Origin of the sequence: Streptomyces fructofermentans, assembly GCF_014651055.1 — a bacterium.
Taxonomy (GTDB): Bacteria; Actinomycetota; Actinomycetes; order Streptomycetales; family Streptomycetaceae; genus Streptomyces; species Streptomyces fructofermentans.
The window spans coordinates 56105-112226 of the sequence record NZ_BMWD01000017.1 but is presented as its reverse complement, the minus strand read 5'-3'; the positions used below and the strand labels follow the sequence as shown (position 1 = coordinate 112226).

Annotated in this window: 59 protein-coding genes and 1 tRNA gene (2 of these 60 cut by a window edge); 2 read left to right on the top strand and 58 right to left on the bottom strand. The window is 68.3% G+C overall.

Features of this window, described 5'->3' with window-relative positions; all coding sequences use genetic code 11:
* The 54 genes from IE265_RS22945 to IE265_RS22680 form a co-directional block, all read right to left on the bottom strand.
* Positions 1–781, bottom strand: the 5' portion of a protein-coding gene (locus IE265_RS22945) for a UDP-glucose dehydrogenase family protein (protein WP_190037523.1). It extends 542 nt beyond the left edge of the window; only the first 781 of its 1323 coding nucleotides appear in the window; its start codon is at positions 779–781; its stop codon lies beyond the left edge, outside the window.
* Positions 782–826: 45 nt separating this feature from the next.
* Positions 827–2377 carry a glycosyltransferase family 39 protein gene (locus IE265_RS22940; RefSeq protein ID WP_190037522.1) on the bottom strand — a complete coding sequence of 517 codons (1551 nt, stop codon included), beginning with the start codon at positions 2375–2377 and terminating at the stop codon, positions 827–829.
* Positions 2374–4134: a glycosyltransferase family 39 protein gene (locus IE265_RS22935; RefSeq protein WP_190037521.1), complete on the bottom strand. Its 1761-nt coding sequence runs from the start codon at positions 4132–4134 to the stop codon at positions 2374–2376. The genes IE265_RS22940 and IE265_RS22935 overlap by 4 nt, the downstream gene beginning before the upstream one ends.
* Positions 4131–5138 carry a glycoside hydrolase family 26 protein gene (locus tag IE265_RS22930; protein ID WP_190037520.1) on the bottom strand — a complete coding sequence of 336 codons (1008 nt, stop codon included), beginning with the start codon at positions 5136–5138 and terminating at the stop codon, positions 4131–4133. The genes IE265_RS22935 and IE265_RS22930 overlap by 4 nt, the downstream gene beginning before the upstream one ends.
* Positions 5135–6523, bottom strand: a complete 1389-nt coding sequence (locus IE265_RS22925; RefSeq protein WP_229916419.1) for a glycosyltransferase family 2 protein — start codon at positions 6521–6523, stop codon at positions 5135–5137. The genes IE265_RS22930 and IE265_RS22925 overlap by 4 nt, the downstream gene beginning before the upstream one ends.
* Positions 6524–7053: 530 nt before the next feature.
* The gene (truA, locus tag IE265_RS22920) at positions 7054–7911 is read right to left on the bottom strand and encodes a tRNA pseudouridine(38-40) synthase TruA (protein ID WP_190037519.1); all 858 of its coding nucleotides are present in this window, start codon (positions 7909–7911) and stop codon (positions 7054–7056) included.
* A 95-nt stretch (positions 7912–8006) separates the two neighbouring features.
* Positions 8007–8531: a 50S ribosomal protein L17 gene (rplQ, locus tag IE265_RS22915; RefSeq protein ID WP_190037518.1), complete on the bottom strand. Its 525-nt coding sequence runs from the start codon at positions 8529–8531 to the stop codon at positions 8007–8009.
* Between the two features lie 176 nt (positions 8532–8707).
* Positions 8708–9730, bottom strand: a complete 1023-nt coding sequence (locus tag IE265_RS22910) for a DNA-directed RNA polymerase subunit alpha (RefSeq protein WP_003966937.1) — start codon at positions 9728–9730, stop codon at positions 8708–8710.
* A gap of 149 nt (positions 9731–9879) precedes the next feature.
* Entirely contained in the window at positions 9880–10284 is a 405-nt protein-coding gene (gene rpsK, locus IE265_RS22905) for a 30S ribosomal protein S11 (protein ID WP_003956432.1), read from the bottom strand.
* A gap of 69 nt (positions 10285–10353) precedes the next feature.
* The gene (gene rpsM, locus IE265_RS22900) at positions 10354–10734 is read right to left on the bottom strand and encodes a 30S ribosomal protein S13 (RefSeq protein ID WP_190037517.1); all 381 of its coding nucleotides are present in this window, start codon (positions 10732–10734) and stop codon (positions 10354–10356) included.
* Positions 10735–10947: 213 nt separating this feature from the next.
* A complete protein-coding gene (gene rpmJ, locus IE265_RS22895) occupies positions 10948–11061 on the bottom strand; it encodes a 50S ribosomal protein L36 (protein ID WP_003974245.1) in 114 nt (37 codons plus the stop codon).
* A gap of 57 nt (positions 11062–11118) precedes the next feature.
* Positions 11119–11340: a translation initiation factor IF-1 gene (gene infA / locus IE265_RS22890; RefSeq protein ID WP_003948620.1), complete on the bottom strand. Its 222-nt coding sequence runs from the start codon at positions 11338–11340 to the stop codon at positions 11119–11121.
* A 237-nt stretch (positions 11341–11577) separates the two neighbouring features.
* Entirely contained in the window at positions 11578–12414 is an 837-nt protein-coding gene (gene map, locus IE265_RS22885; protein WP_190037516.1) for a type I methionyl aminopeptidase, read from the bottom strand.
* A gap of 101 nt (positions 12415–12515) precedes the next feature.
* Positions 12516–13190 carry an adenylate kinase gene (locus tag IE265_RS22880; protein WP_190037515.1) on the bottom strand — a complete coding sequence of 225 codons (675 nt, stop codon included), beginning with the start codon at positions 13188–13190 and terminating at the stop codon, positions 12516–12518.
* Positions 13190–14503: a preprotein translocase subunit SecY gene (gene secY, locus IE265_RS22875; RefSeq protein ID WP_190037514.1), complete on the bottom strand. Its 1314-nt coding sequence runs from the start codon at positions 14501–14503 to the stop codon at positions 13190–13192. The genes IE265_RS22880 and secY overlap by 1 nt, the downstream gene beginning before the upstream one ends.
* A 248-nt stretch (positions 14504–14751) precedes the next feature.
* Entirely contained in the window at positions 14752–15207 is a 456-nt protein-coding gene (gene rplO / locus IE265_RS22870) for a 50S ribosomal protein L15 (RefSeq protein ID WP_190037513.1), read from the bottom strand.
* 2 nt (positions 15208–15209) lie between these two features.
* On the bottom strand, positions 15210–15392 hold the full coding sequence (rpmD, locus tag IE265_RS22865; RefSeq protein WP_190037512.1) for a 50S ribosomal protein L30: 183 nt from the start codon (positions 15390–15392) through the stop codon (positions 15210–15212).
* 2 nt (positions 15393–15394) lie between these two features.
* Positions 15395–16000: a 30S ribosomal protein S5 gene (gene rpsE, locus IE265_RS22860; RefSeq protein WP_020132624.1), complete on the bottom strand. Its 606-nt coding sequence runs from the start codon at positions 15998–16000 to the stop codon at positions 15395–15397.
* A 64-nt stretch (positions 16001–16064) separates the two neighbouring features.
* On the bottom strand, positions 16065–16448 hold the full coding sequence (gene rplR / locus IE265_RS22855; protein WP_190037511.1) for a 50S ribosomal protein L18: 384 nt from the start codon (positions 16446–16448) through the stop codon (positions 16065–16067).
* Positions 16449–16451: 3 nt separating this feature from the next.
* A complete protein-coding gene (gene rplF / locus IE265_RS22850) occupies positions 16452–16991 on the bottom strand; it encodes a 50S ribosomal protein L6 (protein ID WP_190037510.1) in 540 nt (179 codons plus the stop codon).
* Between the two features lie 24 nt (positions 16992–17015).
* On the bottom strand, positions 17016–17414 hold the full coding sequence (gene rpsH / locus IE265_RS22845; RefSeq protein ID WP_190037509.1) for a 30S ribosomal protein S8: 399 nt from the start codon (positions 17412–17414) through the stop codon (positions 17016–17018).
* A gap of 210 nt (positions 17415–17624) precedes the next feature.
* Entirely contained in the window at positions 17625–17810 is a 186-nt protein-coding gene (locus tag IE265_RS22840) for a type Z 30S ribosomal protein S14 (RefSeq protein ID WP_003948630.1), read from the bottom strand.
* 5 nt (positions 17811–17815) lie between these two features.
* Positions 17816–18373 (bottom strand): 50S ribosomal protein L5, encoded by a 558-nt coding sequence (gene rplE / locus IE265_RS22835; protein WP_190037508.1) that lies wholly within the window; start codon positions 18371–18373, stop codon positions 17816–17818.
* Complete coding sequence (gene rplX / locus IE265_RS22830; RefSeq protein ID WP_052839850.1) at positions 18373–18696, bottom strand: 50S ribosomal protein L24; 324 nt, start codon at positions 18694–18696, stop codon at positions 18373–18375. The genes rplE and rplX overlap by 1 nt, the downstream gene beginning before the upstream one ends.
* Before the next feature lie 2 nt (positions 18697–18698).
* Positions 18699–19067: a 50S ribosomal protein L14 gene (gene rplN / locus IE265_RS22825; protein WP_003992364.1), complete on the bottom strand. Its 369-nt coding sequence runs from the start codon at positions 19065–19067 to the stop codon at positions 18699–18701.
* A 144-nt stretch (positions 19068–19211) separates the two neighbouring features.
* Entirely contained in the window at positions 19212–19496 is a 285-nt protein-coding gene (gene rpsQ / locus IE265_RS22820; RefSeq protein WP_014674375.1) for a 30S ribosomal protein S17, read from the bottom strand.
* On the bottom strand, positions 19496–19720 hold the full coding sequence (gene rpmC, locus IE265_RS22815; protein ID WP_003998824.1) for a 50S ribosomal protein L29: 225 nt from the start codon (positions 19718–19720) through the stop codon (positions 19496–19498). Before rpmC ends, rpsQ begins: the two co-directional genes overlap by 1 nt.
* Positions 19720–20139: a 50S ribosomal protein L16 gene (gene rplP, locus IE265_RS22810; protein WP_190037507.1), complete on the bottom strand. Its 420-nt coding sequence runs from the start codon at positions 20137–20139 to the stop codon at positions 19720–19722. The genes rpmC and rplP overlap by 1 nt, the downstream gene beginning before the upstream one ends.
* A 5-nt stretch (positions 20140–20144) precedes the next feature.
* Positions 20145–20972: a 30S ribosomal protein S3 gene (gene rpsC / locus IE265_RS22805; RefSeq protein ID WP_190037506.1), complete on the bottom strand. Its 828-nt coding sequence runs from the start codon at positions 20970–20972 to the stop codon at positions 20145–20147.
* Positions 20972–21319: a 50S ribosomal protein L22 gene (gene rplV / locus IE265_RS22800; RefSeq protein WP_030619142.1), complete on the bottom strand. Its 348-nt coding sequence runs from the start codon at positions 21317–21319 to the stop codon at positions 20972–20974. The genes rpsC and rplV overlap by 1 nt, the downstream gene beginning before the upstream one ends.
* Before the next feature lie 43 nt (positions 21320–21362).
* The gene (gene rpsS, locus IE265_RS22795; protein ID WP_190037505.1) at positions 21363–21644 is read right to left on the bottom strand and encodes a 30S ribosomal protein S19; all 282 of its coding nucleotides are present in this window, start codon (positions 21642–21644) and stop codon (positions 21363–21365) included.
* 12 nt (positions 21645–21656) lie between these two features.
* The gene (gene rplB, locus IE265_RS22790; RefSeq protein ID WP_190037504.1) at positions 21657–22493 is read right to left on the bottom strand and encodes a 50S ribosomal protein L2; all 837 of its coding nucleotides are present in this window, start codon (positions 22491–22493) and stop codon (positions 21657–21659) included.
* 39 nt (positions 22494–22532) lie between these two features.
* Positions 22533–22949: a 50S ribosomal protein L23 gene (rplW, locus tag IE265_RS22785; protein ID WP_190037503.1), complete on the bottom strand. Its 417-nt coding sequence runs from the start codon at positions 22947–22949 to the stop codon at positions 22533–22535.
* On the bottom strand, positions 22949–23614 hold the full coding sequence (gene rplD, locus IE265_RS22780; RefSeq protein WP_190037502.1) for a 50S ribosomal protein L4: 666 nt from the start codon (positions 23612–23614) through the stop codon (positions 22949–22951). Before rplD ends, rplW begins: the two co-directional genes overlap by 1 nt.
* Positions 23615–23622: 8 nt before the next feature.
* On the bottom strand, positions 23623–24267 hold the full coding sequence (rplC, locus tag IE265_RS22775; RefSeq protein WP_190037501.1) for a 50S ribosomal protein L3: 645 nt from the start codon (positions 24265–24267) through the stop codon (positions 23623–23625).
* A gap of 18 nt (positions 24268–24285) precedes the next feature.
* The gene (gene rpsJ / locus IE265_RS22770) at positions 24286–24594 is read right to left on the bottom strand and encodes a 30S ribosomal protein S10 (protein ID WP_003948644.1); all 309 of its coding nucleotides are present in this window, start codon (positions 24592–24594) and stop codon (positions 24286–24288) included.
* 451 nt (positions 24595–25045) lie between these two features.
* Positions 25046–25606, bottom strand: coding sequence for a hypothetical protein (locus IE265_RS22765; protein WP_190037500.1), 561 nt, complete (start codon positions 25604–25606; stop codon positions 25046–25048).
* The gene (locus IE265_RS22760) at positions 25594–30003 is read right to left on the bottom strand and encodes an RHS repeat-associated core domain-containing protein (protein ID WP_190037499.1); all 4410 of its coding nucleotides are present in this window, start codon (positions 30001–30003) and stop codon (positions 25594–25596) included. Before IE265_RS22760 ends, IE265_RS22765 begins: the two co-directional genes overlap by 13 nt.
* A gap of 481 nt (positions 30004–30484) precedes the next feature.
* Positions 30485–31678 carry an elongation factor Tu gene (gene tuf, locus IE265_RS22755; protein ID WP_190037498.1) on the bottom strand — a complete coding sequence of 398 codons (1194 nt, stop codon included), beginning with the start codon at positions 31676–31678 and terminating at the stop codon, positions 30485–30487.
* A gap of 167 nt (positions 31679–31845) precedes the next feature.
* Positions 31846–33972: an elongation factor G gene (fusA, locus tag IE265_RS22750; RefSeq protein WP_190037497.1), complete on the bottom strand. Its 2127-nt coding sequence runs from the start codon at positions 33970–33972 to the stop codon at positions 31846–31848.
* Positions 33973–34011: 39 nt separating this feature from the next.
* Positions 34012–34482 (bottom strand): 30S ribosomal protein S7, encoded by a 471-nt coding sequence (rpsG, locus tag IE265_RS22745; RefSeq protein ID WP_003974303.1) that lies wholly within the window; start codon positions 34480–34482, stop codon positions 34012–34014.
* 3 nt (positions 34483–34485) lie between these two features.
* The gene (gene rpsL, locus IE265_RS22740) at positions 34486–34857 is read right to left on the bottom strand and encodes a 30S ribosomal protein S12 (protein ID WP_003948652.1); all 372 of its coding nucleotides are present in this window, start codon (positions 34855–34857) and stop codon (positions 34486–34488) included.
* A 331-nt stretch (positions 34858–35188) separates the two neighbouring features.
* Positions 35189–35707 carry a DUF1707 and DUF4190 domain-containing protein gene (locus tag IE265_RS22735; protein WP_229916405.1) on the bottom strand — a complete coding sequence of 173 codons (519 nt, stop codon included), beginning with the start codon at positions 35705–35707 and terminating at the stop codon, positions 35189–35191.
* Positions 35708–35890: 183 nt separating this feature from the next.
* Positions 35891–39790, bottom strand: a complete 3900-nt coding sequence (locus tag IE265_RS22730) for a DNA-directed RNA polymerase subunit beta' (RefSeq protein WP_190037496.1) — start codon at positions 39788–39790, stop codon at positions 35891–35893.
* 95 nt (positions 39791–39885) lie between these two features.
* Positions 39886–43371, bottom strand: coding sequence for a DNA-directed RNA polymerase subunit beta (gene rpoB, locus IE265_RS22725; protein ID WP_190037495.1), 3486 nt, complete (start codon positions 43369–43371; stop codon positions 39886–39888).
* Between the two features lie 651 nt (positions 43372–44022).
* Positions 44023–44403, bottom strand: a complete 381-nt coding sequence (gene rplL / locus IE265_RS22720; protein WP_190037494.1) for a 50S ribosomal protein L7/L12 — start codon at positions 44401–44403, stop codon at positions 44023–44025.
* Positions 44404–44513: 110 nt separating this feature from the next.
* Positions 44514–45044 carry a 50S ribosomal protein L10 gene (gene rplJ / locus IE265_RS22715; protein WP_153289132.1) on the bottom strand — a complete coding sequence of 177 codons (531 nt, stop codon included), beginning with the start codon at positions 45042–45044 and terminating at the stop codon, positions 44514–44516.
* Positions 45045–45324: 280 nt separating this feature from the next.
* Positions 45325–46173 (bottom strand): SCO4651 family lipoprotein, encoded by an 849-nt coding sequence (locus IE265_RS22710; protein ID WP_190037584.1) that lies wholly within the window; start codon positions 46171–46173, stop codon positions 45325–45327.
* 153 nt (positions 46174–46326) lie between these two features.
* Complete coding sequence (locus IE265_RS22705) at positions 46327–47232, bottom strand: SCO4651 family lipoprotein (RefSeq protein WP_190037493.1); 906 nt, start codon at positions 47230–47232, stop codon at positions 46327–46329.
* Between the two features lie 163 nt (positions 47233–47395).
* Positions 47396–48121: a 50S ribosomal protein L1 gene (gene rplA / locus IE265_RS22700; RefSeq protein WP_190037492.1), complete on the bottom strand. Its 726-nt coding sequence runs from the start codon at positions 48119–48121 to the stop codon at positions 47396–47398.
* 94 nt (positions 48122–48215) lie between these two features.
* Positions 48216–48650, bottom strand: a complete 435-nt coding sequence (gene rplK / locus IE265_RS22695; RefSeq protein ID WP_019072313.1) for a 50S ribosomal protein L11 — start codon at positions 48648–48650, stop codon at positions 48216–48218.
* Positions 48651–48842: 192 nt separating this feature from the next.
* A complete protein-coding gene (gene nusG / locus IE265_RS22690; protein WP_190037491.1) occupies positions 48843–49712 on the bottom strand; it encodes a transcription termination/antitermination protein NusG in 870 nt (289 codons plus the stop codon).
* 77 nt (positions 49713–49789) lie between these two features.
* The gene (secE, locus tag IE265_RS22685; RefSeq protein WP_055610500.1) at positions 49790–50077 is read right to left on the bottom strand and encodes a preprotein translocase subunit SecE; all 288 of its coding nucleotides are present in this window, start codon (positions 50075–50077) and stop codon (positions 49790–49792) included.
* 110 nt (positions 50078–50187) lie between these two features.
* Positions 50188–50260, bottom strand: a tRNA-Trp gene (locus IE265_RS22680).
* A 202-nt stretch (positions 50261–50462) separates the two neighbouring features.
* On the opposite strand from IE265_RS22680, the gene IE265_RS22675 reads away from it, so the two are divergent.
* Positions 50463–51689 carry a pyridoxal phosphate-dependent aminotransferase gene (locus IE265_RS22675; protein ID WP_190037490.1) on the top strand — a complete coding sequence of 409 codons (1227 nt, stop codon included), beginning with the start codon at positions 50463–50465 and terminating at the stop codon, positions 51687–51689.
* Positions 51690–51858: 169 nt separating this feature from the next.
* A complete protein-coding gene (locus IE265_RS22670; RefSeq protein WP_190037489.1) occupies positions 51859–52887 on the top strand; it encodes an adenosine deaminase in 1029 nt (342 codons plus the stop codon).
* Here the strand turns inward: IE265_RS22670 and IE265_RS22665 are convergent.
* The 4 genes from IE265_RS22665 to IE265_RS22650 all read right to left on the bottom strand — a co-directional run.
* Entirely contained in the window at positions 52832–53554 is a 723-nt protein-coding gene (locus tag IE265_RS22665) for a hypothetical protein (protein WP_190037488.1), read from the bottom strand. The two genes, IE265_RS22670 and IE265_RS22665, sit on opposite strands and share 56 nt — an antisense overlap.
* An 87-nt stretch (positions 53555–53641) precedes the next feature.
* Positions 53642–54703: a UDP-N-acetylmuramate dehydrogenase gene (locus IE265_RS22660; RefSeq protein WP_190037487.1), complete on the bottom strand. Its 1062-nt coding sequence runs from the start codon at positions 54701–54703 to the stop codon at positions 53642–53644.
* Between the two features lie 78 nt (positions 54704–54781).
* Entirely contained in the window at positions 54782–55159 is a 378-nt protein-coding gene (locus IE265_RS22655) for a DUF3291 domain-containing protein (RefSeq protein WP_190037486.1), read from the bottom strand.
* Between the two features lie 291 nt (positions 55160–55450).
* Positions 55451–56122, bottom strand: partial view of an MFS transporter gene (locus IE265_RS22650; protein WP_190037485.1) — the final stretch only. It continues 771 nt past the right edge of the window; the window shows 672 of its 1443 coding nt (coding positions 772–1443); the start codon falls outside the window, past its right edge — the gene reads right to left on this strand; the stop codon is at positions 55451–55453.

The following is a 56122-nucleotide window of genomic DNA, read 5'->3' as shown; positions in this document are numbered from 1 at the left end:
TGTCCTTGGGCAGGCAGCCGCCGCCGAATCCGACCCCGGACCGCAGGAACTTCTTCCCGATGCGGTCGTCGTGCCCGATCGCCTCGGCCAGTACCGAGACGTCGGCGCCCGTGGCCTCGCACACCTCCGCCATGGCGTTGATGAAGGAGATCTTGGTGGCGAGGAAGGCGTTCGCCGCGGTCTTCACCAGCTCGGCGGTCGGGAAGTCGGCCGTGACGACCGGTGTCCCGGCGGCGATGACGGGCGCGTACACCGCGCGCAGCAGCGCCTCGGCCCGTTCCGATCCGACCCCGAGGACCAGCCGGTCGGGCCGCAGGGTGTCCTCGACGGCGAAGCCCTCGCGCAGGAACTCGGGGTTCCAGGCGATCTCCGCGGCGTGGGTGTCCGCGAGCCGGCCTGCCGTGCCCACGGGGACGGTCGACTTGCCGACCAGGAGCGCGTCCGGGCCCGCGTACCGGGCCATCGACGCGAACGCCGAGTCCACGTACCGCAGGTCGGCGCCCTCGGAGTCCTTGCGCTGCGGGGTGCCGACGCAGATGAAGTGCACCTCGCCGAAGGCGGCGGCCTCCTCGTAGGAGGTGGTGAACCGCAGCCGGCCGCTCGCCGTGTGCTTCGCGAGCAGCTCCGGCAGCGCGGGCTCGTGGAAGGGCACCCGCCCCGCCTGGAGCGCGGCGACCTTGTCCGGGTCGACGTCCACGCCGAGCACCTCGTGCCCGAGTTCCGCCATGCAGGCGGCGTGGGTGGCACCGAGGTAGCCGGTGCCGATGACTGTGAGCCGCATACGGGCGGCCTCCTTAACGTTCTTCTTCGGGGTGGCTGTCTGCCGCTACTTGCGGTCGAGCACCTGGACCGTGACGCGGTGCAGTTCGACCCTGCGGCCCGCCTCGAAGTCCTTGGCGATGACAGCCGCCGTCTTCTCGTTCATGCCCTGGAGCAGCGGTTTGCCGTCCCGGATCGTCGAGACCAGCCAGAGCCGGTCGACGTCCGCGAGGCAGCGCGCCGGGCGCCGGCACTCGGTGGCGCCGTACGAGCCGTTCTGCTGGGGGGTGAACTCCATCAGCACGTCCTCGGGAGCCCTGCGGTCCCGCAGCTCGTAGGACATCGCGCGGCGCTCCGAGAGGCCGCCGTTGAAGATCATTCCGTCGCCCGGGCGCGCCTTGCCCGCGACGGCCGCGGCCGCGGCCGCGTAGTCCGGCTCGTCGTCCATGTCCCGCTTGGCGAGGTCGATCCCGGGCAGGGCCGCGAAGGCGTACCCGGCCGCGACGGCCGTCACCAGGAGTCCGGAGAGGACCTTGGCGCCGGCGCCGGACCGGGCCCCCGGGGTGAGCGGGCCCGAGAGCCTCGCCACCAGTGCCCCCGCGAGGAGCGCCCACGCGGGGACGGTGAACAGCAGGTAGCGGGGCAGGAAGAGGTGCAGCTGGTTGGCGGTCAGGAAGGTCAGGACGGGCGGCAGCAGCGTCCAGGACGCGAGCAGCAGCGCGTACCTGCGGGCCACGAGCAGGCCGAGCAGGCCGGCTCCCATGAGGACCCCGCCGGTGATCCACGAGCCGAAGAGCTCCTGCGGGTAGTCGATCAGGTCCTGGGTGGTGGTCACGTTCCAGGAGATCTGACCGCTCTGCCCGGACCCCTGCGCGACCATGGGCAGGGTGATGGAGAGCCCCAGCATGGCCGCGCCTGCGAACGCGTAGTGCACGATGCGGTCGCCGCGCCGCTTCTCCAGGACGACCAGGCACAGGTGGCCCGCGACGACCGACAGCGCGACGAGGTGGCCGAAGCCGGTCGCCGCGACCGCCAGGCCGTACAGCGTCCAGTCCCGCAGGCTCGGCTTCTCCAGTGCCCGCAGCAGGAGCAGCGTGGCGAGCAGCGCGAACAGCGTGGCGAAGGCGTAGGGCCGCGCCTCCTGTCCGTAGCGGGTGACCGCCGGGACGACGGCGAACAGCAGTCCTGCCAGCAGGCCCGCCCGCACGGCGAAGACGCGCCGCCCGATCAGTCCGACGAGTCCCGCCGACACCGCCATCGCGAGTGCGCCGGGCAGCCGCAGCGCGGCGGGCGAGTCGCCGGCCACCGCGATCCAGAGGTGCATGATCGCGTAGTACGGGGTGAAGACGACGTCGATGTGCTCGATCAGCCGTCCCAGGTCGCCGTACGAGAGCGACGAGGCCCACCAGGTGGCGTGCTCGTCGCGCCACAGCTGGCGGCGCCCGAGGCCGGGCAGCACGCAGGCGAGCGTGGCCAGCGCGGGCAGCACGAAGACGAGCAGCGCCGACCCCCGCGCCCCGCGGGCGTCGCCCGAGGCCGCGCGGCGCCTGTCCGCACGGCCTCCCCCGGCCTCGGCCCGGGGGGCCTGCGGCTCCTCGACAGGTGTGTACGCCGTCATCGCTTCACCCAGATCCGGTACGGCGCCTGGCCGCTGTCCTTGTCCGCGGGCGGGAGCACCGCCAGCACGCGGTAGTGCTTGGAGCCGCGGAACGCCTCGGGAGTCCTCTCGCTGCGCAGCACGATCGCGTCGTACGAGCCCTTGAGCACGGCGGACGCCAGTTCGGCGCCGCGCGAGGCCCGGTGCCACTGGCCGGGCTCGGTCGCCGAGCGGAGGTAGTACGCGGAGATCTCGGGGTCGTCGCTGAGATAGCTGCCCTTCCCGTCCACGACCTGGCGCATCGCGCCGATCATGCGGGCCGAGTCCGTCGGCCTGTACAGGCTCTGCGTCTGGGCCATGCCGACGACCAGGGCGGCCACGTAGATCATGATGCCGATCTGCGGGTACCTGAAGTGCGCGCCCATCAGCCGGGAGACGCCCAGGCCCGCCATCGGGACCGCGAAGAGCAGGCCGAAGCCGACGTGGATGTGCAGGGAGCTGCCGTTGCCCAGGTACGCCTGGTAGAGCGGGGCCAGGAGCGCGGTCGCGCACAGGGTCACGCCCAGCGCGGCGCGGCGCACCGAACCCGGGGCGTCCCCCTCGGCCCAGGGCATCTCGCCCATGCGGGCCCGGCGGGTGTAGCCGACGGCTCCGATGACGGCCACCAGCAGGACGATGCCGCCCCACTGGCCGCTCTGCCCGAGCAGCGACAGGGCGCTCTCGCCGCTGTGCGCGTTCCAGCCGGTCGGCGTGCCGTTCAGCCGGACGCCCGCGAAGAGCATCGCGCCGGTCGCCACCGCGAAGAGCGCCCCGCGCGCGAACGCCCCGGCACCGCGGAAGCGGTACGCGGTGAGCACCGCGAGCACGGTCAGTGTCGGCAGGTACAGGGCGGCCGAGTACGCGGCGAACGGTGCGAGCGCGGCGAAGGGCGCCGCGAGCAGGACCGCCGCCGGATGCGTTTGCCGGGTCTTGGCCAGCAGCCACAGGGCCGCCGCGAGCAGGAACAGCGACAGGGAGTGCATCGAGGCGTAGCGGCCCGTGAAGGCGGTGGACTCCAGCACGGAGTACATCGCGGCGGCCGCGAGCGCGGCCCGCGGGTTGAACAGCATGCGGGTCGCGCCGAACAGCAGCGCGGTCGCGCCGAGCGCCCAGGCCAGGCTGAGCATCCGGGCGCCGGCGAGTCCGCCGTCGGCCACCAGGCCGGACACGCGGCCGCCGGACATCAGGAACTCCGCCTCGTCGGGGAACGCGCTCCCGCCGACCCGGTACGACAGCCCCGCCTGGACCATGAGGATCAGCAGCAGCACGCCGCGGCTGATCCAGGCCGAGCGGCTGTTGTCCATGGACCAGGCCGAGACGGGCACCTCGGGAAGCACGTACGCGGGCTCGGGCTCGGGTTCCGGCTCCAGGACGGTGTAGTCCGGCTCGTGGAACTCGGGCTCCGCGTCCGGCTGCTGCGGGCGGCGCACGGCGGACCCGGCGGCCGCCCGCCGGCCGCTGTACGGCGGGTACTGCTGCTGCCAGTCCTGCTGCGGACCGGGCTGCTGCGGAACCGCCGCCTGCGGGTACCCGTAGCCCTGCTGCGGGTACGGGCCGGACTGCTGGGAGTACCCGCCGGACTGCTGGGAGTACGGGTCGGGCTGCTGGGTGTGGGCGTCGGGCTGCTGCTGGTACTGGCCCTGCTGCCCGTACTGCTGCCCGTACTGGCCCTGCTGCGGGCCGTACTGATCCTGCGGCTGTCCCTGATCGGGCCAGCCGCTGTTGCGACCTCCGGTCATGACTGGGGGACCTCGAATCCGAAGGCGTCGTCGGCGATCAGACGCTTGAACTCGCCGAGCGCCAGCGGGCTGCTCTGGATGCGCCAGTCCGCCCGCTTCGGAATGTTGAACCAGACGAAGCCGATGAAGTCGTCGCTCTGCCGGACCCCGCCGATGAGCCGGCGGACGTCCGCCCTGCGCCGCTCGCCGGGCTCCGCCGAGGTCTCGCTGATCAGGATCGGCTTGTCGGTGAACGCGGCGATCTGGCGCCGGGTCGGGCCGTAGAGGGCGTCGAACGTGCTGGCGCCCGTCTGCGTCCAGTAGCCGACGACACCGACCCAGTCGACGTACGTGTCGCCGGGCCAGTACGCCTTGAGCTTCACGTCGGGGACCGGGTTGACGACGTTCGGGCTCCACACCCAGATGACGTTGGTGGCGCCCTCGTCCTGGAAGACGTCGTGGATGTGCCGCCATGCCGTCACGAACTCGCGCGCGGTCTGCTTCTTGGTGCCCCAGGGGTACCAGTGGCCGTTCATCTCGTGGCCGAAGCTGATCGCGACGGGGGCGTTCGTCTCCCGCACCTTCTTCGCGAACCGCTTGACGTAGCCGTCCTGCGAGCCGTCCGCGATGCTGCCGAGCCCGGGCTTGAAGGGCTCCCACGACACATAGAGCAGGCTGCCGGCCTCGAAGACGTTCTGGGCGCCCTCCGCGTTGAAGTCGTCTCCCCACGAGGAGTACGACCCGACCAGGTTCGGCTTCTTGCCGACGGTCCTCGCGAAGGCGTCGACCGGCTTCATCGAGTCGGGCGCGCCGTCCACGGCGACCCCGAAGAACTTCTTGTCGGGCCGGATCAGCGGCTTCACGTCGTACGGCAGGACGTCCGGGTGGTTACTCGAGTCGCCACCGGCGGAAGGCTCGCGGGCCGCCGCGGCGGCCGGGTCGTCGTCGGCGAGGAAACCGCAGCCGGTGAGCCCCGTCAGCGACATGAGCGCCACGGCGAGCGTGAGGAGGGACTTGCGGATCATGCGGTGTCACCTACGGTGTGATGCTCCTTGGGCTGGATCAGCGCGCGGGCGACGACCAGCGCGTAGAACAGCCCGGAGGACAGGACGAGCGCGAAGTCCGGCGGGTAGCCGGTGAACAGGCGGTACACGGCGGCACCGACCCAGACCACGGCCGTGCCTCCGCTCCACACCCACAGGCCGAGCCAGAAGCGCCGGGTCTTGTTCTTCTTCGCGCCCTTGGAACCGGTGGGCTGCCAGCCCATGCGCTGCTTGCGCAGGATGTCCCAGATGGCGAAGACGTGCGCCCAGCCGTACATCATGCGCGCCGACCAGGCCTCCAGCCGGTACGGGGACTTGTGCCACATCGGGAAGATCATGGTCGTGTAGAGGATGCTCGGCAGCACCCACACGAGGTGCTTGACCTGGAGCATCTCCGGGCTCGTCAGCAGCAGCACGATCGGCACGAGAGGCGCGAAGAAGGTGAACAGCGCCGTGTGGATGTAGTAGAAGAACCCGGACATGTAGCAGAGCCGGCTGGAGAACCTGATCGGCGCGTCCCAGAACTTCTTGCTGCCGAGCAGGGACATCGACCCCGAGCACCAGCGGTACTGCTGGTTGAAGAAGGCCCCGGCCGTGTCCGGGCACACCCCGGTGGACAGGGCCACCGGCACGTACTTCAGGTCCCAGCCCAGACCGCGCAGGTCGAAGCCCGTGTGCACGTCCTCGGAGTGCTCGATGAGCGTCGTGCCGCCGTTGGTGTCCAGCGCCGCGCGCCGGTAGATCGCGCAGGAGCCCACGCAGATCGCGCCGTCGCTGTTCTGCCGGGACACCTGGACGGAGCGGTAGAACAGCTCCTGCACCGCGCCGGCGCCCCGCTCGATCCAGTTCTGCGAGTCGAGGACCCGGAAGTACTGCGGGGACTGGATGATGCCGATCCGGTCGTCCGCCTCCATGTACGGGAGCAGCTCCTCCAGGAGGTCGGAGCGCGGGGTGAAGTCGGCGTCGAGGATCAGGATGTACTTGCCGTCCGACTGCCCGAAGCCGTAGTGCAGGTTGCCCGCCTTCTTGAACCAGCCCCGGTTCTCGCGGGTTCCGTAGCGGAACCCGAAGTCGGCGGCCATCGCCGCGAGCTCGGGGCTCGCCCCGTCGTCCAGGACGAAGGGCACGCACTCGCCCGGGTAGCGGTCCGCGAGCCGGCGCACATGCGTCCACGTGTTGTGGAGCACCTCGATCGGCTCGCCGCAGACCGGCAGGAAGACGTCGACGGACGGATGGACCCGCGGCTGCCAGCCGCGCACCAGCTCCTGGTGGTGCGCGAAGTCGAAGTCCCGCGTGAAGCCGTTGACCCGCAGGGACACGAGGTAGTAGACGACCGTGAACGCCAGCGGCGGCGCGAAGATCCACATCAGTGGACTCGCCTGCGCGAGAGCGACCTGGCTGACGGTCAGGCAGCCGAAACTGACGATGGACGCCAGTGTCAGCACCCACAGTCGGCGCTTGACGTACGAGTACTTCTCGGCGTGCGAGGGCGGCGCGGGCAACAGCCCGAGCGACACCCCCGCGGCACCACGACGTCCCGCATGCCGTACGGCCCTTCGCCCCCCAGCGGAGGCCGTACCGGACATGCGGGCGGAATCCAGCGAAGACATTCCTTCACCCCCCGGGCCAGCGGCCCGAACCTGCCCCACCCTGAACGAGGACCTCATATCGCGATACCGCGATACCGGGACGCCGGAAAGCCGGGACGCCGGGACATCGAGATATCGAATATGAGGTCGAGAGACGCCAGAGTATCCGAGATGTCCGGGGTGCAGTAAGTGCATACCGGTGAGTTACGCCGCCCAAATAGCGACAAGTCCGACATTTAAATGCATCGAGCAGGTAACTAATAGGTTTCCGAGTGGCTCACACCGGGCAGACCTGTGGCCCACGCCATTCAGCAGCACCCCGCCCCCGGCAGCGACCGCCGGTTCCGGGCCTCCTTGTTCCGCGCCGCCAGCAGCTCGTCCGCCGGATAGCCGACCTCCTCCAGCGTCAGTCCGTGCGGCCGTACGACATGCACCGCGGAGTCCCGCACCCCGGCTGCCAGCACCTTCGCCGGCCAGTCGGCGCCCCGGTGCCCGTCCCCCACGAACAGCAGTGCCCCGATCAGGGACCGGACCATGTTGTGGCAGAAGGCGTCGGCCCGCACGGTGGCCGTGATGATCCCGTCGCTCCCCCGCTCCAGACTCAGCCGCTGGAGCGTACGGATGGTCGTCGCGCCCTCGCGCCTCTTGCAGTACGCAGCGAAGTCGTGCTCGCCGAGGAGCTGCCGCGCGGCCTCGTTCATGGCGTCGACGTCGAGCGGCCAGTCGTGCCACAGGACGTGGTTGCGCAGCAGGGGGTCCACCCCGCCCGGCTGGTCGGTGACGCGGTAGGCGTACCGCCGCCAGACCGCGGAGAAGCGCGCGTTGAACCCGGCCGGCGCCTCCGCGAGCGACCACACCCGCACATCCCTGGGCAGCCTGCCGGCCAGCCGCTTCAGCAGCTTCTCGCGGTGCTCGGCCCACAGCTCCCCGGGCAGGTCGACGTGCGCCACCTGTCCCCGGGCGTGCACCCCGGCGTCGGTGCGCCCGGCCACGGTCAGCTCGTACACCGTGTCCCCGGACCGGGTCACCGTCCGCAGCGCGTCCTCGATCTCGCCCTGCACGGTCCGCCGCCCGCCGGCCTGCTTGGCCCACCCGGAGAACTCGGAACCGTCGTACGAAAGATCCATCCGAACCCGTACGAACCCGGGCTCCGCCTCGTCACTCACACACAGATCCTCTCTAGTTCCGGATGCCTCCGGAGAACGTGAAAGCGGGCCCGCCCCGGAAGGGACGGACCCGCTCAAGACCGCGAGGTGGAACCTCAGGCGTCCTTGGACTCCTCGGCGGCGGCCTCGTCGGCGGCCGGCTTGGCGTCCTCGACGACCTCGTCGGACTTGGCCTCGACGGCGTCGTCCTTCTTGAGGGCGTCTTCCTTCACGGCGCGCTTGGTGGCCGCCTCGGCCTCACCGGTGGCCTGCTGGGCCACGGTCAGGGCCTCGACCAGCTCGATGACAGCCATGGGCGCGTTGTCGCCACGACGGTTACCGATCTTGGTGATACGGGTGTAGCCACCCGGGCGGTTCTCGTAACGCGGGCCGATCTCGGTGAAGAGCGTGTGCACGATGCTCTTGTCCGTGATCACCGAGAGGACCTGGCGGCGGTTGTGAAGGTCGCCCTTCTTCGCCTTGGTGACCAGACGCTCGGCGTAGGGACGCAGGCGGCGGGCCTTGGCCTCGGTGGTGGTGATGCGGCCGTGCTCGAAGAGCGACTTCGCGAGGTTCGCGAGGAGCAGCTTCTCGTGCGCGGCGCTGCCGCCCATACGGGCACCCTTGGTGGGCTTCGGCATGTGTTTCTCCTAGGTGTCTGCCCCGGCCGTACCAGGTACCGGGGTCAGTGTCCGAGCGGGCGATCGCCCGTCGAAGATCCGACGAGCCCCGAAGGGCCGAGTCGGAAGGGGCGCGGGGAACTGCGCGACAAGCCGCAGCCCACCCGCACCCAGGAACCGGAAGTCGGTCCCGAGACTCAGTACTGCTCGGTCTCGACGAAGCCGGCGTCCGCGTCGTCGTCGGCGCCGAAGGCGTCGGCGGCGGCGGTCGGGTCGAATCCGGGCGGGCTGTCCTTGAGCGCGAGGCCCATGCCGGCCAGCTTCGCCTTGACCTCGTCGATCGACTTCGCACCGAAGTTGCGGATGTCGAGCAGGTCGGCCTCCGAGCGGGCGACGAGCTCGCCCACGGAGTGGATGCCTTCCCGCTTGAGGCAGTTGTACGAGCGGACCGTGAGCTCCAGCTCCTCGATCGGCAGCGCGAGATCGGCGGCCAGGGCGGCGTCCGTGGGGGACGGGCCCATGTCGATGCCCTCGGCGTCGATGTTGAGCTCGCGGGCCAGACCGAACAGCTCGACCAGGGTCTTACCGGCCGACGCCATGGCGTCACGGGGACGCATGGCCTGCTTGGTCTCGACGTCGACGATCAGCTTGTCGAAGTCGGTGCGCTGCTCGACACGGGTCGCCTCGACCTTGTACGTGACCTTCAGCACCGGCGAGTAGATCGAGTCGACCGGGATGCGCCCGATCTCCTGACCGACCTGCTTGTTCTGGACGGCGGAGACGTAGCCGCGACCGCGCTCGACGGTCAGCTCCATCTCCAGCTTGCCCTTGCCGTTGAGCGTGGCGAGGACGAGGTCGGGGTTGTGGACCTCGACACCGGCCGGGGGCGCGATGTCGGCGGCGGTGACCAGACCCGGGCCCTGCTTGCGCAGGTACATCACGACCGGCTCGTCGTGCTCCGAGGAGACGACCAGCTGCTTGATGTTGAGGATCAGGTCGGTGACGTCCTCCTTGACGCCCGGCACGGTGGTGAACTCGTGCAGGACACCGTCGATCCGGATGCTGGTGACAGCGGCGCCCGGGATCGAGGAGAGGAGCGTACGGCGCAGGGAGTTGCCGAGGGTGTAGCCGAAGCCCGGCTCCAGCGGCTCGATCACGAACCGGGAGCGGAATTCGTCGACGACCTCTTCGGTCAGCGACGGGCGCTGAGCAATAAGCATGAAGGAATCCTTCAGTCAGGGGCACCCACTATTTGATGCCCTGAAGCACCGGGCCGAGGCCCGGACGTGCTATGTGCAAGGGTACGGGCGATACAGCCCCGGAGAGCCGTACCGCCCGAAAACCTCAGACCAAGCAGACGTGCGTCGGGTCAGACGCGACGGCGCTTGGGCGGACGGCAACCGTTGTGCGGGGTGGGGGTGACGTCCTGGATCGAACCGACCTCGAGGCCCGTGGCCTGGAGGGAGCGGATCGCGGTCTCACGGCCGGAGCCGGGACCCTTGACGAAGACGTCGACCTTGCGCATGCCGTGCTCCTGCGCGCGGCGGGCGGCCGACTCGGCGGCCATCTGCGCGGCGAAGGGGGTGGACTTGCGCGAGCCCTTGAAGCCGACGTGGCCGGCGGAGGCCCAGGAGATCACGTTGCCCGAGGGGTCCGTGATCGAGACGATCGTGTTGTTGAACGTGCTCTTGATGTGCGCGTGGCCGTGAGCGACGTTCTTCTTTTCCTTGCGGCGCACCTTCTTGGCAGCGCCCTGACGACCCTTGGGGGGCATCTATTTCTCCTACGGGGAGGTGGTCGGTCCTACAGCGAAGACCGCTGATGAAGCGTTGTCCGCTGAGGACTACTTCTTGCCCGGCTTCTTCTTACCGGCGATGGCGCGACGCGGGCCCTTGCGGGTACGAGCGTTCGTGCTGGTGCGCTGACCGTGGACGGGCAGGCCGCGACGGTGACGCAGACCCTGGTAGCAGCCGATCTCGACCTTGCGGCGGATGTCGGCCTGAACCTCGCGACGGAGGTCACCCTCGGTCTTGAAGTTTCCGTCAACGTACTCGCGGATCTTGACCAGCTCCTCCTCGGAGAGGTCGCGAACGCGGGTGTTCGGGTTGACGCCGGTCTCGGCCAGCGTCTTCTGCGAGAGGGTCCGGCCGATGCCGAACACGTAGGTGAGGGCAACCTCCACGCGCTTGTCGCGCGGGATGTCAACACCGGAAACGCGTGCCATTCAATGGCTCCAGTTGTCGTTCGGAGGTCTTCCGCAGAACCGGATCCCGCCCGCCGTCCTCCTCGTCCCACGAGGATTCGGTACGGACCGGGTCCCCGGCCTCCGACCGGGGGTGTCAGATCCGGCGTACTGACCCGGATCTGGGATCTGCGTATGAACATGTACTACTTGCGTCGCGCGAAACTCTGCGGGTGCAGAAGGATCGGTCGTGCGTCAGCCCTGGCGCTGCTTGTGGCGCGGGTTGTCGCAGATGACCATGACCCGGCCGTGACGGCGGATCACCCTGCACTTGTCGCAGATCTTCTTGACGCTCGGCTTGACCTTCATTGGGTGAGGTTCTCCGGGTCAGTGCCACCACCCCGCGGAACGGGGCACAGGCAAGATCTACTTGTACCGGTAGACGATCCGGCCACGGGTCAGGTCGTAAGGAGACAACTCCACCACGACCCGGTCGTCAGGGAGAATGCGGATGTAGTGCATACGCATCTTGCCGCTGATGTGTGCCAGGACCTGGTGGCCGTTCTGGAGCTCAACCTTGAACATGGCGTTCGGAAGAGACTCGACGACAGTGCCCTCGATCTCGATGGCACCTTGCTTCTTGGCCACGCTTCGCCCTTCGAATCGACTACCTTGATCGACTCCGCGCTAGCGCATGCAGACATGCGGGTGCACGAGAGCCGACGAGTCAGTCTACGCCAGGGCTCTCGGAAAGACGAATCGAGAGAGTCTGCCCACCGCTGGAGCTCTCTAAGCGGGGGTGTGCCGGGAGAGGGCTCGGACGCCCGCCCCCGGAAGCCGTGGACGGACCGGCGGAAACTGCCGCGGCCCGTCCCGGAGCGGGGCTCAGCCCAGCGGGTCGGGCGCGGCGGTGATCCCGAACTCGGCGAGCTTCGCCCTGCCGCAGTCGGGCGCCGTGAGGACCAGGGGGCCCTCCTCCGTCAGCGCGACGGAGTGCTCCCAGTGGGACGACCAGGTGCCGTCCGTCGTGATGACGGTCCAGTCGTCGGCCAGGACCTCGGTCCTGGGGGTGCCCAGGGACACCATGGGCTCGATGGCGAGGCAGAAGCCGGGGACGAGCTTGGGGCCCTTGCCGCGCCGCTTCTCGACGTAGTTCAGCAGGTGCGGGTCCATGTGCATCTCGGTACCGATGCCGTGGCCGCCGTAGTCCTCGACGATCCCGTACTTGCCGCCACCGGGCTTCGGCTGCCGGCGGATGTAGGTCTCGATGGCCCGGGACACGTCGACGAGGCGGTTGCCCACCTTCATGGCGGCGATGCCCGCCCACATCGACTCCTCGGTCACCCGGGACAGCTCGATGAGCTCCGGGGCGTGACCGGACCCGACGAAGGCGGTGAAGGCCGCGTCCCCGTGCCAGCCGTCGACGATGGCGCCCGCGTCGATCGAGATGATGTCGCCGTCCTTGAGGACGACCTCGTCGCTCGGGATGCCGTGGACGACGACCTCGTTCGCGGAGGTGCAGATCGTCGCGGGGAAGCCGCCGTAGCCGAGGAAGTTCGACTTCGCGCCGTGCTCGTCGAGGACCTTGCGCGCGACCTGGTCGAGGTCACGGGTCGTGGCGCCGGGGACGGCCGCCTCCCGGGTCGCCCGGTGGACGGCGGCGACGACCAGGCCCGCCTCACGCATCTTGGCGATCTGCTCGGGGGTCTTGATCTGCACCATGAGGGCCCGCGCTCTCCGTCTTCTCTGCCTACTCGGTTACGTACACAACAGTAAGGCCGCGGCACCCCCGGAGGGGACCGCGGCCGAACCGACCGGGACGACTACTTGTCGTCGTCCTGGTCCTCGCTCCTGTGGTCGAGGGCGTCCATCGCGCGCTTGGTGACCTCGTCCACCTTGCCCAGCGCCGAGATCGTCACGACCAGGCCCTGGGCCCGGTAGTAGTCGATGATCGGCTCGGTCTGGGTGTGGTAGACCTCCAGGCGCTTGCGGACGGTCTCCTCGGTGTCGTCGTCACGCTGGTACAGCTCGCCGCCGCAGACGTCGCAGACGCCCTCCTTCTTCGGCGCGCTGTACGTCACGTGGAAGACGTGGCTCGAATCCTTGCGGCAGATGCGGCGGCCGGCGATGCGCTTGACCACCTCGTCCTCGGGGACCTCCAGGTCGAGCACCGCGTCCAGCTCCACACCGTCGGCCTTGAGCGCCTGGTCGAGCGACTCGGCCTGCGAGACGTTCCGCGGGAAGCCGTCGAGCAGGAAGCCGTTCACGGCGTCCGGCTGCTCCATGCGGTCCTTGGCCATCGCGATCGTGACCTCGTCCGGTACGAGGTTGCCCTCGTCCATGTACGACTTGGCCAGCTTGCCGAGTTCCGTCTGCTGGCTGATGTTCGCACGGAAGAGGTCGCCCGTGGAGATGTGCGGGATCGACAAGTTCCGGGCAAGGAACGCGGCCTGCGTTCCCTTGCCCGCACCGGGCGGCCCGACGAGGACGATACGCATCAGCGGAGGAACCCTTCGTAATTGCGCTGCTGGAGCTGGCTCTCAATCTGCTTCACCGTCTCCAGACCGACACCCACGATGATGAGGATGCTGGTTCCACCGAACGGGAAGTTCTGGTTTGCCCCGAAACCAACCAACGCCATCGTCGGCACGAGAGCGATCAGCCCCAGATACAGCGAACCCGGCCAGGTGATCCGGTTGAGTACGTATGCCAGGTACTCAGCGGTTGGCCGGCCGGCCCGGATGCCCGGGATGAAGCCACCATACTTCTTCATGTTGTCCGCGACTTCCTCGGGGTTGAACGAGATGGCCACGTAGAAGAAGGCGAAGAAAACGATCAGCAGGAAGTACGTGCTGATGTAAATCGGGTGGTCACCCTTGGTGAGGTTCTGTTCGATCCAGGTCTTCCAGCCCGACGTGCCGCCCGCGAACTGGGCGACCAGAGCCGGGATGTAGAGCAGCGACGAGGCAAAGATCACAGGGATGATGCCCGCCTGGTTGACCTTCAGCGGAATGTACGTCGAAGTGCCGCCGTAGGACCGGCGGCCGATCATGCGCTTCGCGTACTGGACCGGAATACGGCGCTGAGCCTGCTCCACGAAGACGACCAGGCCGACCATGACGAGGCCGACCGCGATCACGGTGCCGAACTCGATCCAGCCGCCCGCGAGGTCACCCTGCTGCTTGATGGCCCACAGCGCCGACGGGAACGTGGCGGCGATCGAGATGAACATCAGGATCGACATGCCGTTGCCGATGCCGCGGTCGGTGATGAGCTCGCCGAGCCACATGACCGCGGCCGTACCGGCGGTCATGGTGATCACCATGGTGATCGTGACGAAGATCGACTGGTCGGGCACGATCTGGTTCGCGACGGGGCAGCTGGTGAACAGCGCACCGCTGCGGGCGGTGGCGACCAGGCCCGTGCCCTGGAGGATGGCCAGCGCCACCGTCAGGTAACGGGTGTACTGCGTGATCTTCGCCGTACCGGCCTGGCCCTCCTTCTTGAGGGCCTCGAGTCGGGGGATCACCACGGTCAGCAGCTGCAGAATGATGCTCGCCGTGATGTACGGCATGATGCCCAGCGCGAAGATCGTGATCTGGAGCAACGCGCCGCCGCTGAACATGTTCACCAGGCCGAACAGGCCCTGGTTCTGGCTCGCGTTGTCGATGCAGATCTGGACGTTCTTGTAGTCGACACCGGGGATCGGGATGTGTGTACCAACCCGATAGACCACGATGATGCCGAGCGTGAAGAGCAGCTTCTTGCGCAGGTCGGGCGTCTTGAACGCCCGGGCGAACGCGGTGAGCACGGTGCCTCCTGCGACCCCCGCGCAAGTGCGTCAGAGGTGACGGTCTTGAGGTTCGACGAATACGTAACGGACAGCTAACTAACAGTCAAGGACCGCCCGGAGTTCCCTGACGGCACGCCGGGCGAAAATTAGCAGTGCAGGCCACCTTACCGGCGACACCGCCCCCCTAGGAACGACCAACCGGGGATGCCCCTTTTGTGGGGCATCCCCGGTCGGGATCGCTCATGTCATCGACACGCCTGCTGATGTCAGACGAGCTCGGTGACCGTACCGCCGGCGGCGGTGATCTTCTCCTTGGCGGAGCCGGAGACGGCGTCGACCGTCACCTGCAGCGCCACGGAGATCTCGCCCTGGCCGAGGACCTTGACGAGGCTGTTCTTGCGAACGGCGCCCTTGGCGACGAGACCCTCGACGGTGACCTCGCCACCCTCCGGGTACAGCGCGCCCAGCTTGTCGAGGTTCACGACCTGGAACTCGGTCTTGAACGGGTTGCGGAAGCCCTTCAGCTTCGGGAGGCGCATGTGGAGGGGCATCTGCCCGCCCTCGAAGCGCTCCGGAACCTGGTAGCGGGCCTTCGTGCCCTTGGTACCACGACCAGCCGTCTTACCCTTCGACGCCTCACCACGACCCACACGGGTCTTGGCGGTCTTGGCGCCCGGGGCGGGACGGAGGTTGTGGATCTTGAGCGGCTTGTTCTCCGCCATGATCAGTCGACCTCCTCAACCGTCACGAGGTGACGGACATGGCGAACCATGCCGCGGAACTCGGGGCGGTCCTCCTTGACGACCACGTCGTTGATCCCCTTGAGACCAAGCGAACGCAGGGTGTCGCGGTGGTTCTGCTTGCTGCCGATGTACGACTTCGTCTGCGTGATCCTGAGCTGAGCCATGATTACGCACCCGCTCCCGCACGCGCACGCAGCAGAGCCGCGGGGGCGACGTCCTCGAGGGGCAGACCGCGGCGGGCCGCGATCTCCTCGGGACGCTGCAGGCCCTTCAGGGCCTCCACGGTCGCGTGCACGATGTTGATCGCGTTGGACGAGCCGAGCGACTTCGACAGGATGTCGTGAACGCCGGCGCACTCGAGCACCGCACGCACCGGGCCACCGGCGATGACGCCGGTACCGGGGGAAGCAGGCTTGAGCAGGACGACGCCCGCGGCCTTCTCACCCGTGATGGGGTGCGGGATGGTGCCCTGGATGCGGGGGACCTTGAAGAAGTGCTTCTTGGCCTCTTCAACACCCTTGGCGATCGCGGCCGGCACCTCCTTGGCCTTGCCGTAACCGACACCGACGGTGCCGTCACCATCGCCCACCACGACCAGCGCGGTGAAGCTGAAGCGACGACCACCCTTCACAACCTTGGCGACGCGGTTGATCGCGACAACGCGCTCAACGTACGCGGTCTTCTCGGCGGCAGCAGCGCCGCCGTCACGGCCCTTCCGGTCCCGCCGCTCGCCGCCACCGGCACCGCTTCCGCGGCGCTGGGGTCCAGCCATTGGATTACCTCTCTCTTTTTCCGCTAGCTGCGCAGCATCAATCAGTCGCTGCGCGACGGGCGACTCAGAACTTGAGTCCGGCTTCGCGGGCGGCGTCCGCCAGGGCGGCGATGCGCCCGGCGTACTGGTTGCCACCACGGTCGAAAACGACAGCCTCGACACCGGCGGCCTTGGCGCGCTCGGCGACCAGGGCGCCGACCGACTTGGCCTGCTCGGACTTGTCGCCCTCGCCACCGCGGATCGTGGTGTCCAGGGTCGACGCCGACGCCAGGGTGTGACCCTTGATGTCGTCGATGACCTGGGCCACGATGTGGCGGTTCGAACGCGTCACGACCAGGCGCGGACGCTCAGCCGTACCCGAGATGTGCTTACGGATCCGGATGTGACGACGCTTGATGGCAGCACGCTTGTAAGCGTCGCCCTTAGCAATCTTGACACCGTATGCCATGGCTTACTTACCCGCCTTTCCGACCTTGCGCCGGACGACTTCGCCCTCGTACTTGACGCCCTTGGCCTTGTACGGGTCGGGCTTGCGCAGCTTGCGGATGTTGGCCGCAACCTCGCCGACCTTCTGCTTGTCGATTCCCTCGACCGAGAAGTGAGTCGGGTTCTCGACCTTGAACGAGATGCCCTCGGGCGCCTCGACCGTGATCGAGTGGCTGTAGCCGAGCGAGAACTCCAGGTTGGAGCCCTTCGCCAGGACGCGGTAACCGACACCGCTGATTTCGAGCTTCTTCACGTAACCCGTGGTCACGCCGGTGATCATGTTCGCCACCAGCGTGCGGGACAGGCCGTGGAGGGCCTTGTTCTGACGCTCGTCGTTCGGGCGGGTGACGTTCAGAACGCCGTCCTCGCCCTTAGCGATCTCGATCGGCGCCGCGACGGTGTGGGAGAGGGTTCCCTTGGGACCCTTCACCTGCACCAGACGGCCGTCGATGGTGACGTCCACGCCGGCGGGAACCGTGATGGGGAGCTTGCCAATACGCGACATAGCTGTTTCCTCCGTTCCCTTCCGCTACCAGACGTAGGCGAGAACTTCTCCGCCTACGCCCTTCTTGCCGGCCTGCTTGTCGGTGAGGAGTCCGTGCGACGTGGAGATGATCGCCACGCCGAGGCCACCCAGCACCTTGGGCAGGGAGGTGGACTTCGCGTAAACCCGGAGACCGGGCTTGGAGATCCGCTTGATGCCCGCGATGGAGCGCTCACGGTTCGGGCCGAACTTCAGCTCGAGAACGAGGTTCTTGCCGACCTCGGCGTCCTCGACCTTCCAGCCCGTGATGAAGCCCTCCTGCTGGAGGATCTCCGCGATGTGCGACTTGATCTTGCTGTGCGGCATACCCACGGTGTCGTGGTACGCCGAGTTCGCGTTGCGCAGACGCGTAAGCATGTCTGCGATCGGATCAGTCATGGTCATGAATTGGCCTTCGGCCTCTCTCGCCGGGGTTTCCTGTATGCGCCATCCCTCTCCCCACTCAGTGGCGGGACGGGTGCGGTGCGGGGACCTACGGCGTAGTAAGTCGTACGGGCGTCAGGCGCCCAACCCTCCTAGCCTAAGCCATGGAGAGGTGGGCACCTGACCGGACCCTTTACTTACCGAGAGCCCTGGAATCCCTGAAGTACGGGACTACCAGGAGCTCTTGGTCACGCCCGGCAGCTCGCCACGGTGAGCCATCTCACGAAGGCAGACGCGGCACAGGCCGAACTTGCGGTACACGGAGTGCGGACGACCGCAGCGCTGGCAGCGCGTGTAGCCACGCACACCGAACTTGGGCTTACGAGCAGCCTTGGCAATCAGAGCCTTCTTTGCCATCTCGCTTACGCCTCCTTGAAGGGGAAGCCGAGGTGACGGAGAAGGGCGCGGCCCTCAGCGTCGTTGGTCGCCGTGGTGACCACGGTGATGTCCATACCCCGGACGCGGTCGATCTTGTCCTGGTCGATCTCGTGGAACATGACCTGCTCCGTGAGACCGAAGGTGTAGTTGCCACGGCCGTCGAACTGCTTGGGAGACAGGCCGCGGAAGTCGCGGATGCGCGGAAGCGCCAGCGACAGGGTGCGGTCCAGGAACTCCCACATGCGGTCGCCACGGAGGGTGACGTGGGCACCGATCGGCTGACCCTCACGCAGCTTGAACTGCGCGATGGACTTGCGGGCCTTGGTGACGGCCGGCTTCTGACCGGTGATGGTGGTCAGGTCACGGACGGCACCGTCCATGAGCTTCGAGTCACGGGCGGCGTCGCCGACACCCATGTTGACCACGATCTTCACGAGGCCGGGAACCTGCATGACGTTCTCGTACGAGAACTCCTCACGCAGCTTGCCCGCGATCTCCTCGCGGTACTTCGTCTTGAGACGCGGAGTGGTGGTGGTAGCCATCAGATGTCCTCACCCGTCCGCTTGGCAACGCGGATCTTGTTGCCCTCGTCGTCGAAGCGGTAACCGACACGCGTGACGACCTTGTTGCCGTCCTTCTCAACGACCAGCTGGACGTTGGAGACGTGGACGGGCGCCTCGGTCGTGACGATGCCGCCGGCCTGCGAACCGCGAGCGGTCGGACCGGCCTTGGTGTGCTTCTTGACCCGGTTGACACCCTCGACCAGGACGCGGTCCTCGCGGGGGAAGGCCGCGATGACCTTGCCCTGCTTGCCCTTGTCCTTACCGGTGATGACCTGGACCAGGTCGCCCTTCTTGATCTTCATGCTTACAGCACCTCCGGCGCGAGCGAGATGATCTTCATGAACTTCTTCTCGCGCAGCTCACGGCCGACCGGGCCGAAGATACGGGTGCCGCGAGGGTCGCCGTCGTTCTTCAGAATGACAGCGGCGTTCTCGTCGAAGCGGATGTACGAGCCGTCCGGACGGCGGCGCTCCTTGACGGTGCGAACGATGACCGCCTTGATGACGTCACCCTTCTTCACGTTGCCGCCGGGGATCGCGTCCTTGACGGTGGCGACGATCACGTCACCGATGCCCGCGTAGCGGCGACCGGAGCCACCGAGCACACGGATGCAAAGGATCTCCTTCGCACCAGTGTTGTCGGCGACACGCAGTCGCGACTCCTGCTGGATCACGTCTATCTCCTGTTTGTCTGCCGGTTCCCCCCGGGCCTGAGCCCGGAAAGCCTGGCGGAACTGGTGCCGGGCGCCCGCCCCGGACCCGGAGGTCCGGGGCGGGGCCCCCGGCAGGGGGCTTGCGGGGGCAGGGCCCCCGCAGTCTTACTTGGCCTTCTCGAGAATCTCGACGACGCGCCACCGCTTCGTGGCGGACAGCGGCCGGGTCTCCATGAGGAGGACACGGTCGCCGACGCCCGCAGCGTTCTGCTCGTCGTGGGCCTTGAGCTTGTTCGTACGGCGGATGACCTTGCCGTACAGCGCGTGCTTGACGCGGTCCTCGACGGCGACGACGACGGTCTTGTCCATCTTGTCGCTGACGACGAGACCCTCGCGGGTCTTGCGGAATCCGCGCGCCTCGGTGTTCTCAGTCACGTTGCTCTCGCTCATCAGGCGCTCTCCACCGTCTCGATGCCCAGCTCGCGCTCACGCATCAGGGTGTAGATCCGCGCGATGTCCTTGCGGACGGCCTTCAGCCGACCGTGGTTCTCGAGCTGACCGGTCGCCGCCTGGAAGCGGAGGTTGAACAGCTCTTCCTTGGCTTCGCGGAGCTTCGCGAGAAGCTCCTCGTCACCCAGTTCGCGCAGCTCGGACGCCTTGGTACCGGCCGACATCACGCTTCACCTGCCTCGCGCTTGACGATCCGGCACTTCATCGGCAGCTTGTGGGCTGCGCGAGTGAGGGCCTCACGGGCGATCTTCTCGTTGGGGTAGGACAGCTCGAACATGACCCGGCCCGGGTGCACGTTCGCGACCCACCACTCGGGCGAACCCTTACCGGAACCCATGCGGGTCTCGGCAGGCTTCTTGGTCAGCGGGCGGTCCGGGTAGATGTTGATCCAGACCTTGCCGCCACGCTTGATGTGGCGGGTCATCGCGATACGAGCCGCTTCGATCTGGCGGTTCGTCACGTACGCCGGCGTGAGGGCCTGAATGCCGTACTCGCCGAACGCGACCGTCGTACCACCCTTGGCCTGACCACGGCGCTTGGGGTGGTGCTGCTTGCGGTGCTTGACCCTACGGGGGATCAGCATGTCGGTCAGGCCTCCGTTCCGGTGCTCTCAGCCGGAGCGGCGGCGGGAGCGTCGGCCTTGGGGGCCTCGGCTGCCGGAGCCTGCTGCGGCTTGCGACCGCGACCGCCACGCTCGCCACCGCGGCCACCACGGGCCGGACGGTCGGCACCGCCACGGGCCGGGCGGTTGCCGGCACGGGCTGCAGCGTTCTCGGCGCGGACCTCGGCGATGTTCTTGACGTCGCCCTTGTAGATCCAGACCTTCACACCGATACGGCCGAAGGTCGTCTTGGCCTCGAAGAAGCCGTAGTCGACGTTCGCACGGAGCGTGTGCAGGGGCACACGGCCCTCGCGGTAGAACTCCGAGCGGGACATCTCGGCGCCGCCGAGACGGCCACCGCACTGGATCTTGATGCCCTTGGCGCCGGCCTTCATCGCCGACTGCATGCTCTTGCGCATGGCACGGCGGAAGGAGACGCGGGAGGACAGCTGCTCGGCAACGGCCTGAGCAACCAGCTGAGCGTCCGTCTCGGGGTTCTTGACCTCGAGGATGTTCAGCTGGACCTGCTTGCCCGTGAGCTTCTCGAGGTCACCGCGGATGCGGTCGGCCTCGGCGCCACGGCGGCCGATGACGATGCCGGGACGCGCGGTGTGGATGTCCACCCGCACGCGGTCACGGGTGCGCTCGATCTCAACCTTCGAGATGCCGGCGCGCTCCATGCCGGACGTCATCATCCGACGGATGGCGACGTCTTCCTTGACGTAGTCCTTGTACAGCTTGTCGGCGTACCAGCGGGACTTGAAGTCCGTGGTGATGCCGAGCCGGAACCCATGCGGGTTAACCTTCTGGCCCATTACCGGGTTCCTTCCTTGCTGCTGACGACCACGGTGATGTGGCTGGTCCGCTTGCGGATCCGGTAGGCGCGGCCCTGGGCACGCGGACGGAACCGCTTCAGGGTCGGACCCTCGTCGACGTACGCCTCGGAGATGACGAGGCTGTCGGCGTCGGTGTGGTCGTAGTTGTGTGCAGCGTTGGCAATGGCGCTGTCAAGCACCTTGCCCACGGGCACGCTCGCGGCCTGCGGGGCGAAACGCAGGACCGCCTGAGCCTCCGTGGCATCCATGCCACGGATAAGGTCCACCACGCGGCGGGCCTTCATGGGCGTAACGCGGATGTACCGCGCCTGGGCCCTGGCTTCCATGGTTGTCCTTCCAGTGTCTGTCATGGTCGATTCCACCCCGCGTTTAGCGGCGCTTCGACTTCCGGTCGTCCTTGACGTGACCCCGGAAGGTGCGCGTCGGCGAGAACTCGCCGAGCTTGTGGCCGACCATCGACTCGGTGACAAACACCGGGATGTGGATCTTGCCGTTGTGCACCGCGATCGTGTGACCGAGCATGGCCGGGATGATCATCGAGCGACGGGACCAGGTCTTGATGACGTTCTTGGTACCGGCTTCGTTCTGTACGTCCACCTTCTTGATGAGGTGTCCGTCGACGAAGGGTCCCTTCTTGAGACTGCGCGGCATCTAAACCCGCTCCTAGCGCTTCTTGTTCGTCTTGCGGCGGCGGACGATGTACTTGTTCGAAGCCTTCTTCGGCGAACGAGTACGACCCTCCTTCTGACCCCACGGGGAGACCGGGTGGCGACCACCGGAGGTCTTACCCTCACCACCACCGTGCGGGTGGTCGACCGGGTTCATCGCCACACCGCGAACGGTCGGGCGGACGCCCAGCCAGCGCTTGCGGCCGGCCTTGCCCCAGTTGATGTTGCTCTGCTCGGCGTTGCCGACCTCGCCGACGGTGGCGCGGCAGCGCACGTCGACCAGACGGATCTCACCGGACGGCATGCGGAGGTGGGCCATCTGGCCCTCCTTCGCGAGCAGCTGCACGGAGGTACCGGCGGAGCGGGCGAACTTGGCGCCGCCACCGGGACGGAGCTCGATCGCGTGGATCGTGGTACCGACCGGGATGTTGCGGAGCGCCAGGTTGTTGCCCGGCTTGATGTCGGCCCCGGGACCGTTCTCGATGCGGTCGCCCTGCGACAGGTTGCGGGGGGCGAGGATGTAGCGCTTCTCGCCGTCCGCGTAGTGAAGCAGCGCGATGCGCGCGGTGCGGTTGGGGTCGTACTCGATGTGCGCGACCTTCGCCGGCACGCCGTCCTTGTCGTGGCGACGGAAGTCGATCACTCGGTAGGCGCGCTTGTGTCCGCCACCCTGGTGGCGAACGGTCACACGACCGGCGTTGTTACGGCCGCCCTTGCTGTGCAGCGGGCGGACCAGCGACTTCTCCGGCGTGGACCGCGTGACCTCGACGAAGTCGGCGACGCTGGAGCCACGACGGCCCGGCGTAGTCGGCTTGTACTTGCGGATTCCCATTTCTCAGTCCTCGTCCGATATTCGGACCAGGGCGCTCCGTTAGGAGGCCTGGCCGAAGATGTCGATACGGTCGCCCTCAGCGAGGGTCACGATCGCGCGCTTGCTGTCAGCACGCTTGCCGAAGCCCGTCTTGGTCCGCTTGCGCTTGCCCTGACGGTTGATCGTGTTGACTCCGGTGACCTTGACCGAGAAGACCGCCTGGACGGCCTGCTTGATCTGGGTCTTGTTGGCCCGCGGGTCCACGACGAAGGTGTACTTGCCCTCGTCGAGGAGCGCGTAGCTCTTCTCGGAGACGACCGGCTTGAGGAGGACGTCACGGGGGTCCGTGAAGCTCTTGCTCAGCGGCGTCTCGACGGTGTTCTTGCCCTCGGTCTCGTGGCGCTTCGCCTTGGCGACGCGCGCGACCTTCTTGGCCTTGGCGGCCTTCGAGGCAATGCTCGGGTGACGCGTAGCCATCAGGCTTCGCTCCCTTCGGTGTCAGCGTTCCGCTCGGCGGAAGGCGCGCCAGACACGAAGGACTCGAACGCGGCCTGGGTGAAGACCACGTCGTCCGAGACGAGAACGTCGTACGTGTTCAGCTGGCCCGGCTCCAGGATGTGCACCTGGGGCAGGTTGCGCGCGGAGAGCAGCGAGGCCTCGTCCGCACGGTCGATCACCAGGAGCACGTTCTTGCGCTCCGAGATCTTGCCGAGCAGGTTCTTCGCGGCCTTCGTGGAGATCTCGCCGTCGACCACGCCGGTGACGACGTGGATGCGGTCGTTGCGGGCCCGGTCGGTGAGGGCGTGGCGCAGGGCCGCGGCCTTCATCTTCTTCGGGGTCCGCTGCGAGTAGTCACGCGGCACGGGACCGTGCACGACGCCACCACCGGCGAACTGGGGCGCGCGGGTCGAGCCCTGACGGGCGCGGCCGGTGCCCTTCTGGCGGTACGGCTTCCTGCCGCCACCGCGAACCTCGCCACGGGTCTTGGTCTTGTGCGTGCCCTGACGGGCAGCGGCCAGCTGTGCGACGACGACCTGGTGGATCAGCGGAATGCTGATCTTCTCGACGGCGAAGATCTCCGCGGGGAGCTCGACCGTCCCGGTCTTGTCGCCTGCCGGCGAAAGGATGTCAACAGTGCTCATCGGTTACCTCAGGCCCCCTTGGCCGCGGTGCGGACCAGGACGAGGCCGCCGTTCGGACCGGGAACCGCGCCCTTGATGAGCAGCAGACCCTTCTCCGCGTCAACGGCGTGGACGGTCAGGTTCTGGGTGGTGACCCGCTCGTTGCCCATGCGACCCGCCATGCGGAGGCCCTTGAACACACGGCCCGGGGTGGCGCAGCCACCGATGGAACCGGGAGAGCGGTGCTTGCGCTGGGTGCCGTGACCGGCGCCGAGGCCCTTGAAGTTGTGACGCTTCATGACACCGGCGAAGCCCTTGCCCTTGCTCTTGCCGGTCACGTCCACCTTGATACCGGCCTCGAACACCTCAGCGGTGATCTCCTGGCCGAGGATGTACTCGCTGGCGTCAGCGGTACGGATCTCGACGAGGTGGCGGCGGGGAGTGACGTCGGCCTTGGCGAAGTGGCCCTTGAGGGGCTTGTTCACCTTGCGCGGGTCGATCTCGCCGAAGGCGATCTGGACCGACTCGTAGCCGTCGATGTCGTTCGTACGCACCTGGGTCACGACGTTCGGACCGGCCTTGACGACGGTGACGGGAACAACACGGTTGTTCTCGTCCCACACCTGCGTCATGCCGAGCTTCTCGCCCAGGATGCCCTTGATCTGCTTACCCATGTCTCGGATCACCGGCCCTTAGAGCTTGATCTCGATGTCGACACCGGCCGGGAGGTCGAGTCGCATCAGAGAGTCAACGGTCTTGGGGGTCGGGTCGAGGATGTCGATCAGGCGCTTGTGCGTGCGCATCTCGAAGTGCTCGCGAGAGTCCTTGTACTTGTGCGGCGACTTGATGACGCAGTACACGTTCTTCTCAGTGGGCAGCGGCACCGGGCCCGCGACCGACGCACCAGTGCGGGTCACCGTCTCGACGATCTTCTTCGCCGAGGAGTCGATGACCTCGTGGTCGTAGGCCTTGAGCCGGATGCGGATCTTCTGTCCCGCCATGGCTACTAGTAGTCCTTTGTCTAGTAAAACGCTCCGGAACCCGGGGGTTCGCGTCCCTTCCTCCGACCCACGCGGTCGGGTGTGTCGCGCCCTCGCCGACAGAGATATCCACAGAGGATTTCCCTACCAGGGACGCGGCCCATCCCAGGACGACCGCGGAACCGGGGGTGGAACACCCACCGGGCGCCTGGTCGGTACCCCGCTGACACTTCCCGAAAGATTCCCGTACGTCCGCCCCAGCGCTGCCTCTCGGCAGTTGGGGCGACGAGTACTGTGGGACTCGCTTCCGGTCCTCCCGGCGGGAGGCGCGCAGCATCGGCACTCGACCGAGCAACCCCGCTAGTCTGCCATACGGGGCATGTCGCTGGCCAATCGAGCCGAGGATCGTACCCCCAAGGTGACGTACGTCAAACACGGACCGCCGTGACCCGGCGACCGGGCCCGTCGGCGATCAGCGCGGCAGCCCGGCGCCCGCCCCGTGCGGGTTCGGCTCGGTGGTGACCACGCGGAGCAGCTGCCAACGGGCCTCCTCCCAGCGGGCGGCGCGGTCGATCCGCGCGAGGCCGTCCCTGTCGGTGCCCGGCGAGGCCAGTTCCGCGCTCCGGCGGCCCACGTCCGACTGGGCCCGGCGCGCCACGTACTGCAGGGTCGTGTAGACCTTCCGGGCCCTGATGAGCACGCCCGCGTCCTCCAGCATCCGCCGGCAGCCGAGGTCCACGGCGGCGTCCGCGACATGGAGGGCGTCGGGGCTCCGCGGGATCCGCGCCGCGAGGGCGAGGTAGTCGCTGCGGGCCCGGAGCAGCCGCTCGGTCGCCGCGCCGCCGGCCACCGCCTCGCGGGCGGCGGCCGTGAAGTCGAGGCACAGGGCCCTCAGCGGCGGGTCGACCGTGTCGGCCAGGACCGCGACCGAGTGCTCGGCGAAGTCGAGGGCGAGGTGCGCGGCACGGACGCCGTCCACGTCCTCCAGCAGTTCGCCGAGCCTCTTCGGCAGGACGATCACTACCTGTTCCACTCCCCTCGGCCCCGGCTCATGAGCTCCAGCAGCTTCGGGGTGTCGCCGGAACCCGTGATGACCTTCGCCGGGTTGGTGATCCCGACGTGGGCGGCGGCCTCCATCGCGTTCTTCAGCTGCTGACCGGCGTTCCCGCCGCCCATCTTATGGTCGACGATGAACGCCACCAGGTCGCGCGGGTCGGACATGTCCACGGCCATGAAGTCCCCCTGGAACTTCTCGCCGTGGGTCCGGTACAGGTTCAGGTTCGGCTTGCGCGCCATCAGCGCCTTCACGAACTCCATCTCCGGCGGGCTCAACTTGTAGGCACCGCTGAGCTGTTGTCCCGGCTTGATGCGGATCGGCGCGTAAGGGGAGAGGCCGAGCGGGTCGGCCCACGTCAGCGGATCGTGGACGTACGCGACGGGGTTGGGCGCCGGCATCAGGCCGAGCGGATCGGTGGTGAGGTAGCGGCCCGTCTCGGGGTCGTAGTGCCGGTGGACGTTGTAGTGGTGGCCCGTCTCCAGGTCGTGGTACTGGCCCGGGAACCGCAGCGGTATGTACGCGCCGGCGTCGGCGTTCCACGTCGTGCGGCCCCACAGCGTCGAGGTCGCGCGCCAGACGGTCGCGCCCTCCTCGTCGAGGAGTTCGGTGGGCGTGCCGACCAGGTCGGTCACGATGGCGTGGAAGCGCGCGTCCACCTCGTCCTGCGGGGCCGAGGCGGCGGACGGCGGGGCGGCTCCCCCGGCCGGGCCGTAGCGGTCCGTCTGGGACACCGGCGCCACCCCGCCGTCGTCGTACTCCCAGGTGAGGGTCTGGGTGCCGGGCTGCCGCGCGGACGTCGCCGTCTGCTCCACCGTCGTCCCCTCGTGCCAGGTGAACCGCGTCTCCTCCAGCACGGTGCCGCCGTCCGCGGACAGGTGGACCTTGGCGATGCGGCGTCCGAACGGGTCGTGGCGGTAGTGCCACGTCGTCCCGTCGGGCACCGTGACCGAGGTCAGCCGGTCCTGGGCGTCCCACGTGTACCGCCACAGGTCGGGCCCCCGCGACAGCCTGGTGCGCCGGCGCTCCACGAGCCGCCCGGCCGCGTCGTGCGCGTCGCGGACCCGGCCGGCCGTCAGGAGGCGCGTGCCGTCGTACGTGCGGGGGCCGGTGGCGTCGGCTCCCGGGTGCTCCGACGGCCAGTGGGCCTCTGTCTGGTTGCCCGACTCGTCGTACGCGTAGGACTCCGTCCAGCCGGGCGCGCTCACCCCGGTGACCCGTCCGGCCCGGTCCAGCGTGTGGCTCCGGTCGCCGGCGGCGACGAGGGCGCCGTCCGCGCGCCAGGTGTGCTCCAGGTCCGGCAGCACCGGTCCGCGGGGCCCGGTCAGCCGCCGGGTCACGGGCCGGCCCGCGGCGTCCGGATGCCGGGACATGAGCACCCCGCGGCCCCAGCGGCGGCCCGTCTCACGCCCCGCGGCGTCGTACTCGGACGAGACCGTGCGTCCCGCGGTGCTCAGCCCGGTGCGCCGGCCCGCCGCGTCGTAGGCGTAGACGGTGCGCGCCCCGGAGGGCGTCCTGCGTTCGACGAGCTGACCGGCCGCGTCGTAGGCCAGGCTCAGCGTGCGGCCGTCGACCGTCTCGGCCGTCAGCCGCCCCACCGGGTCGTAGGCCCGGGTCAGCTCCCCGTCCGGCCACAGCGCGCGCACCAGCTGCCCGGCCGGGTCGTACCGGAAGTCCGTCGCCCGGCCGCCGGCCTCGACACGGGCGGTCCGGCCCAGCACGTCCCGGGTGTAGCGGACCACCTCCCCGAGCGCCGTGGTCCGGGAGGCGAGCCGGCCCGCGGCGTCGCGTCCGTAGCGGACGGTGCGGCCGTCGAAGTCCGACTCCGCGACGAGCTGCCCCGCCGCGTCGTACGTGTAGTCCCAGGTCAGCCCCTGCGCGTCGGTCACCCGGGTGAGCTGGAGCTGCGCGTCGTACTCGAAGCGCCGGCGCGCGCCGTCCGGCCCGGTGCGCTCCGTCAGCAGGTCGAAGTGGCCGTACGCGTAGCGCGTCCGCGCGCCCACGGCGTCGGTGTGGCTCAGGCAGTTGCCCTCGGCGTCGTAGGTCCAGGATTCGGTGGCCCCGTCCGGGCCCACGAGGCGGAGCAGATTGCCCTCGGTGGTCCACTCCCAGCAGGTCCTGGTGCCCAGCGGATCGGTCTCGGACAGGGGCCGGCCGAAGGCGTCCCGTTCGAAGCGCGTGCGGCCGCCGAGCGGATCGACCGCCTCCACCGTCAGTCCTGCCCGGTCGCAGGTCAGCCGCGTCGTCCGCCCGAGGGCGTCCGTGAACCCGGTGAGCCGCCCCTGCCCGTCGTACGCGAAACGGCTGGTGGCACCCGCCGGATCGGTGAGCGTGAGGCCGTTGCCGCGTTCGTCGTAGGTGCGGGACCAGGTGCTGCCGTCCGGCAGCACCGTCGCGGTGACCAGCCCCAGCTCGTTGTACGTCGCCCGGGTCTCCAGCCCGTCGGGGCGCCGGATCACCAGCGGGCGGCCCGCCTCGTCGTTCACGTACTCGGTGGTGCGGCCGAGCTGGTCCGTGTGGGACGTGAGGTGGTGGTGGCGGTCGTACGCCGTACGTGTGGTGTGGCCGAGCGGATCGATCTCGGCGACCACCTGGCAGGACGGGTTGACCACGAAGCGGGACACCGCGCCCTCGGCCGTGGTCAGGACCGTGACGGTGTGGCCGGGGAACTCGGGGAGGGTCCGGTCGTAGGCGAGGGTGAGCGAGAAGTGCCCGCCCTGGCCGCTCTCGGCGACGCAGCGGTCCAGTTCGTCGTACGTGTAGGAGTACGACGAGTCGTTGCGGTCGGTCCAGGAGACGACGCGTCCGCGCTCGTCGTAGCGGTAGCGCAGCGCCAGGCCCGAGGAGTTGATGTCCTCGGTGAGCAGTCCGTCCGTGTACCCGAACCGCTTGACCGTGACGTCGGAGCCGTCCGCCCCGGCACCTGCCAGATGGAGCGCGGTGACGCGGCCGTCCTCGGTGTCGATCCTGACGTGCTGCCCGGCGGAGTGCCGCACCCCCGTCGGGGCCCCGTACTCGTCGTGGTCGAAGGTGACGCGGTGCCCGTTGCGGTCGGAGATCTGCCGCAGCCTGGACACGCCGCCCGCGGGAGCCGTGAAGAGCCGCGTGTGACCCGTGTCGGTGCGGACCAGGGCGTAGCCCCCGTCGTCCAGCCGCCGCAGCGGCCAGCGGTCACCCACTGCCGGGAGCACCGGCAGATCGGGGCTCTCCGGGTGCGGGTACGGCAGGATCTGCCCGCCCTCCGTGACGTAGAGGACCCCCTCCGCGTCGATCTCCAGGTGTTCGTCGAGGGTGGAGGCCCAGCACGGGCCGAACCACCAGCCCGCCCCGTACCCCGACTCCACCCGGCGCGAGAGGACCAGCGGCAGCAGGCCGGGCAGGTCGAGGTCCGTCTGCGGCAGGTACATCTTCCCGGTCGCCAGGTCGATGGGGTCGGTCATCTTCGCCATGATCGCCCTGGCGTTGCGCGCGAAGGCGTCCTGGCCCCGGGCGAGCATGCTCCGGGCACCCTTGCCCAGACCGCGCACACCGGCGGCCATGCCCTTGAGACCGCCCCTGAGCCCCTTGAGTCCCTTGGCGAGGCCGCCGAGGGTGGTCAGGCCCTTCATGCCGGGTATGCAGTCCAACGCCGCGAACGCCACGTCCCACAGGGACGCCTGCCCCTTCGCGTACTTGCTCAGGGTGTCCGCCAGCACGATCAGCGCCGCGATCAGCACGATCGCCCCCAGGATCGGCCCACCGATGATCAGGGCGATCACACCCAGAACCGCCACCACGACCTTGCAGACGGCGACGATGGTGTCCCAGTTGTCGACGAACCAGTCCCCGACCTCCTCGTACCACCTGCGATTGCGTATCCCCGCATCCGACGCCTCGTCCAGCTTCCGCTTCGCCTCACCCGCCGCGTCCTCCCGCATCCGACGGGCATCCGCGGCCATCTTCTTCGCCGCGTCCAACGCGCCCTGCGCCGACGCCACGTCCGACCGCGCCGACGCGTGCGCGGCCCTGGCACTCTGCGCGTCCCGCGTCGCCGCCCGCACCTTCGCCTCGTCCGGCTTCGGCACATCCTTGCCCGCGCCCCTGTCCTCCTTGTACTTGTCGGCCTCCTCGCCCGCGCGAGCGACCCACGAATCGGCCGACGAGAGACGGGACGTGGCGGAGGACAGATCGGCCCGCGCCACCCGCCCATCGGCCAAGGCCTTGTCCGCCAGGGCCTGCGCACGCTCCAACTGCGGCCAGTACGCCGCCAGCGCGTCCCCCGCCAGGTCGTACGACCGCTTCAACTTCCGCAGATTCTTCGGCACACCCGAGAACTCGTCCCGGAACACCTCGGCCGTCCGGCCCGCCATCGCCAGGACGGCATCCTCCTCCGCCATCCCCTTCACCAACCGCAACGCGTCCTGCACGTCATCGGCAAACGCGTGCAGACTCCTGGCGAGCGACTTCACCCGCACCGGATCCCCCGGCGTCGGATCCCTCTCCAGATCCAGCACATGCCAGTCCGTCGGCCGATACCCCGCCACCACGCAACCCCCGTCACGCCAACACCGTCAACACCGTCATCACTGCCAACATCGTCAACTGCCGTACGTACAGGCGAATTTACAGGGAACGCACGTGCGACGCGGGTGCGGTTCCGGACCGGAACCGGGGCATGGGCGGCCCGGCGGGCCCACGCCGCCCGTTTCTCACAGGCCGGCGGCCCGAAGCCGCCGACCGGAGGCCGGGAAGCGGAATCCGGCGACCGGAGGCCGCCGGCCGCGCGTCCGGGCAACGCAAAGAGGCCCGCACGACCGAAGTCGTACGGGCCTCTTCGAAGAGCTCGCGAGGAGCTACCAGGCTGTCAAGCCAACAAGACTACTTGTTGATCTTGATGACCTGGCCGGCGCCCACGGTCCGGCCACCCTCACGGATGGCGAACTTCAGGCCCTCTTCCATGGCGACGGGCTGGATCAGCTCGACGGTCATCTCGGTGTTGTCACCGGGCATGACCATCTCCGTGCCCTCGGGGAGGGTCACAACACCGGTCACGTCAGTCGTACGGAAGTAGAACTGGGGACGGTAGTTGTTGAAGAACGGCGTGTGACGGCCACCCTCGTCCTTGGACAGGATGTACGCCTGGGCCTCGAACGAGGTGTGCGGCGTGACCGAGCCGGGCTTGATGATGACCTGGCCGCGCTCGACGTCCTCGCGCTTGATGCCACGAAGCAGCAGACCGACGTTCTCACCGGCCTGGCCCTCGTCGAGCAGCTTGCGGAACATCTCGATGCCGGTGACCGTGGTGGTGGTCTTCTCGGTCTTGATGCCGACGATGTCGACGGTCTCGTTGACCTTGAGGACACCACGCTCGATACGGCCGGTGACGACCGTGCCACGACCGGTGATCGTGAAGACGTCCTCGATGGGCATGAGGAACGGCTTGTCGACGTCACGCTCGGGCTGCGGGATGTTCTCGTCGACGGCCTTCATCAGGTCGAGGACGGTCTTGCCCCACTCCGCGTCACCCTCGAGAGCCTTGAGCGCCGAGACCTTGACGACCGGAAGGTCGTCGCCCGGGAACTCGTACTCGGAGAGCAGCTCACGGACCTCGAGCTCGACGAGCTCCAGGATCTCCTCGTCGTCCACCATGTCGGCCTTGTTCAGCGCGACGACGATGTACGGAACGCCGACCTGGCGGGCCAGGAGCACGTGCTCCTTGGTCTGCGGCATCGGGCCGTCCGTGGCGGCGACAACGAGGATGGCGCCGTCCATCTGCGCCGCACCCGTGATCATGTTCTTGATGTAGTCCGCGTGACCGGGGCAGTCAACGTGGGCGTAGTGACGCGTCTCCGTCTGGTACTCGACGTGCGCGATGGAGATCGTGATACCGCGCTGGCGCTCCTCAGGAGCCTTGTCGATCTGGTCGAAGGCCGAGGCCTCGTTCAGGTCCGGGTACGCGTCGTGCAGCACCTTGGTAATGGCGGCCGTGAGGGTCGTCTTACCGTGGTCGATGTGACCGATGGTGCCGATGTTGACGTGCGGCTTAGTCCGCTCGAACTTCGCCTTCGCCACTGGGGTCCTCCTGTGGAGTGGTTCTGTACGCCTTACTCATCGGCGCCAGGTGATCTTTGCTGGAAAGCCGGGGCCCGGGGCATTCCGCCACGGTTGCGGTGGAATGCCCCAGCAGGCTCCGGAGTCAAGCCTAAGGTGTGAACTCGATTGAGTCTTAACTCGGTGAGCTACTCGCCCTTGGCCTTCGCGATGATCTCCTCAGCGACGTTCCGGGGAACCTCGGCGTAGGAGTCGAACTGCATCGAGTAGCTTGCGCGACCCGAGGTCTTGCTGCGGAGGTCGCCGACGTAGCCGAACATCTCCGAGAGGGGCACGAGGCCCTTCACGACGCGGGCACCGGCCCGCTCCTCCATGGCCTGGATCTGACCACGGCGGGAGTTGATGTCGCCGATGACCTCACCCATGTAGTCCTCGGGCGTGGTGACCTCTACGGCCATCATCGGCTCGAGCAGTACGGGGCTGGCCTTGCGCGCGGCCTCCTTGAAGGCCTGCGAACCGGCGATCTTGAACGCCAGCTCGGAGGAGTCGACCTCGTGGTAGGCACCGTCGAGAAGCGTGACGCGGACGCCCGTCATCTCGTAGCCGGCCAGGATGCCGAACTGCATGGCCTCCTGCGCACCGGCGTCCACCGACGGGATGTACTCCCGCGGGATACGGCCACCGGTGACCTTGTTCACGAACTCGTACGACGCCTCGCCGCCCTCGATGGGCTCGATCGCGATCTGCACCTTGGCGAACTGACCGGTACCACCGGTCTGCTTCTTGTGGGTGTAGTCCACGCGCTCGACGGCCTTGCGGATCGTCTCACGGTACGCGACCTGCGGCTTACCGACGTTGGCCTCGACCTTGAACTCACGGCGCATACGGTCGACCAGCACCTCGAGGTGCAGCTCACCCATACCGCCGATGATGGTCTGGCCGGTCTCCTCGTCCGAGTGAACCTGGAAGGAGGGGTCCTCCTCCGCGAGACGCTGGATGGCGACACCCAGCTTCTCCTGGTCACCCTTGGACTTGGGCTCGATGGCGACCTGAATGACCGGCGCCGGGAAGTCCATGGACTCCAGGATGACCGGGTTCTTGTCGTCCGAAAGCGTCTCACCGGTGGTGGTCTGCTTCAGGCCCATCACGGCGACGATGTCGCCGGCGCCCACCGCCTCGATCTCCTCACGCTTGTTCGCGTGCATGCGGTAGATCTTGCCGATGCGCTCCTTCTTGCCCTTGACGGAGTTCAGCACGGCAGTGCCGGACTCCAGGCGGCCCGAGTAGACCCGGACGAAGGTGAGCTTGCCCAGGTGCGGGTCGCTCATGATCTTGAAGGCGAGGGCCGACAGCGGCTCGTCCACGGACGGCTTGCGCTTGACGACGACCTCGGGGTCCTTGACGTCGTGGCCTTCGATGGCCTCCACGTCGAGGGGGGTCGGCAGGTAGCGCACGACCGCGTCGAGCAGGGGCTGGACGCCCTTGTTCTTGAACGCGGTGCCGCAGAACACCGGGGTGACCGTGGTGTCGTTGGACTTGCCGGACGCGATGGTGATGCGACGGATCGCGGCGTACAGCTGCTCCTCGGTGGGCTCCTGGCCCTCCAGGTACAGCTCCATGATCTCTTCGTCGTTCTCCGCGACGGCCTCGATCAGCAGACCGCGGTACTCCTCGGCAGCCTCGGTGTGCGTGGCCGGGATGTCGACGACGTCGTACATCTCGCCCTTCGCCGCCTCGGCGGACCACACGAGCGCCTTCATGCGGACCAGGTCCACAACGCCCTTGAAGTCCATCTCGGCACCGATCGGGAGCTGCATGACCAGCGGCTGCGCACCCAGGCGGTCCTTGATCATGTCGACGCAGCGGTGGAACTCCGCGCCCGTGCGGTCCAGCTTGTTCACGAAGCAGATGCGCGGCACGCCGTAGCGGTCGGCCTGACGCCACACCGTCTCGGACTGCGGCTCGACACCGGCGACACCGTCGAACACCGTGACGGCACCGTCGAGGACGCGCAGCGAGCGCTCCACCTCGACCGTGAAGTCGACGTGCCCCGGGGTGTCGATGATGTTGATCGTGTAGTCGTTGTCCTCGAGCGGCCAGTGACAGGTGGTGGCAGCAGAGGTGATCGTGATGCCACGCTCCTGCTCCTGCTCCATCCAGTCCATGGTGGCGGCGCCGTCGTGGACCTCACCGATCTTGTAGCTGACGCCGGTGTAGAAGAGGATCCGCTCAGTGGTGGTCGTCTTGCCCGCGTCGATGTGGGCCATGATCCCGATGTTGCGGACCTTGGCCAGGTCAAGTGAAGTGGTAGCCATAAGGCTTCGGTCTTCTCTCGGTCTCGATGTGGGTTGCGACTACCAGCGGTAGTGCGCGAAGGCCTTGTTGGACTCGGCCATCTTGTGGGTGTCCTCGCGCTTCTTCACAGCGGCACCAAGGCCGTTGGAGGCGTCGAGAAGTTCGTTGAGCAGACGCTCGGTCATGGTCTTCTCGCGACGGGCGCGGGAGTAACCGACGAGCCAGCGCAGCGCGAGCGTGTTGGCGCGACCGGGCTTGACCTCGATCGGGACCTGGTACGTCGCACCGCCGACGCGGCGGGACTTGACCTCGAGGGTCGGCTTGATGTTCTCCAGCGCGCGCTTCAGCGTGATGACCGGGTCGTTGCCCGTCTTCTCACGCAGACCCTCCATGGCGCCGTACACGATGCGCTCGGCGGTGGAGCGCTTGCCGTTGAGCAGCACCTTGTTGATGAGGGAGGTCACCAGAGGGGAACCGTAGACCGGGTCGATGATGACCGGGCGCTTCGGGGCGGGGCCCTTACGAGGCATTTTCTACTTCTCCTTCTTGGCGCCGTAGCGGCTGCGGGCCTGCTTGCGGTTCTTGACACCCTGGGTGTCGAGCGAGCCACGGATGATCTTGTAGCGAACACCCGGCAGGTCCTTCACACGGCCGCCGCGCACGAGCACGATGGAGTGCTCCTGCAGGTTGTGTCCCTCACCCGGAATGTAAGCGGTGACTTCGATCCCGCTGGTCAGACGCACACGCGCGACCTTACGCAGGGCCGAGTTCGGCTTCTTCGGGGTGGTCGTGAACACACGCGTGCAGACGCCACGACGCTGGGGCGAACCCTCGAGCGCGGGCGTCTTGTTCTTCTCGACCTTGTCCTGCCGGCCCTTCCGGACCAGCTGCTGGATCGTAGGCACTACTTCTCCGGTTTCTGTGTGCCGAATGGTGAAGCTAACCTGGAACATCGCCGACCCACGCGGTCGGGTGTGTCGAAACTGCAGACTCCCGCCGCGAGGCGAAAATGGCGCAGAATACGGTGGCCGGTGCAGGCTTCCCGTGCGGTCGAAGGCACGCACAGAAGCCAGGGCACACCCCAGGCACAAGGTCTGAGCGTACCTACCTCATTCGCTGCGGTCAAAACAAATGGACCGCACCGGCTCCTCTGAGCGGACCATGCCAAGGCGCCGCCGCCCCCGCGAGGCCCGCCGCGGAGCCCGCCGGACCGCGCCGGCGGCCCGGGGGTGATCCTCAGCCCGCGGTGACCGCCGCTATGAGCAGCAGCGACAGCAGCAGCGCCCATCCCGCGGTGGACAGCCAGCCGAGGACGAGCCCCGTCAGCGCGAGTCCGTCGCCTGCCTCGCCCGTGCGCCGCATCTCGGCCCGCGCGGTGTGGCCGAGGATCACCGCGGGGATGCCCGTGAGCCCGGCCGTCACCAGGCAGAGCCCGCCGCAGATGGCGGACCCGATCGCCTTCTCGTTGGTCTTGTGCGCCACGGGCACCGGCGCGAAGGTCCGCGGCACGGGCAGCACGCCCGTGTGGAGGGGCATGGGGCCCTGCGGCAGGTCGGACACCAACAGAGCCAGGTCCCCAACCGTGCGGGCCGCGTACGCCCGCGCCACGCGCTTCTCGAACTCGGGCTGCTGGAGCCGGCCCTCCCCGAACCCCGCTCTCAGCACGTCCACGGCGCGCTCCCGGTCCGCGGTGGAGGCCAGCATCGACGAACCGTTCGGCTGCTGCCACGGCTGCCATGGCGACGGGTACGACACGGGAGCACCTCCCCCGGACGACTGAGTGCCTACATCATGCTCCAACGCCGCATTTGCGGCACCGGTTCCCGTACGGGCCGTTTCCCGCGCGCCGGACCGCCTCCGCCCGTGCCCGGGAACGCCGAAGGGCGGCCACCTCGCAGAGGTGACCGCCCTTCGGTCCGAGCGTGTCGAACCACTCGCCTACTGGTTGTACGGACCGTAGTCGTAGTCCTCCAGCGGAACGGCCTGGCCGGAGCCCGTGCCGAACGGCGAGTAGTCGATGTCGTCGTAGCCGACGGCCGAGTACATCGCGGCCTTGGCCTCCTCGGTCGGCTCGACCCGGATGTTGCGGTAGCGGGACAGGCCCGTACCGGCCGGGATGAGCTTACCGATGATGACGTTCTCCTTGAGGCCGATCAGGGAGTCGGACTTGGCGTTGATCGCCGCGTCCGTCAGAACCCTGGTCGTCTCCTGGAAGGACGCCGCCGACAGCCACGACTCGGTGGCGAGCGAGGCCTTGGTGATACCCATCAGCTGCGGACGGCCGGAGGCCGGGTGGCCGCCTTCCTGGACCACACGACGGTTCTCGGTCTCGAACTTCGAGCGCTCCACGAGCTCGCCGGGCAGCAGCTCGGCGTCGCCGGACTCGATGATCGTCACGCGGCGCAGCATCTGCCGGATGATGATCTCGATGTGCTTGTCGTGGATCGACACACCCTGCGAGTTGTAGACCTTCTGGACCTCGCCGACCAGGTGGACCTGGACCGCGCGCTGACCGAGGATCCGCAGCACGTCGTGCGGGTTGGTGGCACCCACGGTGAGCTTCTGGCCCACCTCGACGTGGTCGCCCTCGCCGACCAGGAGCCGGGCACGCTTCGAGATCGGGAACGCCGTCTCGTCGCTGCCGTCGTCCGGGGTGACGACGAGCTTCTTGGTCTTCTCGGTCTCCTCGATCCGCACGCGGCCGGAGGCCTCGGAGATCGGGGCGACACCCTTGGGCGTACGGGCCTCGAAGAGCTCGACGACACGGGGCAGACCCTGGGTGATGTCGTCACCGGCCACACCACCGGTGTGGAAGGTACGCATCGTCAGCTGGGTACCGGGCTCACCGATGGACTGGGCGGCGATGATGCCGACCGCCTCACCGATGTCGACCAGCTTGCCGGTGGCCAGCGAGCGGCCGTAGCACATGGCGCAGGTACCGACGGCGGACTCGCAGGTCAGGACCGAACGGGTCTTGACCTCCTCGATGCCGTGCTTGACGAGCTCGTCGATGAGGACGTCGCCGAGGTCGGTGTTGGCCGGGGCCAGCACCCGCCCGTCGACGGTGATGTCCTCGGCCAGCGCACGTGCGTACACGCTGGTCTCGACGTTCTCCGCCTTGCGCAGGACGCCGTCGGCGCCGCGCTCGGCGATCTCCAGACGCAGGCCGCGGTCGGTGCCGCAGTCCTCCTCGCGGATGATGACGTCCTGCGAGACGTCCACCAGACGACGGGTGAGGTAACCCGAGTCGGCGGTACGCAGGGCGGTGTCGGCCAGACCCTTACGGGCACCGTGCGTGGAGATGAAGTACTCCAGCACGGACAGGCCCTCACGGAAGGACGCCTTGATCGGACGGGGGATCGTCTCGTTCTTGGCGTTCGACACCAGACCACGCATACCCGCGATCTGACGCATCTGCATCATGTTTCCGCGAGCACCCGAGTTGACCATCATCGAGACCGGGTTGGTCTTCGGGAAGTTCGCGTTCATCGCCTCGGCGACCTCGTTGGTCGCCTTGGTCCAGATCGCGATGAGCTCCTGCGTGCGCTCGTCCTTGGTGATCAGACCGCGCTCGTACTGCTTCTGGACCTTCTCGTCCTGGTCCTCGTAGCCCTTGACGATCGCGCGCTTCGCGTCGGGAACGACGATGTCGGAGATGGCCACGGTGACGCCGGAACGGGTCGCCCAGTAGAAGCCGGAGGCCTTCAGGTTGTCGAGCGTCGCCGCCACGATGACCTTGGGGTACCGCTCGGCGAGGTCGTTGACGATCTCGGAGAGCTGCTTCTTGCCGACCTCGTAGTCGACGAACGGGTAGTCCTCGGGCAGCAGCTCGTTGAAGAGCGCGCGGCCCAGCGTGGTGTTCAGCCGGAAGCTGTCACCCTGCTGCCACTCCGGGTCGCCCTCCTCGCGCGCCGGCGGGGTCCAGCCGCGCGGCGGGATGGTGCCCACCGGGAAGCGGATGTCCACGCGCGACTGCAGCGAGAGCTCGCCGGCGTCGAACGCCATGATCGCCTCGGCCGCGGAGCCGAAGGACCGGCCCTCGCCCTTGACGTCCCGCAGTTCGCCGTCGGTGGTGAGGAAGAACAGACCGAGGACCATGTCCTGGGTCGGCATCGTCACCGGACGGCCGTCGGCGGGCTTGAGGATGTTGTTCGAGGACAGCATCAGGATGCGGGCCTCGGCCTGCGCCTCCGCGGAGAGCGGCAGGTGCACGGCCATCTGGTCACCGTCGAAGTCCGCGTTGAACGCGGTGCAGACGAGCGGGTGGATCTGGATGGCCTTGCCCTCGACCAGCTGCGGCTCGAAGGCCTGGATGCCGAGGCGGTGCAGGGTGGGAGCACGGTTCAGCAGAACCGGGTGCTCCGCGATGACCTCTTCGAGGACGTCGTACACGACCGTGCGGCCGCGCTCCACCATGCGCTTCGCGCTCTTGATGTTCTGCGCGTGGTTCAGGTCGACCAGGCGCTTCATCACGAACGGCTTGAAGAGCTCCAGCGCCATCGCCTTCGGCAGACCGCACTGGTGCAGCTTGAGCTGCGGACCGACGACGATCACGGAACGCGCGGAGTAGTCCACGCGCTTGCCGAGGAGGTTCTGACGGAATCGACCCTGCTTGCCCTTGAGCATGTCGCTCAGGGACTTCAGCGGGCGGTTGCCGGGACCGGTGACCGGGCGACCACGACGACCGTTGTCGAAGAGGGCGTCCACGGCCTCCTGGAGCATGCGCTTCTCGTTGTTCACGATGATCTCGGGCGCGCCGAGGTCGAGAAGCCGCTTCAGGCGGTTGTTCCGGTTGATCACACGGCGGTACAGGTCGTTCAGGTCGGAGGTCGCGAAGCGGCCACCGTCCAGCTGCACCATCGGGCGGAGGTCCGGCGGGATGACCGGCACGCAGTCGAGCACCATGCCCTTGGGGCTGTTGCTGGTCTGCAGGAACGCCGAGACGACCTTGAGGCGCTTGAGCGCGCGGGTCTTCTTCTGGCCCTTGCCGGTGCGGATGATCTCGCGGAGGCGCTCGGCCTCCTCGTCGAGGTCGAAGGACTCCAGACGCTTCTGCAGCGCCGCGGCACCCATCGAACCGTCGAAGTACGTGCCGAAGCGGTCACGCAGCTCGCGGTAGAGGAGCTCGTCGCCCTCCAGGTCCTGGACCTTGAGGTTCTTGAAGCGGGTCCACACCTCGTCGAGACGGTCGATCTCGCGCTGCGCACGGTCGCGCAGCTGCTTCATCTCACGCTCGGCGCCTTCGCGCACCTTGCGGCGCACATCGGCCTTGGCACCCTCGGCCTCGAGCTCGGCCAGGTCGGTCTCGAGCTTCTTGGCGCGGGCCTCGAGGTCGGCGTCGCGGCGGTTCTCGACCTGCTGGCGCTCGACGGAGACGTGGGCCTCCAGCGAGGGCAGGTCACGCGTGCGGCGCTCGTCGTCGACGTACGTGATCATGTACGCGGCGAAGTAGATGACCTTCTCGAGGTCCTTCGGGGCGAGGTCGAGCAGGTAGCCCAGCCGCGACGGAACGCCCTTGAAGTACCAGATGTGGGTGACGGGAGCGGCCAGTTCGATGTGGCCCATCCGCTCACGACGCACCTTGGCGCGAGTGACCTCGACGCCGCAGCGCTCGCAGATGATGCCCTTGAAGCGAACACGCTTGTACTTGCCGCAGTAGCACTCCCAGTCCCGGGTCGGACCGAAGATCTTCTCGCAGAAGAGTCCGTCCTTCTCGGGCTTGAGCGTGCGGTAGTTGATGGTCTCCGGCTTCTTGACCTCGCCGTGGGACCACTGTCGGATGTCGTCCGCGGTCGCCAGGCCGATCCGCAGCTCGTCGAAGAAGTTGACGTCGAGCACTTGTCGTCAATCCCTCTTTCGGGGTCGAGTCTCAATCATGGTCTGTACGGGTCGGGGGGCCGGCGGGGCTCCTGGGAGGAGCCCCGCCAGACCCGTCAGACCTCTTCGACGCTGCTCGGCTCGCGCCGGGACAGGTCGATACCGAGCTCCTCCGCAGCGCGGAAGACATCCTCGTCCGTGTCGCGCATCTCGATGGACATGCCGTCCGAGGACAGCACCTCCACGTTGAGGCACAGGGACTGCATCTCCTTGATGAGCACCTTGAAGGACTCGGGGATGCCGGGCTCGGGGATGTTCTCGCCCTTGACGATGGCCTCGTACACCTTCACGCGGCCGGTCACGTCGTCGGACTTGATGGTCAGCAGTTCCTGGAGGGCGTACGCGGCTCCGTATGCCTCCAGAGCCCACACCTCCATCTCACCGAATCGCTGGCCACCGAACTGGGCCTTACCACCCAGCGGCTGCTGGGTGATCATCGAGTACGGACCGGTCGACCGGGCGTGGAGCTTGTCGTCGACCAGGTGGTGCAGCTTGAGGATGTACATGTAGCCGACCGAGATCGGCTCCGGGAACGGCTCGCCGGAGCGGCCGTCGAACAGAGGCGCCTTACCGGTCGGGAGCACCATGCGTGAGCCGTCGCGGTTCGGGATCGTGTGCTGCAGCAGACCGGCCAGCTCGTCCTCACGCGCACCGTCGAAGACGGGGGTGGCGACGTTGGTACCGGGCTCCACCTTGTCGGCCTCGATGGCCTGGAGGCGCTGCGCCCACTCCTCGCCGAGACCGGAGACGTCCCAGCCGCGGCTGGCGAGCCAGCCGAGGTGGATCTCCAGGACCTGTCCCGGGTTCATTCGGGACGGGACGCCGAGCGGGTTGAGGATGATGTCGACCGGGGTGCCGTCCTCCAGGAACGGCATGTCCTCGATCGGCAGGATCTTCGAGATGACGCCCTTGTTGCCGTGACGGCCGGCGAGCTTGTCACCATCGGTGATCTTGCGCTTCTGCGCCACGTAGACACGAACCAGCTGGTTCACGCCCGGCGGCAGCTCGTCGCCCTCCTCGCGGTCGAAGACGCGGACGCCGATGACCTTGCCGATCTCGCCGTGCGGCACCTTCAGCGAGGTGTCGCGGACCTCACGGGCCTTCTCGCCGAAGATCGCGCGGAGCAGGCGCTCCTCCGGGGTCAGCTCGGTCTCGCCCTTGGGCGTGACCTTGCCGACCAGGATGTCGCCCGCGACGACCTCGGCACCGATCCGGATGATGCCGCGCTCGTCGAGGTCCGCGAGGACCTCCTCGGAGACGTTCGGGATGTCCCGGGTGATCTCCTCGGGGCCGAGCTTGGTGTCACGGGCGTCGACCTCGTGCTCCTCGATGTGGATCGAGGAGAGGACGTCGTCCTGCACGAGGCGCTGCGACAGGATGATCGCGTCCTCGTAGTTGTGACCCTCCCAGGGCATGAAGGCGACGAGCAGGTTCTTGCCCAGCGCCATCTCGCCTTCCTGGGTGGCCGGACCGTCGGCGAGAACCTGGTTCTCGACGACGCGGTCGCCCTCGTCGACGACAACCTTCTGGTTGACGGAGGTGCCCTGGTTGGAGCGCGAGAACTTCGCGACGCGGTACGTGGTGTACGTGCCGTCGTCGTTGGCGACGGTGACGTAGTCCGCGGAGACCTCCTGGACCACACCCGCCTTCTCGGCCTTGATGACGTCGCCGGCGTCGACGGCGCAGCGGTACTCCATGCCCGTACCGACGAGGGGGGCCTCGGCGGTGATCAGCGGCACGGCCTGGCGCATCATGTTCGCGCCCATGAGGGCACGGTTGGCGTCGTCGTGCTCGAGGAACGGGATCATGGCGGTCGCGACCGACACCATCTGGCGCGGCGAGACGTCCATGTAGTCGACGTCGTCACCGGGGACGTAGTCGACCTCTCCGCCACGACGGCGGACCAGGACGCGGGCCTCGGAGAAGCGCATGTCGTCGTTGAGCACGGCGTTGGCCTGCGCGATGACGAAGCGGTCCTCCTCGTCGGCGGTCAGGTAGTCGACCTCGTCGGTGACGACACCGTCGGTGACCCGGCGGTACGGCGTCTCGACGAAACCGAACGCGTTGACCCGGCCGTAGGAGGCGAGCGAGCCGATCAGGCCGATGTTCGGGCCTTCGGGCGTCTCGATCGGGCACATGCGGCCGTAGTGCGAGGGGTGCACGTCACGGACCTCGAAGCCGGCCCGCTCACGGGAGAGACCACCCGGACCGAGCGCCGAGAGACGGCGCTTGTGGGTGAGACCCGACAGCGGGTTGTTCTGGTCCATGAACTGCGACAGCTGGCTGGTGCCGAAGAACTCCTTGATGGAGGCGACGACCGGCCGGATGTTGATCAGGGTCTGCGGCGTGATGGCCTCGACGTCCTGAGTCGTCATGCGCTCGCGGACGACGCGCTCCATACGAGCCAGACCCGTACGGACCTGGTTCTGGATGAGCTCGCCGACGTTGCGCAGACGACGGTTGCCGAAGTGGTCGATGTCGTCGGTCTCGACGACCATCGACGTCCCGTTGTCGCCAACGGTCTCGGTCTCACCGGCGTGCAGCTTCACCAGGTACTTGATCGTCGAGATGATGTCCTCGACGGTCAGGATCCCGGCGTCGAGCGGGGCCTCGCCGCCCAGCTTCTTGTTGACCTTGTAGCGGCCGACCTTCGCGAGGTCGTAGCGCTTGGGGTTGAAGTAGAGGTTCTCGAGCAGCGTCTGCGCGGCCTCACGGGTCGGGGGCTCGCCCGGACGCAGCTTGCGGTAGATGTCGAGCAGCGCGTCGTCCTGGCCCTGGGTGTGGTCCTTCTCCAGGGTGGCGCGCATGGACTCGTACTCGCCGAACTCCTCGAGGATCTGCTCGGTCGTCCAACCGAGAGCCTTGAGCAGGACGGTGACGGACTGCTTGCGCTTGCGGTCGATGCGGACACCGACCATGTCGCGCTTGTCGATCTCCATCTCCAGCCAGGCACCCCGGGAGGGGATCACCTTGGCGGAGAAGATGTCCTTGTCGGACGTCTTGTCGATGGAGGAGTCGAAGTAGACACCCGGCGAGCGGACCAGCTGGGACACCACGACACGCTCGGTGCCGTTGATGACGAAGGTGCCCTTGTTGGTCATGAGCGGGAAGTCGCCCATGAAGACCGTCTGGGACTTGATCTCGCCGGTCTCGTTGTTGGTGAACTCGGCGGTGACGAAGAGCGGGGCGGCGAACGTGAAGTCGCGCTCCTTGCACTCGTCGATGGAGTTCTTCGGAGGCTCGAATCGGTGGTCGCGGAACGTCAGGGACATCGACCCGGAGAAGTCCTCGATCGGAGAGATCTCCTCGAAGATCTCCTCCAGACCGGACTTGGTGGGGACGTCCTGTCCGCTGTCCAGAGCCGCCTCGACACGAGCCTTCCACGCGTCGTTGCCGAGCAGCCAGTCGAAGCTCTCGGTTTGCAGCGCAAGAAGGTTCGGAACCTCGAGGGGCTCCTTGATCTTTGCAAAGGAGATGCGCAGCGGGGCGGTGCTGGCGCCGTTGTTCGTATTCGCGGTCGAGGCAGTGCGCGAGGCGGCCAAGAGGGGGTCCTTCCGAGGGCTCGGACTCACTACGCGCGTACCGGTCCCAGCCGGACACCAGGACCGACGTTTCCCGGCCCGGCCGAAGATGGCCAGGTCAAGCACGATTCAGTCCACGGTGCTCAAGCGAGGGCATGCCCCTGGTGACGGGCAGGAGGCAGCTAACAGGCAGCGCAAAGGGTCAGTGTAGCCACTAGGCACACTGATGTCCAGTGCGGGTTTTTTGAGACCCTCGTTGTTCTCAACCCCTGCTGCAAGCCAAGCCCTCGATGCACATCGATACTGCCCTCTTCGCCGCCGATCCATGCCTCGGATCCGGATCGTTGTGACGACGCGTCCTGAGAATTGCGCGCTGCGTGCGGTTCGTCAAGGCCCCCCATGCCCAAACCGAGTGCCACCAACATCACTCGCCGCCTGTCCTGCGGCCCGTCACAGCGGCGGCCCGGGGGCACAACGAAGATCACCATACTCGTCGCGACAGACAGCGCAAGGCTGCCGCTGCCGACGCCCCCTCGAACGCCGAAGAGCGACCACCCAGATGGGTGATCGCTCTTCACTGCGTCAGCGTTACAGCGCTACGGAAGCCGCCGTGTCAGCTCACCGGAGCCGCGCCCTGTGCGCCTCTCGGCGCCTGGCGCACGGCCCGTGGGGTCACTTGACCTCGACGGAGGCGCCGGCGCCCTTGAGGGACTCGGCGGCCTTCTCGGCGGCGTCCTTGGCGACCTTCTCGAGGACGGGCTTCGGGGCGCCGTCCACGAGGTCCTTGGCCTCCTTGAGACCCAGGGAGGTGAGCTCACGCACGACCTTGATGACCTGGATCTTCTTGTCGCCGGCACCCGTGAGGATGACGTCGAACTCGTCCTGCTCCTCAGCGGCCTCGGCGGCGGCGGCGGGGCCGGCCGGGGCAGCGGCGACCGCGGCGGCGGCGGTGACGTCGAACTTCTCCTCGAAGGCCTTCACGAACTCGGAGAGCTCGATGAGGGTGAGGTTCTCGAACTGCGCGAGCAGCTCTTCCTGGGACAGCTTCGCCATGATGGCGTCCTTCCACTATTCGGCAGGTGCCGGTATGTACTGGTGAGGCGGGCGTACGTTCGGCCCGCTGCGACCGTCGCCGTCAGGCGGCGGTCAATGCGCGAGCCGAGTTACTCGGCACCGCCCTGCTCGGCCTGCTTGACACGAAGCGCCTCCGCGGTGCGGACGAACTTCGAGGGCAGCGCCTGGAAGAGACGAGCAGTCTGCGTCTGCTTGCCCTTGAAGGCGCCCGCCAGCTTGGCGAGCAGAACCTCGCGGGACTCGAGGTCCGCGAGCTTCTTGATCTCGTCGGCGGACAGCGCCTTGCCGTCAAGGACACCGCCCTTGATGACGAGGTTCGGGTTGTCCTTGGCGAAGTCACGAAGACCCTTCGCCGACACCACCGGGTCACCGGTGATGAAGGCAACCGCCGTCGGACCGTTGAACAGGTCGTCGAGCGTCGAGATCCCGGCCTCGTTGGCCGCAATCTTGGTCAGCGTGTTCTTCACCACGGCGTACTGGGCGTCTTCACCGAGCGAACGGCGCAGCGTCTTGAGCTGCGCCACGGTGAGACCCCGGTACTCGGTCAGCACAGCGGCGTTCGAGCTGCGGAACTGGTCCGCGAGCTCGGCTACCGCGGCAGCCTTGTCGGGCCTTGCCATAGAGCGTCGGCCTCCTTCCGGGTGATGAGGACCGCTCAAAAGGAGACTGACAAAACGAAACGCCCCGGCGCAGGCGCCAGGGCGTGGCTCTACCGAACAAGATCCGTGCCGGGGCACGGGACTGTCCAGGAGCTCGTCCACAGTCACCTGCGCGGGTCGTCCGCAATTTCAGCGGATCCTTCGGCCACCGCGTCCTCGAATGAGCACACGGCAACGACCAGCGGTCTTTGGCTTCTGTGGAAGATTACGTGAACGGACGGCCGTCGGGCAAATCGGCGGCTCAGCTCTCCAGCTCGCCCATCATCTCGGCCAGGTCCATCGTCTCCTTGGCCGGCGGAGCCTCGACCGTCACGGGCTTGTTGTAGTCGAGGAAGGTGATGGTCATGTCGAGCTTGCCCTTGTCGGCGTCGCCCTGCATGCGGAACTGCTTGGTGCGGTCCTCGCCGTCGATCCACATGTCCATCGTGAGCGCGTCCACGCCCATCTTCTCGTACTGCTCCAGGCTCTTCTCGCGCTGCTCGCGGGTGGCCTTGTCCTCGTCCGCGAGGGACTTGCGGAAGGCGTCGAGCGTGACCGTGCCCTTGTAGTGCGTGGTCCGGACGCCGTCGATCTTCTCGGTCCCGACCTCCTTCACGTCCTTGGAGCCGGTCAGGAAGGTGGACTCCTGGGCCGGGTTCTTGTCCGCCGCCCCGGCGCCCGGCGCCGAACCGCCCAGCGCGTCCTCCCCGAGCGCGGACAGGTCGAACTTGATCCAGCTCTTGCCGTCCATCTCCTTGGCGGCCGCGGCGCCCCCGCCGATGTACATCGCCTTGTCCACGAGGCGGATCTCGGCGGTGCCGTCGGCGCCCTGGTCGAGGGCCTTCATTTCCATGCTCATGGCAACCGTGGGCTTCAGGCGCATCCGGGCCTCGGCCTCGACTCGCCCCTCCTCCGGAGTCCGGCCGGTCATCCGGTAGCTGAGAGAGGTGATGTCCTTCGTGTTCTTCGCGGCCTTCGCCACGGCCGCGGCGGGCGTCATCTTCGGGGACTCCGCGGTGGAGGAGTCCTTCGAACAGCCGACGGCGCCCGCGCCGAGGACGAGGGCGGCGAGCGCCGCGCCCGTCGCCCCGCGGCGCACGGATCCGCGCATGGTGAGCTTCATGGTTCCCCCCTAGGAACAAATGAGCGATTCACAGACTGCGCGAGCGTATCCCAGGGGGGCTCGGGGAGTCCTCCGAGTTCTGATGTGGCCCATGTGACGTCCGTGGCACGCCGTACGCGGCCCTCCGGCGTCCGCGGCGGCTCAGGCCGAGGGCTGGGCGGCCATCAGGTCCTTGAAGTCCGCGGTGTCGCTCGCGGGCGGCTCCGCGACGGAGGCGTCCGCCCCGTAGTCGCTGTAGTAGGCCGTCGAGGACATCGGGCCTGTGGCCAGCTCGCCCTTCTCGACCTTCTTGACCAGCAGGTCGTCCTCGTTGACCCAGATGTCGATGGTCTCGGTGGTCACCCCGGCCTGCTGCAGCTGCCGCTTCATGTCGGCGAGCTGCTCCTCGGAGAGGTTCGAGCTGCGGCTCGCGAGGTCGGCGACGTCCACCGTGCCCGAGTAGTGCGTGGTGTTCTCGCCGCGCACCTTCTCCGCGCCGACCCTCTGCACGTCCCCGGAGGCCAGCAGGAGCTTCACCGACTGGTTCGGCGTGGTGTTCTGCATCTGGTCCTTCATGTACGCGCCCGATCCGCCGGCCAGCTCGGCCAGGTCGTCGTACGCGTACATGATCCAGTGCTTGCCGCCCGACTGCTCCGCGAACTTGTCGCCCATCTTCGCGTAGTAGGCGTCCGGCAGGTAGCGGGCCTCCATCGAGGTCGTGCCCAGCTGGCGCATCTGGTCGGCCATCGTGCCGCCGGTGTACGTGATCGTGAGGTTGCCGGTCAGCCCGTCGGCCCAGCCGAGGACGCCGTCCGCCTTCATGGACATCATCGAGCCCATGGTCGTGCTGGACTCGACCCTGGCGGAGTCCGCGCCGTCGGTGGTCCGGTCGACGGAGCGCAGGGCCGCGATCGGGCTCACCTTGGTGCTCGACCCGCCGCTGCCCTTGTCGCCGCCGCCCTTCCCCGAGTCCCCGTCCGAGTCCGAGCCGCTACAGGCCGCGACCCCCGCCAGCGCGGCGGCGAGCGCTATCGAGACGGTCGCGCGACGCACGTTCGAGCTCATCATTCGTCCCCCTATGCGATTCCTGTGCCCAGCACGCTAGCGCAGGGCACCGACACCCGGTCCGAAAAGAGGCATCTGACAGAAAGGGACGGGCCCCGCACCTCGAAAGGTTGCGGGGCCCGTCCTGAAATCGCGTGCGCGACGCGGCTTCCGGTGAGCGCGGGGCTCAGACGGCGGCCGGGTCCTCCTCGACGAGGAGGTTGCGGGTGCGGTTCGAGTCCAGCGGGATGCCGGGGCCGATCGTGGTGCTGATGGCGGCCTTCTTGATGTACCGGCCCTTCGCGGCGGACGGCTTCAGACGAAGGATCTCGTCCAGCGCGGCGCCGTAGTTCTCCACCAGCTTCGTGTCGTCGAACGACGTCTTGCCGATGATGAAGTGCAGGTTCGAGTGCTTGTCGACGCGGAACTCGATCTTGCCGCCCTTGATCTCGGTCACGGCCTTGGCCACGTCCGGGGTCACGGTGCCGGTCTTCGGGTTCGGCATCAGACCACGCGGGCCGAGGACGCGGCCCAGGCGGCCGACCTTGCCCATGAGGTCCGGGGTGGCGACGACGGCGTCGAAGTCCAGACGGCCCTTCGCGACCTCGTCGATGAGCTCGTCGGAGCCGACGATGTCGGCGCCCGCGGCGGTCGCGGCCTCGGCACGGTCACCGGTCGCGAAGACCAGGACCCGGGCGGTCTTGCCAGTGCCGTGCGGGAGGTTCACGGTGCCACGGACCATCTGGTCGGCCTTGCGCGGGTCGACACCCAGGCGGAAGGCGACCTCGACGGTGCCGTCGAACTTGGACGTGGAGGTCTCCTTGGCCAGACGGACGGCCTCGAGCGGGGCGTAGAGCTTCTCCCGGTCGATCTTGGCGTCCGCAGCGCGGAGAGACTTGCTGCGCTTGCTCACTACTGCTCCTGATGTGTTCTGAGGAGTCGTGGTACGGACCGAGCAGGCCCTGCCACGTGCGGCCGAGGCCGCATGGTTCCTACGAAGGTGGGTGTCAGCCCTCGACCGTGATGCCCATGGAACGGGCGGTGCCGGCGATGATCTTCGACGCGGCGTCCAGGTCGTTGGCGTTGAGGTCGGGCAGCTTGGTCGTGGCGATCTCGCGGACCTGCGCCTGGGTGATCTTGGCGACCTTGGTCTTGTGCGGCTCGCCGGAGCCCTTCTCGACACCCGCGGCCTTGAGGATCATCTTGGCGGCCGGCGGAGTCTTGGTCACGAAGGTGAAGGAGCGGTCCTCGTAGACCGTGATCTCCACCGGGATGACCCAGCCACGCTGCGACTCGGTCGCGGCGTTGTAGGCCTTGCAGAACTCCATGATGTTGACGCCGTGCTGACCGAGCGCGGGGCCGACCGGCGGGGCGGGGTTCGCCGCACCGGCGTTGATCTGGAGCTTGATGAGCCCCGTGACCTTCTTCTTCTTGGGAGGCATTCCGGGTCCTCTTTCGTTTTCGCCTTCCTACGTCCGAGTCGCCCCGGACGGCTGCCGTCAACCGGACCAATGATCCGGATGGAGGCATACCGCACCACGATAACGGGTATCCATGTGCGGCCAAAAACCGAGCAGGTCAGACCGGCTGCGAGAGCCCGTCTGACCTGTTCGGAAGACGTACGTCCAGAAGTGTCAGTTCTTCTGGATCTGGTCGAAGGAGAGCTCGACCGGGGTCTCGCGGCCGAAGATCTCGACGAGGCCCTTGACCTTCTTCGAGTCGGCGTTGATCTCGTTGATGGTCGCCTGCAGCGTGGCGAAGGGACCGTCGGTGACGGTGACCGAGTCGCCCACCTCGAAGTCCAGCACCTGGACCTCGAGCTTGCGCGACGGAGCCGGCTTGCCCTCGGCCTCCGCGGCCTCGCGGGCGGCCTTCTCCTCGGCCTCGGGGGCGAGCATCTTGACGATCTCGTCCAGCGTCAGCGGGTACGGGTCGTAGGCGTTGCCCACGAAGCCGGTGACACCGGGAGTGTTGCGGACGACACCCCAGGACTCGTTCGTCAGGTCCATGCGCACCAGCACGTAGCCGGGGAGCTTGTTCTGACGGACGGTCTTGCGCTCGCCGTTCTTGATCTGCGCGACCTCTTCCTGCGGCACCTCGGCCTGGAAGATGAAGTCTTCGACGTTCAGCGAGACGGCACGCTGTTCGAGGTTGGTCTTCACGCGGTTCTCGTAGCCGGCGTACGTGTGGATGACGTACCACTCGCCGGGCATCGTGCGGAGTTCCTCGCGGAGGGCGGCGACGGGGTCGACCGGCTCGGTCTCCTCCTCGGCCTCCTCGACGTCGACGGCCTCGTCAGCCTCGTCGGAGTCCGCAGCGTCCTCGGAGTCGACGGCGTCGCCGGACTCGTCCTCGACGTGCAGGGCGGCCTCTTCGGCCGCGTCTCCCGCGGCGGCGTCGGCAGCCTCGACCTCGTCCTCGACGTCCGCGCCCTCGACGATGTCGAGCTCGTCGTCAACGGACTCGACCGACTCGACGGCATCGTTCAGGTTCGGGTCAGACACGGTGGCTGCTTCTTCCTGGATCATGGGGGTGGAACACGCGAATAGGGGCGCCGGGAACGGCGCCCTTCGCGATTGGCTCAGCCGAAGACGTACTTGGCGGCCTTGTCGAGTCCGAAGTCAATCACAGTCACCAGACCGATCATGATGACAACGAACACAATCACCACTGTGGTGTACGTCGTCAGCTGATTGCGAGTCGGCCAGACGACCTTGCGGAGCTCCGCGACGATCTGGCGGTAGAAGAGGGCGAGGCGCTTCAGCGGGCCCTTCTTGGCACGCTTGCCGCCCTTGCGGCCCTTCTTCTGGGACTCCGGCGCCTCATCCTGGGCATCAGGCATGTCGATGGAGCCCACGGCGTCCGTCACGCGTCCTCACCTGATTCCGGGTCGTGGCCGTGCCGCGCCCGGTATGAGCCGCACGGCGGTGCATTGCAGTACGTACATGCGCACACATCCTGGCGAAAGGAGGTGTGTAGCAGGGCCGGAGGGACTTGAACCCCCAACCGCTGGTTTTGGAGACCAGTGCTCTACCAATTGAGCTACGACCCTTTGTTTCCCCTCAACGTACCGCATCCGCGCGGGTGCTCGGTGTGCACCCCGTGGACACGGCCGGTGAAGGCCAACGAGGTGAGAGTGTACGTGGTCGGCGGCCGGTCGTCGAACAGAAAGTGTCCGTACCGGTTCCGCCGCGTGCCGTTCAGTCCGTGAAACCCGTGTGCCGGGGACGTTTCGGGTCTGGAACGATGGGGCCATGAGCGCTGCTACCCCTCCCACCGAGCGTCGGGTCTCCGCCCGCATCGGCGCGATCTCCGAGTCCGCCACCCTCGCCGTGGACGCCAAGGCCAAGGCCCTGAAGGCCGCCGGACGCCCGGTGATCGGCTTCGGCGCCGGTGAACCCGACTTCCCGACTCCGGACTACATCGTCGAGGCCGCGATCGAGGCCTGCAAGAACCCGAAGTACCACCGCTACACGCCGGCGGGCGGTCTGCCGGAGCTGAAGGCCGCGATCGTCGCCAAGACGCTGCGCGACTCCGGCTACGAGGTGGAGCCCTCCCAGGTCCTCGTCACCAACGGCGGGAAGCAGGCCATCTACGAGGCCTTCGCCGCCATCCTCGACCCGGGCGACGAGGTGATCGTCCCGGCCCCGTACTGGACCACGTACCCGGAGTCGATCCGTCTCGCCGGAGGTGTGCCGGTCGAGGTCGTCGCCGACGAGACCACGGGGTACCGGGTCTCGGTCGAGCAGTTGGAGGCGGCCCGCACCGAGCGGACCAAGGTCGTCCTGTTCGTCTCCCCGTCCAACCCGACGGGCGCGGTCTACAGCGCCGAGGACACCGAGGCGATCGGCCGCTGGGCCGTCGAGCACGGCCTGTGGGTGCTGACCGACGAGATCTACGAGCACCTGGTCTACGGGGACGCGAGGTTCACCTCGCTGCCGGCGCTCCTGCCGGAGCTGCGCGACAAGTGCATCGTGGTCAACGGCGTCGCGAAGACGTACGCGATGACCGGCTGGCGGGTCGGGTGGATCATCGGCCCGAAGGACGTCGTGAAGGCCGCGACGAACCTCCAGTCGCACGCCACGTCCAACGTGTCCAACGTGGCCCAGGCCGCCGCCATCGCCGCCGTCTCCGGCGACCTCACGGCCGTGGCGGAGATGCGTGAGGCCTTCGACCGCCGCCGCAGGACCATCGTGCGCATGCTGAACGAGATCGACGGCGTGCTGTGCCCCGAGCCCGAGGGCGCCTTCTACGCGTACCCCTCGGTGAAGGGACTCCTCGGCAAGGAGATCCGCGGCAGGCGTCCGGCGGACTCCGTCGAGCTGGCCGCGCTGATCCTGGAGGAGGCCGAGGTCGCGGTCGTCCCCGGTGAGGCCTTCGGCACCCCCGGCTACCTGCGGCTGTCGTACGCGCTCGGCGACGAGGACCTGGTCGAGGGCGTGTCGCGGATCCAGAAGCTGCTGGCCGAGGCCCGCGACTGACGGTCCGTACACACCGTCCGGTACGACCCCGTCGTGCGCCGCGCACGCGGGAAGGCGGTCGGCCGGCCCACTCCTCGGAGCGGGCCGGCCGACCGCTTTCCCGTTCGGGCAAGCCCCCTTCCGGGGAAAGCGCTACCGGCACCGCGGTCCCGTACGGCAGGATCTTGGGATGGAGCGCGTACGTGATGTCTCTGAACTGCCGAAGGCCCATCTGCACCTGCACTTCACAGGATCGATGCGGCACACCACCCTGCTGGAACTGGCCGACAAGCACGGAATCCATCTGCCCGACGCCCTGACCGGCGCGGAGCCGCCGAAGCTGCGGGCGACGGACGAGCGCGGCTGGTTCCGCTTCCAGCGCCTGTACGACGCGGCGCGCTCGTGCCTCCGGGATCCCGACGACATCCGGCGACTGGTGCGCGAGGCGGCCGAGGAGGACCTCAAGGACGGCTCCGGGTGGCTGGAGATCCAGGTCGACCCGACGTCGTACGCGCCGCGCCTGGGCGGTCTGATCCCGGCCCTCGAGGTCATCCTCGACGCGGTCGACTCGACCGCGCGCGAGACCGGCCTCGGGATGCGGGTCCTGGTGGCCGCCAACCGGATGAAGCACCCGCTGGACGCCCGCACCCTGGCCCGCCTCGCCGTGCGGTACGCGGACCGCGGCATCGTCGGCTTCGGGCTCTCCAACGACGAGCGGCGGGGCATGGCGCGCGACTTCGACCGCGCCTTCGCCATCGCCCGCGAGGGCGGCCTGCTGGCGGCGCCGCACGGCGGCGAGCTGACGGGTCCCGCCTCGGTGCGGGACTGCCTGGACGACCTGCACGCCTCCCGGATCGGGCACGGGGTCCGGGCCGCCGAGGACCCCCGCCTGCTGAAGCGCCTCGCGGACCGCGGTGTCACGTGCGAGGTCTGCCCCGCCTCCAACGTCGCCCTCGGCGTGTACGAGAAGCCGGAGGACGTCCCCCTGCGCACCCTCTTCGAGGCGGGGGTCCCGATGGCGCTCGGCGCGGACGACCCGCTGCTGTTCGGCTCACGGCTGGCGGCCCAGTACGAGATCGCCCGGCGCCACCACGGCTTCAGCGACGCGGAGCTGGCCGAGCTGGCACGCCAGTCGGTGAGGGCGTCGGCGGCACCCGCGGACGTCAGGCAGAAGCTGCTGTCCGGGATCGACGACTGGCTGGCCGCCCCGGTCGCCTGAAGTGGCGGTAGGGCGGATACGCCTGGAAGCCGATGTCGAGTTCCGTGTGCCAGCCCCCGGTCACGGGCATGTGCCGCGTCAGCGCGGTGACCAGCACGTCGCGCCCCTTCGTGGCCCCCTTCCCCCGGGGGCCGAACCCCGCGGCGGCCTCCAGATGGCTGGACGCCGAGGCGAACGTGTCCCGGGCGCCGAAGAGGAACAGTGTGCGGGCGTGCACGGCGGGACGGAACCGGTCGGCCGGGTCGAGACGGTCCCGGCGCTCCCAGCGCGCCTCCCAGGCCGCGGCGTGCTCGGCGGTTCGCCGCTCGTCGGTGCGTACGGTGCCCGGCGTGCCGCGGCCACGGGTCAGCCCGCGGCGCAGCGCCGGCCACACGGAGGGCCGCAGCCCCAGTGTCCGGTGGGCGAGGACCAGGTCGACCGGCGTTCCGGGGGCGAACTGCCTGGGCACGCCACCTCGCAGCGGGACGTGGACGACGGTGTGCGGGGAGTACGCGGCGAACGACAGGAGCGCGGCGAGCCGGGCCAGTCCGTCGTGGTCCCCGACCAGGTAGCCCCAGCCCCGCAGGGGGTCGCTGAGCGTGGTGTGCCGCAGCTCGGGCCGCGGCTGGACCACCCGGAACGCGTACCGGCCGGCCCTCGGCCTGAATTCCTCGACCCTCAACCGCACAGGACGTCCCTCATGGGGTCCAGGGTGGTCGGCCCGCCGGTCCGCCCGCAACGGGATATCCCGCCGCCGGGCGGCGGGACGGCGGCCTCAGAGGCTGACGCCCACCGTCACGGGCTCGTTGACCAGCGTGATCCCGAAGGCCGCGTGGACTCCGGCGACGACCTCGCGGGCGAGCGCGAGGAGGTCCTCGGTGGTGGCCGCGCCGCGGTTGGTGAGGGCAAGGGTGTGCTTGGTGGAGATGCGCGCCGGGCCCGTGCCGTAGCCCTTGGTGAAGCCCGACTTGTCGATCAGCCAGGCCGCCGAGGTCTTGGTGCGGCCCTCGCCCGCGGGGTAGGCGGGCGGGTTGACGCCCTCGCCGAGGCGCTCCGCCACGCGCGCGTAGAAGACGGCGAACTCCTCGTCCGTGAGGATCGGGTTGGTGAAGAACGAGCCGGCCGACCAGGTGTCGTGGTCCTCGGCGTCGAGCACCATGCCCTTGCCCGAGCGCAGTTCGAGCACGGTCTCGCGGGCCTCGGCGAGGGGCACGCGGTCGCCGGGTCCGACACCGAGCGCGCGGGCGGTCTCGGCGTACCTGACCGGCGCGGACAGTCCCGAGGCGTCCTCCAGCGCGAAGCGGACGCGCAGCACCACGAACCGCTCGGGCTCGGCCTTGAAACGGCTGTGGCGGTAGGAGAAGGCGCAGTCGGCGTTCGGCACGACGACCGTCTCGCGGGTCCGCCGGTCGTACGCGACCACTTCGGTGATCGTCGACGACACTTCCTGACCGTACGCGCCCACGTTCTGGATCGGCGTGGCACCCGCGGAGCCGGGGATTCCGGCCAGGCACTCGATGCCCGCGAGGCCGGCCTCGACGGTACGGGCGACCGCGTCCGTCCACACCTCGCCGGCGGCCAGCTCCAGCGCCGTGCCCTCCAGGGCGATGCCCCGGGTGGCGATGCGCAGGGCGGTGCCCTCGAAGCCCTTGTCGCCGATGACCAGGTTGGATCCGCCTCCGATCAGCAGCAGCGGCGTACCGGAGTCGTCGGCCTCGCGGACCGCCGCGATCACCTCGTCGTCGGTCGTCGCGGTGATCAGCCGGGTGGCGGGCCCGCCGAGCCGGAAGGTGGTCAGAGGGGCGAGCGGAGCGTCCTGGAGTTCCTGCACGTGCACCAGAGTACGAGAACGGCCCCGCCGGTTCGGGCGGGGCCGTTCTCGTACGGTCCCGGTCGCGGGCGGCCGGCGCCGGGGTCACAGGTGGCGCCGCGCCTCGTCCCAGTCCAGCGGGAGCTCGCCCGCCCTCACGGTCCAGGTGGCGAACTTCACGTCCCGCATCTGCGGGGCGAGGCCCGCGGAGGTCGGCGCGTGGGTGCCCGAGCGGGCGAAGGCCCCGAGCGCGGCGGGCGACTCCCAGGCGGACAGGGTCCAGAAGGTCCTGCGCAGCGGCGCGGCCCTCAGGGTGGCCCCGTAGGCGCCGGGCGCCCTGCTCACCTGCCGCCAGACACCCGGTGTCCTGACGAGGAACCTCAGCGCTCCCCACAGGGTGCGGGTCTCGAATCGGGAGGCGAAGACGTGCACCTCGGCATCCCGCGGCGGCTTGTTCGGCACGGTCCAGGGCAGGGTCGGCACGGTGGGACTCCTCTCGGACGCGGTTCTCGGACGCGGTTCTCGGACGGTCAGGGGTGCGTGTGCGGGTGCGGGTACGGGTGCGGATTCCCGGCCCGCCGGGACCCGGGCCCGCCGCCCGGACGCGCCCCGCGCGCCCATGGGCGGGCCCGGGGCGGACCCGGGAGCGGGCCCGGAGACGCACCCCCCGTGGACGGACTCGGGATGCGCCCGGGAGCGGGCCTGGAGACGCACCCCGTGGGGCGGACCCCTGGGGCGGGCTCGGGGACAGACCCGGAGCCCCCGGCTCCCGGCTCAGCGCGTCGCCGTCTCCAGCAGCCGCGGGGCCCCGGCGCCGACGCCCTCGTCAGGGGTGCGGGCCGGGCTCCGCCTGGGGACGAAGAGCGCGGACACGCCCGCCAGGGCCACCGCGGCGGAGCCCACCCACAGCGCCGGCCGGATGCCGTCGACGAAGGCGGCCGCGCTCTCGTAGCCGCCCTGCGCGGCGAAGATGGAGGCCATCACGGCGATGCCGAGCGCGCCACCGACCTCCCGCAGCGCGTTGTTGGCGCCGGACGCGACGCCCTGCTCCTCGGGCTTCACGCTGGACATGACCAAGTTGGACGCGGGGGCGAAGTAGAGGGACATGCCGACGCCGCTGATGATCAGCGCCGGGAGCTGTGCCGCGTACGAGGTGTCCGCGGCGACCACGAGGGCGAACCAGCCGAGCCCGACGGACTGCAGGAACAGGCCCACCGCGACGACGGGACTGCCGCCGATCCGGTCGGACAGGTAGCCGGCGATCGGCGCGACGAGCATCGGCATGCCGGTCCAGGGCAGCATCCGCAGCCCCGCCTCGGTCGGCGAGTAGCCGAGCACGCCCTGCATGTACTGGCTCAGCAGGAAGATCGAGCCGAACATCCCGAGGAACATCAGCAGGCTCGCCGCGTTGACCCCGGCGAAGGCGCGGCTGCGGAAGAGACGCAT

Excerpts from the sequence above, each read along its gene's own strand:
- IE265_RS22940 (WP_190037522.1), bottom strand. The coding sequence starts at position 2,377 with ATGACGGCGTACACACCTGTCGAGGAGCCGCAGGCCCCCCGGGCCGAG.
- IE265_RS22935 (WP_190037521.1), bottom strand. The coding sequence starts at position 4,134 with ATGACCGGAGGTCGCAACAGCGGCTGGCCCGATCAGGGACAGCCGCAG.
- IE265_RS22930 (WP_190037520.1), bottom strand. The coding sequence starts at position 5,138 with ATGATCCGCAAGTCCCTCCTCACGCTCGCCGTGGCGCTCATGTCGCTG.
- IE265_RS22925 (WP_229916419.1), bottom strand. The coding sequence starts at position 6,523 with ATGTGGATCTTCGCGCCGCCGCTGGCGTTCACGGTCGTCTACTACCTC.
- rplQ (WP_190037518.1), bottom strand. The coding sequence starts at position 8,531 with ATGCCGAAGCCCACCAAGGGTGCCCGTATGGGCGGCAGCGCCGCGCAC.
- IE265_RS22910 (WP_003966937.1), bottom strand. The coding sequence starts at position 9,730 with ATGCTTATTGCTCAGCGCCCGTCGCTGACCGAAGAGGTCGTCGACGAA.
- rpsK (WP_003956432.1), bottom strand. The coding sequence starts at position 10,284 with ATGCCCCCCAAGGGTCGTCAGGGCGCTGCCAAGAAGGTGCGCCGCAAG.
- rpsM (WP_190037517.1), bottom strand. The coding sequence starts at position 10,734 with ATGGCACGCGTTTCCGGTGTTGACATCCCGCGCGACAAGCGCGTGGAG.
- rpmJ (WP_003974245.1), bottom strand. The coding sequence starts at position 11,061 with ATGAAGGTCAAGCCGAGCGTCAAGAAGATCTGCGACAAGTGCAGGGTG.
- map (WP_190037516.1), bottom strand. The coding sequence starts at position 12,414 with ATGGTGCAGATCAAGACCCCCGAGCAGATCGCCAAGATGCGTGAGGCG.
- IE265_RS22880 (WP_190037515.1), bottom strand. The coding sequence starts at position 13,190 with ATGCGTATCGTCCTCGTCGGGCCGCCCGGTGCGGGCAAGGGAACGCAG.
- rplO (WP_190037513.1), bottom strand. The coding sequence starts at position 15,207 with ATGGCGGAGAACAAGCCGCTCAAGATCCACAACCTCCGTCCCGCCCCG.
- rpmD (WP_190037512.1), bottom strand. The coding sequence starts at position 15,392 with ATGGCTCAGCTCAGGATCACGCAGACGAAGTCGTACATCGGCAGCAAG.
- rpsE (WP_020132624.1), bottom strand. The coding sequence starts at position 16,000 with ATGGCTGGACCCCAGCGCCGCGGAAGCGGTGCCGGTGGCGGCGAGCGG.
- rplR (WP_190037511.1), bottom strand. The coding sequence starts at position 16,448 with ATGGCATACGGTGTCAAGATTGCTAAGGGCGACGCTTACAAGCGTGCT.
- rplF (WP_190037510.1), bottom strand. The coding sequence starts at position 16,991 with ATGTCGCGTATTGGCAAGCTCCCCATCACGGTTCCCGCCGGCGTGGAC.
- rpsH (WP_190037509.1), bottom strand. The coding sequence starts at position 17,414 with ATGACCATGACTGATCCGATCGCAGACATGCTTACGCGTCTGCGCAAC.
- IE265_RS22840 (WP_003948630.1), bottom strand. The coding sequence starts at position 17,810 with ATGGCAAAGAAGGCTCTGATTGCCAAGGCTGCTCGTAAGCCCAAGTTC.
- rplE (WP_190037508.1), bottom strand. The coding sequence starts at position 18,373 with ATGGCTACCACCACCACTCCGCGTCTCAAGACGAAGTACCGCGAGGAG.
- rplX (WP_052839850.1), bottom strand. The coding sequence starts at position 18,696 with ATGAAGATCAAGAAGGGCGACCTGGTCCAGGTCATCACCGGTAAGGAC.
- rpsQ (WP_014674375.1), bottom strand. The coding sequence starts at position 19,496 with ATGAGCGAGAGCAACGTGACTGAGAACACCGAGGCGCGCGGATTCCGC.
- rpmC (WP_003998824.1), bottom strand. The coding sequence starts at position 19,720 with ATGTCGGCCGGTACCAAGGCGTCCGAGCTGCGCGAACTGGGTGACGAG.
- rplP (WP_190037507.1), bottom strand. The coding sequence starts at position 20,139 with ATGCTGATCCCCCGTAGGGTCAAGCACCGCAAGCAGCACCACCCCAAG.
- rpsC (WP_190037506.1), bottom strand. The coding sequence starts at position 20,972 with ATGGGCCAGAAGGTTAACCCGCATGGGTTCCGGCTCGGCATCACCACG.
- rplV (WP_030619142.1), bottom strand. The coding sequence starts at position 21,319 with ATGGAAGCCAGGGCCCAGGCGCGGTACATCCGCGTTACGCCCATGAAG.
- rpsS (WP_190037505.1), bottom strand. The coding sequence starts at position 21,644 with ATGCCGCGCAGTCTCAAGAAGGGACCCTTCGTCGACGGACACCTCATC.
- rplB (WP_190037504.1), bottom strand. The coding sequence starts at position 22,493 with ATGGGAATCCGCAAGTACAAGCCGACTACGCCGGGCCGTCGTGGCTCC.
- rplW (WP_190037503.1), bottom strand. The coding sequence starts at position 22,949 with ATGGCTACGCGTCACCCGAGCATTGCCTCGAAGGCCGCCAAGGCCAAG.
- rplD (WP_190037502.1), bottom strand. The coding sequence starts at position 23,614 with ATGAGCACTGTTGACATCCTTTCGCCGGCAGGCGACAAGACCGGGACG.
- rplC (WP_190037501.1), bottom strand. The coding sequence starts at position 24,267 with ATGGGTAAGCAGATCAAGGGCATCCTGGGCGAGAAGCTCGGCATGACG.
- rpsJ (WP_003948644.1), bottom strand. The coding sequence starts at position 24,594 with ATGGCGGGACAGAAGATCCGCATCCGGCTCAAGGCCTACGACCACGAG.
- IE265_RS22760 (WP_190037499.1), bottom strand. The coding sequence starts at position 30,003 with ATGGCGGAGGAGGATGCCGTCCTGGCGATGGCGGGCCGGACGGCCGAG.
- fusA (WP_190037497.1), bottom strand. The coding sequence starts at position 33,972 with ATGGCTACCACTTCACTTGACCTGGCCAAGGTCCGCAACATCGGGATC.
- rpsG (WP_003974303.1), bottom strand. The coding sequence starts at position 34,482 with ATGCCTCGTAAGGGCCCCGCCCCGAAGCGCCCGGTCATCATCGACCCG.
- rplL (WP_190037494.1), bottom strand. The coding sequence starts at position 44,403 with ATGGCGAAGCTGTCCCAGGAAGAGCTGCTCGCGCAGTTCGAGAACCTC.
- rplJ (WP_153289132.1), bottom strand. The coding sequence starts at position 45,044 with ATGGCAAGGCCCGACAAGGCTGCCGCGGTAGCCGAGCTCGCGGACCAG.
- IE265_RS22710 (WP_190037584.1), bottom strand. The coding sequence starts at position 46,173 with ATGCGCGGATCCGTGCGCCGCGGGGCGACGGGCGCGGCGCTCGCCGCC.
- IE265_RS22705 (WP_190037493.1), bottom strand. The coding sequence starts at position 47,232 with ATGATGAGCTCGAACGTGCGTCGCGCGACCGTCTCGATAGCGCTCGCC.
- rplK (WP_019072313.1), bottom strand. The coding sequence starts at position 48,650 with ATGCCTCCCAAGAAGAAGAAGGTCACGGGGCTCATCAAGCTCCAGATC.
- IE265_RS22675 (WP_190037490.1), top strand. The coding sequence starts at position 50,463 with ATGAGCGCTGCTACCCCTCCCACCGAGCGTCGGGTCTCCGCCCGCATC.
- IE265_RS22670 (WP_190037489.1), top strand. The coding sequence starts at position 51,859 with ATGGAGCGCGTACGTGATGTCTCTGAACTGCCGAAGGCCCATCTGCAC.